This is a genomic window from Streptomyces sp. NPDC002566, from assembly GCF_042889585.1.
Classification (GTDB): domain Bacteria; phylum Actinomycetota; class Actinomycetes; order Streptomycetales; family Streptomycetaceae; genus Streptomyces.
Genome location: NZ_JBIARD010000002.1, coordinates 626,549 through 681,789 on the forward strand (window position 1 = coordinate 626,549; position 55,241 = coordinate 681,789).

Below are 55,241 nucleotides of genomic sequence, written 5' to 3' on the forward strand. Positions count from 1 at the left end.
GCCCTTGTGTTTCTCGCCATCTGGGTGAACGGACTCATTGCCCTCTTCCACTGACTCAGATCACCAGGCTTGTGAGCAGCGCCGATCGAGGGCCGGTTTCGACGCCGTCTTCTGTCATGCCTCGCGTATGGCGCTCAGGCAGCGGGCGGCGTGTGTGCGCAAGGCGTCGGCGAGTTCGGGGGGCGTGTCGGTGAGGGTGAAATCGGCGTCGACCGAGGTGATCATCCACGCGAGGTCACGGGGGGTGTCGGCGCCCAAGTGCAGGAGGCAGCTTTCGTCGTCGACGGGTTCGATGACGCCCATGCCGGGCCAGATGCGGTCGGTGACCGCTGCGGCCGGCTCGTGCAGGGTGATGACGGCCTGGTACGGCCAGGTCCGTGACGACAGTCGGTGGGCCAGATAGGTGGCCACGTCGGAGTCGGGAAGTTCGCGGGGGCTGAACCGCGGTCCGGTCGGCGTGCGCGGCGTGAGCCTGTCGACGCGGAAGGTGCGCCAGTCGGTGCGGTCGGTGTCCCAGGCGATCAGATACCAGTGGCGGTCGAAGCTGACGAGGCTGTGCGGCTCGACCGAGCGCCTACTGCGGCCGTGGCGGGGGCTCGCGTAGTCGAAGCGCAGTCGCTCGCGCCGGCGGCACGCCTCGGCGATGGCCATGAGGGTGTCCGCGGAGACCTTGGGAGCCGGGGCGGTACCGGCCCGAACGGTGGCGGTGTGCAAGGTGTTCACTCGGTACCGCAGCCGGGATGGGAGCATCTGCTCCAGCTTGGTGAGCGCGCGCAGCGAGGACTCCTCGATCCCGGCGACGGAGCCACCGGCGGCTGTGCGCAGGCCGACGACCACGGCGACGGCCTCGTCGTCGTCGAGCAGCAGCGGCGGCAGCGTGGTCCCGGCCCCGAGCCGGTAGCCCGCAGTGCCCTGGGTGGCGTTCACCGGGTAGCCGAGCGCGCGCAGCCGCTGCACATCACGGCGCAGGGTGCGTCGGCTGACGCCGAGGCGTTCGGCGAGCTCGGCTCCGGCCCAGTCACGGTGGGTCTGTAGCAGGGAGAGCAGTTTCAGCAGCCGCCCGGAGGTCTCCAACATGCGTCAAGACTGCCGGAAGGTGAGGACCGGAACTGACCTAAGCGGGACCTAGCGTCGCAGCCATGGAGAACACGACACCCAGCGCCATCCGCTCCTTCCGCATCGACGTACCGCCGGCCCAGCTCGACGATCTGCAAGCCCGCCTGGCCGCCACCCGCTGGCCGGATGAGCTGCCCGGCGTCGGCTGGGCCCGTGGCGTGCCGGTGACCTACCTGAAGGACTTGGCCGAGTACTGGCGCGCCGCCTACGACTGGCGGGTGCACGAGGCGGAACTCAACACATTCCCTCAGTACATGACCACCGTCGACGGGCAGAACATCCACTTCCTTCACGTGCGCTCCCCCAGGGCCGATGCCACGCCGCTGATGCTGCTGCACGGCTGGCCGGGCTCGGTGGCGGACTTCCTCGACGTCATCGGGCCGCTGTCCGATCCCGACGCACACGGCGGTGATTCGGCCGGCGCGTTCCACTTGGTCATTCCCTCACTGCCGGGGTTCGCCTTCTCCACCCCGCTGGCCGGGCCCGGCATGGGCGCGGCCCGGATGGCCGGGGTGTTCAACCGGCTGATGGACCGCCTCGGCTACACGCGCTACGGCGTTCACGGCTACGACACCGGCTCATGGGTCGCTCCGGAGATGGGCAAGCAGGCACCGGACCATGTGATCGGCGTCCACGTCAACGCCATGATCACATTCCCCGCCGGGGCGGAGGGCGAGATGGACGGCCTGACGGAGGCCGAACAGCGACGATGGCATCGGATGCAGAACTTCAACGACGCCTACCTGCAGTGCAATTCCAAACGTCCGCAGACCGTGGCCTACGCCCTCACCGACTCCCCTGTCGGCCAGCTGGCTTGGGTCGTGGAGAAGTTCAAGGAGCTCACCGACCCTGAAGGCACACTGCCCGAGGACAGCATCCACCGGGACCGCATCCTGACCGAGGTCTCGCTGTACTGGCTGACCGCCACCGCCGCCTCGGCCGCCCAGGTCTACTACGAGGAGATCTCCGCGAACGCCTGGACCGAAGCCGCAGCCGACGACTGGACGGCCCCCAGCGCGGCGCACGACCCCGGGTGGAGCGACGGTCAGGGCGACTGGGCAGCCGACGCACGGGGAACCGTGCCCACCGCCGTGCTGCTCTCCGCCCACGACGTGACCATCCGACGCTGGGCCGAACGCGACCACAACATCGTGCGGTGGACCGAACTCGACCGCGGTGGCCACTTCCTCGCGATGGAGGCCCCCGAACTGCTCGTCAGTGACGTCCGCGAGTTCTTCGACAAGCTGCGCTGACAGAAAGCGCCCCGTCTCCCCCGACGTCACTCAACCTGATTGCCCTTCTACGGGTTGCCGCAGGATCGTCCTGAGCTTGGCGGGGTCGGTCCTGCGCGGGTCGCTGAGGTAGATCTCGTGGTGCAGCCCCGCCTCGCGCAAGTTGTTGGCGGGTAGGTACTCGTGGTGCAGCCTGGCCAGGATCGGCGTCTCGTCGTCGTATGGGCCGATGTGGAGGACCTGGGCGCTGGTGCCCTCGCGCAAGGTCTCTGACCGAACGTTCGGAACGGCAGGAAGGTTCTTCTTGGTCAGGGCGGTGTGCTTGGCGTCTTCGACCATGTCGCTGGTGATCCAGTCGGGGACGTTGATGAGCAGTCTCCATCGCCAGTTGTCCTTCAGCCTGGCCCGGAAGTCCTCCATGTCGTCCGCCCACCACAGTCCCTCAAGTGGGCCCACGACGAAGTCCTTTCCGAGGGCGCCTTTGCTCGCGAACTTGACCGTATAGGCGACCGCGTAGAGCGCCTCGACCGCGCGACGGTACGCGGCGCTGGTGTTCGGGTCGCCGTGCCCGTCGATGGCGAGGAAGCGGAGCTCGGGGATGTCGACGAGCTCCCAGTCAGTGTTCTTGGGCGAGTAGCACTTCCTGAGCTCGCGCTTGACGTCGTATTTTTCGGTCATGCCGGGTGCCTTCTCGTGAGTGATGGTCATTACGGATCAGGGAACCACCCTGTCGTGAGCCGGCATGGTGGTCGCGCGCATAGCTGACCCTCGAAGTATGTTGTGCCACCACATGTGTGCCTGACCTGGCGGAACCGGTCCGCTCGGCCATTTCTCTGCGAGCGTGTCGACATCACCGACTCTGAATGGAACGCTCCGTACAGACGCGGACCTGTTCTCCCGCTCCGCCGGTTCACCTTCTGCTCTTCGGTCGGCGTCGCCGCTCCAGCGCAACCCCGCCACGTTCTCCGCACGAGCCGCGCATTGCGCACCAGCACTCAAGCCTCGCAGCAACCGAGTCCGGGTACGCCCAGATGCCTCGCCGAGAGGGGTTCACCCATGAAGGCATCCCGCCACCAGTGCCGCCGCTCCCGGGGCCGCCGGCCAGCCCCGAATCTGCGCCACGCCCTGGCCGGCGCCGTAGCCGCCGTCGCGGCCCTGCTGCTGCCACTGACCGTTCCCCCGCCCACCGCCCGCGCGGATTCCGCCCCCGACTCCCTGGTCGTGCGCACCGACCGGGGCTGGGTGCGGGGCGCGGCGGTCCACGACGTCGGGCGGGTCTTCCAGGGGATCCCGTTCGCTGCCCCGCCGACCGGTGAGCTCCGCTGGCGTCCGCCGCGACCCGCGCCGCAGTGGTCCGGCGTCCGGGATGCCACCGAACCGGCCCGCCCCTGCCCCCAGTTACCGCTGACGTTGCTCCCCGACGGTGGCCCCGTCCTGCCGGGAGAGTCCAACCGCACCGGCAGCACCACGGAGGACTGCCTGTACCTCAACGTCTGGACACCGGCCCGTACCGACAGCCGCCCCCTCCCCGTGCTGGTGTGGCTGCACGGCGGAGGCAACGTCCACGGCGCGGGCAGCGACTACGACGGCGCAGCGCTTGCCGCACGGGGCGTGGTCGTGGTGACCGTCAACTACCGCCTCGGTGCACTGGGATTCCTCGCCCACTCCGCACTGTCGGCCGAGGGCGCGGACCACGCCTCGGGTGACTACGGCCTGATGGACCAGCAGGCCGCGCTGCGCTGGGTGAGGCGCAACATCGGTGCCTTCGGCGGGGACCGGAACCGGGTGACGCTGGCGGGTCAGTCCGCCGGAGCGGCGGACACCTGCCTCCACATCGCCTCGCCGACCGCGAAAGGCCTGTTCCACCGGGCCATCCAGCAGAGCGGAAGCTGCGCCGCGGGCGGCGGTCAGACACCGCTCACACTCGACGCGGCCGAGCGGAAGGGAGGCGCATTCGCGGCCTCGGTCGGCTGCACGGACCCGACGACCGCGGCGGCCTGTCTGCGCACCGTGCCCGTCACCGAGCTCATCCGCGCCGACGGTACCGGGGCCTCGTCCTTGTGGGGTGCGAACACCGGGCCGCGCGTCCTGCCGCGACCACCGCACGAGGCATGGGCCGACGGACGAGTGAACGCGGTCCCGACGCTGAGCGGCAGCACCCATGACGAATACCGCTACTTCACCGCGCTGTACGTGGATCTGCTCGGCGGCGGCCCCCTGACCCCCGCGTCGTACGCCGCCCTGATCCAGCTCCAGCACGGCAACCGTGCGGCCGCGGTCCTCGACACCTACCCCGCCTCGGCGTATCCCTCCCCCAACCTGGCGTACTCCGCCGTCGGCACGGACCAGCGGTTCGCCTGCCCCGCACGGGCCGACAGCCGGCTGTACGGCAACCGGGTGCCCGTCTACGCCTACGAGTTCCACGACCCGCAGGCACCGCCGTTCATCCCGGCACCGCACACGCCACAGGGTGCCTTCCACGCCTCCGAACTGGCCTATCTCTTCCCCATGGACGCGGTACCACCCCTGACGCCCGCCCAGCGGCGGCTGTCCGCCACGATGACCGCCTACTGGGCCCGCTTCGCGGCCACCGGCGACCCCAACGCGCCCGGGACTCCGCCCTGGCCGCGTTACACGGCCGACGGGGACCGCATCCAGGTGCTGGCCCCGGACCGGGTCCGACCCAGTACCGGGTTCACGGCCGATCACCACTGCGCGTTCTGGCAGCCCTCCCCCGGCCCCCGAGGAGCCGAGCGATGACATCGGCCTTCGCCCTGGCCCGGGACGGGCGCCGGACCCTGCGGCAGGGCCCGGACGCCCTGGCGCACCGGCAGCGGGAGCGGCTGGCCTCCATGGTCGACTTCGCCCGCGCCAACTCCCCCTACTACCGCGAGCTGTACCGGGCTCTACCCGAACGCGTCGAGGACCCCGCGCTGTTGCCGGTCACGCACAAACAGGACCTGATGGCGCGCTTCGACGACTGGGTCACCGATCCCGAGGTGACCATCGACCGGGTACGGGCCTTCGTCGCGGATCGCCGACGGGTCGGCGAACGCTTCCTGGGCAGATACCTGGTCACCACCACGTCCGGGACCACCGGTCACCGTGGCCTGTTCCTGCTCGACGACCACGCGGCGGCGGTGGTCAGGGCCCTGTCGCTGCGGGCCGCCCGGCGGTCCCTCACTCCCTCGGTGACGGCCCGGCTGCTCGCTCGCCGCATGCGGTCGGCGCACATCGTGGCCACCAGCGGTCACCTGGCCGCGTACGCCGTCGTCGCCCGCTCCCGCGCGGCCGGTCGGCTGTCCACCCGGGGCATCCGGGTGATGTCGGCGCACAGCCCGCTGCCCGAGCTGGTGGAACAGCTCAACCGGTACCGCCCGGTGTTCCTGGCCGGCTACGCCACTGTGATCGCGCTGCTCGCCGGCGAGCAGCTGGCCGGCCGGCTGCGCATCGCCCCGGCCGTGGTGTCGCTGCTGGCCGAGGGCGTCAGTGACCGCGACCACCGGAGGATCCGCTCCGCTTTCGGGGCACGCCTGGTCAACACCTACGGCTGCAACGAGAGCCTCGCCCTGGCCTATGGCTGCGAGTTCGGATGGCTCCACGTCCACAGCGACTGGCTGATCCTGGAGCCCGTCGACTCGGACCTCCGCCCCACCCCGCCGGGCCGGGAGTCCTTCACCGTGCTCCTGACCAGCTTGTGCCGGTGGGCGCAGCCGATCCTGCGCTACGACCTCGGCGACAGTGTGCTGCTGCGCCCGGACCCGTGTCCGTGCGGAGATCCCCTCCCCGCGATCAAGGTCCGCGGCCGCGCGGCCGACCTGCTGTCCTTCCCGCGTCGGGACGGCGGCAGCGTCCGGATCGTGCCCATGGCCTTCGAGACCCTCCTGGAGAGCATCCCGGACATCGACTTGTTCCAGATCGTCCAGACGGCGCCCGGCTGTGTCCGGGTGCGGATCCGGTCCGCCGCCGGAGCCGATCGGGACCGGCTGTGGACGGCGGTGCGAAAGGAGATGATCGCCATGCTCAGCGCCTACGGAGCGGGCCAGGTGAGCGTCGAACGCGCCGACGAGCCGCCCGAGCAGTTGCCGGGCGGCAAGTACCGGGTCGTCATTCCCTGGTCGTGACGCCGCGCGACGGGGCGTCCTCGCCGGGGCCGCCCCGCAACGGAATGCCGTGGTGGGCCGCCGGCGCCGGCAACGCCAAGGGAGGTCACCGCATCCCGGGCCCGGACGACCAGCGCGTCGCGGAGGGGTCGGCATCTGGCGGCGGGCGATACCCCGCGCATCCCGCCCCGGCCGGGCTCGGGATCGGCCGGGGCGGGTGTCAGAGGGCGGGCGACTTCCTGTGGAGGAGGGCCGTGCGGAGGGCGGAGTGCAGGCGGGGCGTGTTCGTCCGTTCGCGGTCGCGCGACGGGGAGACCTGCCAGTACAGACCGGGGCGCGTGACGCGGCGGAGCGGGGGGATCGCCACGTGCCAGCCCCGGCCCAGGACACGCACCCGCGGGAGCCCCCAGTCGGCGGCCGAACCAGGAGTAATCAGCCAGTACAGGCGTCCGCTGAAGCCGTCCGCGATAACGGCTCCCGTCTCGTCGCCGAGGTGCCGGAGTGCGTCGGCCCCGAGGTCGAGCGGTACCCGTACGGCGTCCCACCAGCCGCCCGCGGCCACGATCCGCACCTCGACACTGCCCGGTTGCATCCACCCCGGGGTCCTGCCGACTGTCATCACCCTCACCGGCTCTCCGATCCGACACCCCGACCGTAGGGTGCCGGCGAACCGCCGACTTGCCTCGGCACGCAGAGAAGTTGTCCCCCCGCGCAGCGCACGGCGATGTCTCCCCCCGGACACGCTACGTCCAAGTAGCTTTACTGGTCGTATCGATGTGCGAGCGCCTGGAGGCTTCCGTGGGATACCCCCGCCCCTTAGTGATCGACCCGACCGGCCGCGACATCCACGGCGAGGCCGCCCGGATACGCGAGCTCGGACCGGTGGTCCCCGTCGAACTGCCCGAGGGCGTCCAGGCATGGGCCGTCAGCAGCCCCGGCCTCCTCAAGCGTCTGCTCACCGACCCACGCGTCTCCAAGGACCCGCGCCGGCACTGGCCCCAGTGGATCAAAGGTGAGATCTCCCCGGAATGGCCGCTGTTCACCTGGGTCGCGGTGCAGAACATGTTCACCGCATACGGAGGCGAGCACAAACGGCTGCGCACCCTGGTCTCCAAGGCGTTCACCGCACGCCGCACCTCGGCGCTGCGACCCCGTGTCGAGGAGATCGCCGCGACCCTGCTGGACGGGGTCGAGGCGGCCGGACGGCACGGAGACATCGTCGATCTGCGCGAGGAGTTCTGCTACCCGCTGCCGATTCAGGTGATCAGCGAGCTCCTCGGCCTGCCCGGGGAACTGGGCGCGGAGCTACGGGCCGTCGTGGACGGCGTCTTCCACACTTCCGCCACCCCGGAGGAAGTCACCGACAACTACGCACGGTTCTACGCGGCACTGGGCGAACTCGTCGCCCTCAAACGGCGGTCGCCGGGTGACGACCTGACCTCGGCACTCATCGCGGCCCGCGACGACGGCGACAACCGGCTGAGCGAACAGGAACTGCTCGACACCCTGGTGCTCGTGATCAGCGCCGGCCACGAGACCACCGTCAACCTGATCGACAACGCCGTTCACCTCCTGCTGACCCATCCGGACCAACTCACCCACGTCCGCTCCGGCCGCGCGTCCTGGGAGGATGTGGTCGAGGAGGCGCTGCGCGTGGAGGCGCCCGTCGCCAGCCTGCCGCTGCGGTACGCCGTCGACGACCTCGTGATGAGCGAGTTCGGCGGCCCGGACGGTGTGGTGATCGGCAAGGGCGAGGCCATCCTCGCCGCGTACGCGGCCGCCGGCCGTCACCCCGGGAAGTACGGCGAGGACGCCGACCTCTTCGACGTCACCCGCTTCGACAAGGAGCACCTCGCCTTCGGCCACGGCGTGCACTTCTGCCTGGGCGCACCGCTGGGGCGGCTCGAGGCCCACATCGCGCTGCGGGCGCTCTTCGACCGCTTCCCCGGACTCCGACTGGCCGTGCCCCAGGACGAGTTGGAGCCGGTCGAATCCTTCATCTCCAACGGCCACCGCGCCCTTCCGGTACACCTGTCCTGATCACTCGCCACGCCACCACGCGAGCAGCCGGGCGCCCCATCCGCGCCGCACGCCACCTGCCTCGGGCACCCCAGACGGCCTGGGCGTCGGCGCGTCGCCCTCCACGGGCGGCGGGTCGCCGACGCCGGACGGGGTGACGACGGCCGGCGGGAAGCGTCGAAGCAAAGGGGAAGCGTTGCCCACGGGAAGTTACGTCGTGGAGACGACGAGGACCGCCGAGGTCGAGGCACGCGAGCAGACCGATCTGTGGAGTGAGCGCGTCGGGGCGTACCAGACCAGGCTGGACTACAGGTACGCGCGCGCCGAAGTCTTCCGCGGCGAGATGATCCGGCAGCGCAGCGACAGCTACCAGGTGGTCACCTGGCACAGCGACCAGATCGAGTACGCCCGCACGCCGGGCCTGATCCGCCAGATGCCCGACCCCGCCTACCGCCTCCTCTTCCCGCTGGCCGGCGAACTGTTACTGCGACAGGACGATCAGGAGGTGCGGTTGACGCCGGGCAGGGGCAGCCTGCTCACACTCGGTGCGCCGTTCGAGCTCCTGCACGGTGCGTCCCTGCGCGGTGTCATCATGTCGATCCCGGCTCAGGAGATCGACGGCCCGCTGAACCGGAAGGCATCGCCGGCCACCGGGCTCGATCTGAGCAAGGGGCTGGGTCGCGTGGTGCACTCCATGGTGCGCGGTCTGAACGCCGAACGCGGCCACCTGACCACCTCACAGTTCGACGCCGTCTGCGATCGCGTGGTCGAGCTGCTGTGCATGCTCGCCTGCGGCGACGACCGCCCCGACGCCCCGGGCCATCTGACCGCGGTGGAGGCGATGGTCCGCCGCCACGTGCGCGATCACGCGGCCGACCCCGACCTGTCCGGCGCCTCCATGGCCCGCGCCCTCGGCTGGTCCCTCCGGCAGATCCAGATCGCGCTCCAGCACGTGGGCACCACCCCCCGCGACCTGATCCGCGAGGAGCGCCTGCGTCTGGTCCGCGAGCGTCTCCTGCGCGCCGACTGCGAGCACATGACGATCACGGACCTTGCGTACGCCTCGGGCTTCTCCTCGGCGAGTGCCATGAGCACCGCCTTCCGACGACGCTTCGGGGTGAGCCCCCGGGAGATGCGTTCCCAGGCCCGCGATCCCGCCGGCACGGACACTGTGCACGGATTGCGAAGCGAACCGCTGGACCGTTGGCGAACCGGGCGACGCGCGCCCAGAACGGTCGGCGCTGGTGACGGCTCGCGGCTCGGCCGGCTCAGCCGAGCAGCTGCGCGCTGCCGACCGGTTCGCGCCGCTGCTGTCCATTGATGCGGTGCCGCTCGATGGACGAGCGCCGGTAGACCTCCTGCCGCACCCGCTGGATCTCGCCGATGGGCCGGTGCTCCTCTCGTGAGCGCCACGGTGTGATCGACGTGGCGTCGGCGGCCGTCAGGTTGTCGTCCCCGCCGATGTCCTGACGCGGGAGGTCCACACGGGCGACGGTCACCCAGGGGGACAACTCGTCGGACCACTTCACGGAGGTGTTGTCCACCGGCATACGAGCCAGATCGGTGTTGAGCTGCACTTGGAGCTCGAAGGAGTGATCCCGCTCCGCGACCTCGGCGACCAGGGTGCGGCGAAACGCCTCGTTGTCCGCGCGCACGTCCACGATCTGGTGCGTGAGAGCGGCCAGGGACCCGGCCGTCGGCACGGTGCGGATCTTGGCGATGTGATCGCCGTACCGGAAGGCGCCCATGCTGTTGTAGGTGTACGACAGCAGGTTTCTGCGCGGGACGGTGGTGAACGAGAGCATGGCGAACAGTTCGTCCCACAGCCAGCCGTCCGGGTCGGTGAGCGTGCCCCGGCGGGTCAGGAACTCCGCCATCCAGGTCCTGCGGCGGGCGGGGTTCACCAGGGCCTCGGGCAGCTCCGCGAAGAGATCCTCGATGACCATGTAGTCGTAGGCCGTGTTCGCGAAGAAGACGTCGTTGTTGATCAGGTTGAGGTCGAAGGTACCGGTGTCGGGTTCGTCGGCCAGCAATGAGGGTCCGGGGACCCCGAACAGCTTGATGCCCATCCCGCACGCCGCGCCCAGCTGATGGTCGGGACGCTGGTGGCCCAGACCGTTGGAGTAGCGGACGACGGCGTCGTACTCAGCTGGCCGGGCGAAGATGCCCTGCCGGTGGAAGCCGTGATTGTCACCGATCGTGACGGTGGCCTTCAGTAGGCCGTAGGTCTTTCCGTGGGCGGTGCGGACGGCGCCGCCGACGGCCTCACGCTCGACCGAGGCGCCGGTGCGCTGCGCCACCTGTGCGACCACGGCGTCCAACTCTTCCTGATAGGTCGGACGTTCGACGGGACGGTATTGCTCGTAGCGGACGGGGTCCATGGTGCTGCCTCCATGTGTCGGTGCTCCTGACCTCAGACGCTAGCCAGCAATTAAATTGTGCACAACATAACTGGCTGTGATGTATCCCATGCTTCCGCGCCCAGGGGATCACACCAACGCCGAAATGTGACCTCCGGCGGACTTACAGGCATTCCAACCAGTCGGTATGGTGCGCCGCCTGAAGCACTCTTCCCGTTTACCGCAGGGATCCGAGCCGCAGTGGAAGGCCAGGCGATGACATACGCCGACGAGAACCGGTACCCACCCTCAGCACAGTCCTACGGGATCCCCCCTCGACACGAGACGTACGGACAGAACCCGTGGCCGGAGCCGTACCAGAACCCGTGGCCGGAGTCGTACGGGCAGGACGCCGCGCGATACGACTCATACGATCGGCAAGCCCCCTGGGGCGCCCCCTACGGACACGAGACCCGTCGAGACGACGCGGACCTCACCGCCCTCCGCTCGGCCTACCGCCTGCTCCGCCGGATCTCCACGCTCACCGCGCTCGGCTCCTTCGTGGTGTATGTCGTGCTGTCCTGCTACGCACCCGGTCTGATGGGGTCCGAGGTCACCGGAGAGCTGAGCCTGGGCATGGCCTTGGGCATCCTCCAACTCGTCGTCACCTTCGCGGCGGTCTTCTGGTACGGGCGCAGGGCGCAACGCTCCGTGGATCCGTTGGCCCGCGCCGTCCGGGAGCGGGCGGTCCCGACCGGCCGGAACACGGGGACGGCGAGATGAACGACTACAGCTCCGGGACGCAGGCCATCATCCTGGTCCTGTTCACCACGCTGGTCACCGTCACGCTGCTGATGTGCGTCATGGTGGGACCGGACCGCGACGACCTGGCGAACTTCTACACCGGCTACCTGTCGCTGACCCCGCTCAAGAACGGCCTGGCGATCGCGGGCGACTACATCTCCGCCGCCACGATGCTGAGCACCACCGGAATCATCGCGCTCGCCGGATGCGACGGCTACGTCCTCGCGGTCAGCACCGCCCTGTCCCTGGTGCTGCTGATGTTCCTACTGGCCGAACCCCTGCGCAACGCCGGCAGGTTCACCATGGGCGACGTCCTGGCCCGCAACATGTCCGGACGGGCCGTGCGGATCGCCGCCTGCGTGGTGACACTCTCGGCGACCCTGCCCTTCCTGGTCGTCCAGCTCTCCGGAGCCGGGTCGCTGCTCACCTACATCCTGGACATTCCGTTCGCTGCGGGCGCCAGGACGGCGTGCATCGTCATCGTCGGCACTCTGATGATCATCTACGCGGCGATCGGCGGTATGCGGGGCACCGCACTCATTCAGATGATCAAGATCGTGCTCCTGCTCGGCACCAGCATCGTCGTCGCCGCTCTCGTCCTCAACCGCTTCGACTGGAGCCCCGGCGACATCCTCAGGGCAGCCCAGCACGGCAGCGGCGCGGGCCCCGCCTACCTTCAGCAGGGCCTGCAGCTCGGCACGTCCACCGGTGGCCGGCTGGACTTCGTCAGTCTCCAGATCACCATCATCCTCGGCGTGGCCTGCCTGCCGCACATCACGATGCGCCTGTACTCCGCGCAGGACGTACCGGCCGTGCGTCGCTCCATGTCATGGGCGGTCGGCACGGTCACCACGTTCTGCCTGCTCGTGATCATCATGGGTACGGGCGCGGCGGCCCTGGTGGGATCGCAGCACATCATCGCGGCAGACCCGCACGGCAGGACGTCGGTGCTCATGCTGTCCCAGGTGCTCGGCGGGGCCCCCGGCTCCGCGGGCGCGGCGATCCTGTACTCGGCCGTGGCGGGCATGGTGTTCATCACCCTGCTGTCGTCGGTCGCGGGGATGACCCTGGCCGCGGCTTCGTCACTCGCCCACGACCTGTTCGCCCACGCGGTGCGGCGGGGACAGGCCGAGCCCCGTACCGAGATGACGGTGGCGGCGTGGACGAGCGTGGCCGTGGGGATCGTCGCCATCGGGCTCGCCACCATGGTGCAGAACTGGGACGTCGGCGTGCTGACCACTCTGGCCGTCTGCATAGGGGCATCAGCGGTGGCACCCGCGCTCACCTACTCCCTGTTCTGGCGCGGGTTCACGCGCACCGGCCTGCTCGCCGCGCTCTACGGCGGCGCGGCCTGCGCGTTGCTGCTCATGGTCTTCTCCAGGGCCGTTTCGGGCACGCCGTCCGCCGTCTTCCCGCATGCCGACTTCGACCTGTTCCCCATGCAGTCCACCGGGCTGGTCTCCATCCCGTTCGGCTACCTCGCGGGCTGGCTGGGCAGCCGTCTGGACCACCGTCGCCGTGCCGCCGACAGCCGTGAGCAGCGGCGCCTGTACGAGGAGAGCGAGGCACGGCTTCTCGCCGCAGCCGAATGACCACCGCGGCGCGGGCGGGCCGACTTCAGGCGGCCTCCCGCGCCGCGGCCCGAGACGGTCGGCCCGGGACGGTCAGACGGGCGTGCCGGTCAGCGGTTGTTCGGTCCACACGGTCTTGCCCTCGCGGGTGTAGCGGGTACCCCAGCGTTCGGCCATCTGCGCCACCAGGAACAGGCCGCGCCCGCCCTCGTCGGTCGTACGGGCGTGGCGCAGGTGTGGTGAGGTGTGGCTGGTGTCGCTGACCTCGCACACCAGACACTGCTCACGGATCAGCCGCAGGGTCGCAGGACCGCCGGCGTAGCGACAGACGTTGGTGACCAGTTCGCTGGCGATCAACTCCGTGGTGAACGCCAAGTGCTCCAGACCCCACTCGGTCAGCTTGGCCGAGATCAACGTCCTGGCCCGGCCGGCGCTGGCAGGCTCTGCCGGCAGACGCCAGGAGGCGACGTCGGCCGGTGGCAGCATGCGGGTGCGGGCGATCAGCAGTACGACGTCGTCGCTGGGGCGCGAGGGCACAAGCGCGTCGATCACCGCTTGGCAGGTGCGTTCCAGCGCGCCCGCAGGGCGGGCGAGCGCTGCGCACAGCTTCGTCAGGCCGGCGTCGGCATCGATGTGGCGCTCGCCGATGATCCCGTTGGTGTACAGACACAGCAGGCTTCCCTCGGCCAGTTCGATGTCCCGGGTCTCGAACGGCAGACCGCCCAGGCCGAGCGGTGGGCCGGCCGGCAGGTCGAGCACCGTCACCTGTCCGTCCGGAGCGGTCACCACCGGCGGCGGGTGCCCGGCACGGGCCACGGAGCAGCGTCCGGAGACCGGGTCGTAGACGGCGTACAGGCACGTGGCGCCGACGACCTGCTCACCCACGGGCCGCTCGCCTACTGCTTCGTGTTCGGCCGCCAGCAGGTCGACCAGGTCGTCGAGGCGGGAGAGGACCTCGTCCGGTTCCAGGTCGAGGCTGGCGAGCGTATGGACGGCGGTCCGCAGCCGGCCCATGGTGGCGGCGGCATGAATGCCGCGTCCCACCACGTCGCCGACGACGAGGGCGACCCGGGCCCCGGACAGGGGAATGACGTCGAACCAGTCGCCGCCCAGGCCCGGGCCTGCGCTGGCCGGCAGGTACCGCAGGGCCACCTCGACGGCCGACTGGGCCGGAACCGTCCGGGGCAGAAGGCTGCTCTGCAAGGTGAACGCGGTCTGCTGCTGCTGGGTGAAGCGCCGGGCGTTGTCGATGGCGACGGCGGCGCGCGAGGCGAGTTCCTGAGCGAGGGTGAGATCGTCCGTCTCGAAGGCATCGGGGCGGCGCGAGCGCCACAGGGTCATCACACCCAGCACCAGGCCGCGCGCGGCAAGAGGTACCACGATCAGGGAGTGGGCGCCCAGGTCCGGAGCCTGGGCCCCCTGACGGCCTGCCGCCGAAACCCAGTCGGGCGGCAGAACCGGCTCCAGCAGGGGCCGTCCCTCGGCCAGACATCCGGCCTGGGGTGTGCCGGGCCCGAACTCCACGGGGTGGCCCTCGGGGTGGGGCGGGCCGGGTTGCTGGGCACCGACGCTGCAGGTCCCCAGTCGGACCACAGGCCCTGCCACGGCGCGCGTCGGTTCCTCACCGCGCGTCACCGCCTGAAGCAGGTCCACCGACGCATGGTCGGCGAGGTGGGGCACCATCACTTCGGCCAGTTCCCGGGCGGTCTCGGCCACGTCGAGCGTGGTTCCGATACGGCTGCCCACCTGGTCGAGGAGCGCGAGTCGACGCTGGGCCCGATGGCGTTCGGTGATGTCCTCGATCATCTCGGCCACACCCAGGACCCGGCCGGAGGGATCCTCCATCCGGAAGGAGGAGACCAACGCGACCCGCTCTCGTGCCGGATCCTGCTCCAGGCGGACGAACTGCTCGGAGTGGACCAGGGGTCTTCCGGTCTGCATCACCTGGCGCACACGGTCCACAGCCTTGCGCGCGTCGTCTGCGAGGAGCATCCGGCCGGTGGACAGCCCCCGGAAGTCCGCTGCCGGGACGCCGCTGAACCGTTCGATGGCCCGGTTGACCCGGAGGATCCTCTGGTCAGGGCCGTGGATGACCAAGCCGATCGGGCACTGGCGGTACAACCCGTCGAGGACCGCCCGGTCCCTCTGCCATTCGAGTACGTCACCCGCGGGCGCCCCCGCGAGAAACCACTCACATCCCCGGTCACCGCGTGACAGCTCATGGGCCCTGAGCCCCAGCTCCACGAGCTGCCCGTCGCGGTGGCGCAGTGTGAGCACGCCGGCCCAACCACCGGCTCTCCTGCACTTTGCCGCGGCCTCGGTGACAGCCGGCAGATCAGCAGGATCGACCAGCACCTCCAACGCCGGACGACCGATCACGGCTGTGTCCGGATGGCCGAGCAGCTCCTGGGCCCGCCGGTTCCATCCGACCACCACTCCCCGGTCGTCGAGCACCACCAAGGCAGCGAGGTGCGGGGCGAACGGATCGTCGTGGCTTTCGCTGAGCTCCGTCATCGGCTTCTCCACCGCTGGACACCACCGCGTACTCGGTCGCCGATATCTCCTGATGACCCGGTAAGCCTATTGAAACCCGGCAGAGGCCGCGCCTTGTCCGGCGCGCGGCACGGCGGGCAAGAGGGTGACGACGGGCTGAGCGGGGCCGGTCCCCAGGCGTCCGGGGCACCGCCCCCCAGGGACCGGCCCGGCCCGGCAGGCTCACTTCGCCGGCGGGCCGAACTCCTTGCGGGTGTTCACCGGCTTGCCGAACAGCTGCCACCGCTCGCCCTTGAACCGCATCAGCTGCATCGTCTCGATCGGGAAGGCGTCATCGGGCCCGGTGGAGAGGGTGACACCGGGGAGCAGCATGCCCACCTCGACGTCCTCCAGGTGGCGCACCGCGTCCCGCAGTCCCTCCCTGGTCGGGCACTTCATCGCGTCCAGGGCCTTGTGCAGGCTGGAGGCGACGGCCCAGCCGTAGGCGTTGAACTGGTTGGCCGGGTCGGAGCCGGGCACGTACGTGCGCAGCGCTTCCCGGTACGTCTTCATCTCCGCGTCGTCCGCCCACTGCGGGTCGGCGGGGTCCTTGAAGTAGGTCGCCGAGACCACACCCTGGACGTTCTTGAACCCGACGGGCTTCAGCACGGTGGCGGACGAGGACACGTTGTTCACGATGTGCAGCGGGTTCCACTTGGTGTTCTTGGCATCGGCGGCAAGGGCCTGGCTGCCGAACTTCGGGGTGGTGATGTCGAGCAGCACATCCGCCCTGGACCGGGCGAGGCTCGTCATCTGCGCCGAGACCGAGGGGTCGGTGACCTCGTAGCTCTCCTCGGCGACCACCTTGATGCCGCTGCCGGCGACGGCCGCCTCGAACCCGCCGAGCAGATCCTTGCCGAAGTCGTCGTTCTGGTAGAGGACGGCGACCTTGGCCTTCGGCTTCTCCTCCTTGAGGTATTTGGCGTACACGCGTGCCTCGGAGATGTAGTCGGGCTGCCAGCCGGTGGTCCACGGGTGGTTGTCGTCCGTGCCCCAGACGGAGGCGCCGGTGGCGACGAAAGGCTGCGGCACCTTCCGCTTGTCCAGGTAGTCCCACACGGCGGCCGTGGAGGGCGTGCCCAGGGTCTGGAAGACGGCGAAGACCTTCTCCTGCTCGACGAGTCTGCGGGCCTCCTCGACCGCCTTCGGAGGCTGGTAGCCGTCGTCGCGGACGATGAACTCGACCGTGCGGCCGTCGATGCCGCCCTTGTCGTTGACGTGCTTGAAGTAGGCGCTCACGCCCTTGCTGATCGTGCCGTACGCGGAGGCCGGTCCGGAGAGCGGGTAGATGCCGCCCAGCTTGATGGTCTTGTCGGTGATGCCGGTGGTCTGCTGGCCCTGGCACGCGCCGTCGGCGGCCGCGTCCTTGTCGTCCTGCCCGCGCTGGCTGTTGCAGGCGGTGGTGAGGAGCAGGGCGGCGGAAGCGGCCGCGGCCGCCCGCAGAGTGGTCTTCTTGCGCATGTGATTCATTCCTTTTCCGGGCGGGGCGGTGCGCCCACGGGTTCGGCGTCGACAGGGGCGGGATCCGCCGGGGTGAGGGGCGCGGAGGGTTCGGAGCCGGACGTCCGGTCGTCGTCGGCGTCGGGGGTGGTGGTGCGGATGAGCCGACGGGCGGCGGTGCCCCGGACACGGCCCGCAAGACCGGCCAGTCCCGTCGGCGCCACGAACATCACCGCGATGATCAGCAGGCCGAACACCACACCGGGCGCCGCCTCGCTGATGTCCTGGGCGACGCTCGGCACGTACACCACGAAGGCCGCTCCCAGCAGCGGTCCGTACAGCGAGGCGAGCCCTCCGACCACCAGGCCGGCCAGCAGGGTGATGGACAGGACGAAGCTGAACGAGTCGGGGGAGACGAAGCCGATCACCCAGGTGTAGACGCAGCCGGAGACACCCGCGAACAGCGCGCTCCATGCGAAGGCGAGGGTCTTGTGCAGCGACAGCCGTACGCCCATGACCTCCGCGGCGCTCTCGTTGTCCCGCACGGCGAGCAGTGCCCGGCCGACCCGGGACCGCAGCAGGTTGCGGGCGAGCAGCAGGGACACCGCGGTGACCGCGAGGACGACGAAGTACGTCCACTGGTCCTCGGCCATCCCGCTCCACGCGGGCGGTTGCAGCTTGTCCACGGTCAGGCCCATGGAGCCGCCCGTCACCGGTTCGAGCCGTTTGAGCAGCGGCGGCAGGAACACCGCGAACGCGAGGGTGACGAGGGCCAGGTACAGTCCGCGCAGTCGCAGGGCGGGCACGCCGAAACCGAGGCCCAGCAGGAAGCATCCGGCGGCCGCGACCGGCAGCGTGGCCAGGTGACCGGTGTCGTACCGGTCGAGCATGACCGCCGCCGTGTAGGCCCCTGCCGCGAAGAACGCGCCGTGCCCGAGCGAGATCTGCCCGCCGAACCCGACCAGCAGGTTCAGTCCGGCCAGCACCACCGCGTACAGCAGCACCATGGTCAGCTGGAAGACCTGGAAGGGGGCGAAGTAGAACGGTGCGCCTACGGCGACGGCCGCCACGAGCAGCGCGGTGAGCGCGGCCCGCAGACGCCGGGCGCGGTCGGTGCCGAGTGTTGCGACGATCGTGCTCATGCGCGTTCCACCGCCGCCCGTCCGAACAGGCCCTGGGGCCGCACCAACAGCACCGCCAGGATGATCACCAGGGGTACGCCCACCTTCAGATCGGCGCCGACGACGTCCACGTACGCCCCGGCCAGCGTCTCGGCGACGCCCACGCACAGGCCGCCGACGACCGCGCCGACCGGGCTGTCGAAGCCTCCGAGGGTGGCCGCGGCGAACGCGTAGATCAGCACCCCGCCCATCATGTTGGGCTCGAGGAAAAGCAGCGGGGCGACGAGCACGCCCGACACGGCGCCGACCGTCGCGGCCAGCCCCCAGCCGAGCATCAGCACCCGGCCCACCCTGATGCCCGACAGCCGGGCGGAGACGGGGTTGCAGGCGACCGCCCGCATCACCAGGCCGCTGGAGGTGTGCTGGAACAGCAGGTACAGCAGCCCCATCACGACGGCCACCACCGCGATGATCCCGAGTGTCGACCAGTCCACGCGCACCCCGGCCAGGTCGATCCCGCCGTCGGGGAACGGCTGCGGGAAGTCCTTCACGGTGAACGACCAGATGAGACCGGCCGTCGCGTTGACGAAGATGAACAGGCCTACGGTGACGATGACCGTCGTCAGCTCGGGCGCCTTCTGCACGGGACGGATGACGATCCGCTCGACCAGCATGCCGCCGGCGAACGACACCGCCAGGGTGACCGGCAGCGCGAGCCAGAAGGACATCCCGGACGCCACGAGCTGCCACGCCACGTACGTGGAGATCATGGCGAGCTCACCCTGTGCGAAGTTCACGATGCCCGTGAACCGGTGGATCAGCACCAGGGCCAGCGCCAGGCTGGCATAGACGGCGCCGGAGCCGACCCCTTCCACGACTTGCTGGAGCAGTTCGGTCACGGCGCTCCCCCGTCCTTCGCGGAGCGGACGGAGACACCGAGGTAGACCTCGGCGACCTGCCCGTCCTCGCGGATCTCCCGCGACGGCCCGGAAAGCACCAGGCGGCCGGCCTCCAGTACGTGCGCCCGGTGCGCGACATCCAGCGCGAGCTGGGCGTTCTGTTCGACGACGACCACGGTGGTGCGTTCCTCCTCGTTGACGGCACGGACGATCTCGAACAGCTCGCGCGTGACCAGCGGCGCTAGCCCCAGCGACGGCTCGTCCAGGAGCAGCAGGGCGGGCCGCAGCATCAGCGCCCTGCCGATGGCGAGCATCTGCTGTTCGCCGCCGCTGAGGCTGCCGGCGGCCTGGCGGGACCGCTGGCGCAGCTTGGGGAAGTAGTCGTAGATCCGTTGCAGGTCGGCCGCCACGGCCGCGCGTTCGGCGCCGCCCCGCCGCCACCGCCCGGTGCGCACGTGGGCGCCGACGCGCAGGTTCTCCTCGACGGTCAGGTCGTTGAAGGTGCCCCGGCCCTCGGGCACGTGCGCCACGCCGAGACGGGCGGTCTGCTCGGGCGAGCGGCCCAGCAGCTCCGTGCCGTTCAACGTCACCGAGCCGCGTCCGCGGACCATGCCGCACAGGGCCCGCAGTGTCGTTGTCTTGCCCGCGCCGTTGGGCCCGAGGATCGCGCACACCTCGCCGCGTGCGACGGAGAAGTCGAGCCCCTGGAGCACGCGGGCCTGACCGTATCCGGCGTGCAGCCCGGCGACCTTCAGGAAGTCCGGCTCCGCGTTCACGTGTCCGACTTCGGTGCTGTCGGTGGTGGGTTCCGTCATGCCGCCACCCCCAGGTACGCCTCGATGACCGCCGGGTCGCGCTGGATCTCCTCCGGTGAGCCCTCGGCGATCTTGCGCCCGAAGTCGAGGCAGACCACCTTGTCGCACAGGCCCATCACGAACCCCATGTGGTGTTCGACCACCAGGAGCGTCAGGTCGAAGTCCTCGCGCACCGAGCGGACCAGATCCGCGAACTGGTCCACCTCGCCGTGGCTGAGCCCGTTGACGGGTTCGTCGAGCAACAGCAGCCGGGGCCGTACCGCGAGCGCCCGGGCGAGTTCGACGCGTTTGAGCGTGCCGAACGGCAGCCCGGAGGCGGGGTGGTCGGCGACCTCCGCCAGGCCGAGACGCCGTAGCAAGTCGTCCGCCTGGTCACGTAGTTCCCTCTCCTCCCGCCGGACGCGGGGCAGCCGGAGCGCCGCGGCGAGGTGTCCTGTGCGCCCCCGGCCGTGGGCGCCGACCATGACGTTCTCCCGGACCGTGAGCAGCGGGAACAGACCCAGGTTCTGGAAGGTGCGGGCGATGCCGCGCCCGGCCACGGAGTGCGGCGGGAGGGCGAGCAGGTCCTCGCCCTCGAACCGCACCGTCCCCGCATCAGGGGAGCAGCGCCTGGTGAGGCAGTTGAACAAGGTGGTCTTGCCGGCTCCGTTCGGTCCGATGAGCCCCACGGCGGTGCCCGGCTCGACGGTGAACGCGACACCGTCCAGTGCCGTGATCCCGCCGAAGCGCACGCTGATACCGTCGACCGCGAGCATGAGTGACGCCCCTTCCGAGGTGCTGGGGGGTGGGCGAGCGTCACAGTAGGTGAGGGCGTTCCGAGCACACATTGGGTGCGAGCACCCAAGTTCGTGGCCACCGACTTGTGCGCCGCGCCCAGGTCCCCCGGTATGTCGCCCGCCGGGCCTGTTGACGGGACACGAGGAGGGCAGCGACGATCGGCGCCATGTCTCGCGGACCCGCCCTGGGCGCCCCCGCACTCTCCGACCCGCTCAGCCGGGAGCGGCACCGGATCCTGCACGCCGTCCAGGACCGGCTCGAGGACGTGGCGAGGACCGCCGTCGCGGTCATGCGCACGGAGATCCCGTCGTACGCGCTGCAGGACGAGCGGTTCATCGACGACGTACGGGACCAGGTCCTCACGCACTACCGGATGCAGCTGGCGGCACTGGCCGGCGGCCGGGACATCGCCCCCGAAGACCTGGTCTTCAGCCGTGCGGCGGCCATGCGCAGAGCACGCGCGGGGTTCGCCCTCGAGGACTGGATCAGTGCCTTCCGGGTCGGCCGGCAGGTGTTGTGGGACGTGCTGCTGGACTGCGCGGGCACGTCCGCCGAGGCACAGCAGGCCGCGCTGTCCCTCGTCACACCGCTGATGCGGTACGTCGACTTCGCCAGCACGCATGCCGCGCAGGCCTATGTCGAGTACCAGCAGCACGTGGTCGCCGACGCGGACCGGGAGCGCCGGGACCTCCTGGACCAGCTCCTGGCCGGCGCGGCACCGGCGCGCGGTCCGCTGCTCGCCGCGGCGCAGGCGTACGGCATAGGGCCGCACTCGCCGATGATGGCGGTCGTGGCGGTGTGCGTCGACGACACCCGCACCGGCGACCTCACCTCGGCCGAGCACGGCTACGCGACCAGCGCGTCCATCGGCATCGCCGGGCCCTGGGCCGGCCGGACCCTGGTCGTCGTGCGCCACGACGAGGTGGTGGCCGTGCCGGTGGTCCGCACCGGCATGGACGCGGAGGACATCTGCAGCCACTTCGAGGCGGTGCAGCGGCGGCTCGCGCGCGAGGGAACCTCGCTATCCATGGGCATCAGCACGGTCGCCGATGGCGCCGGCGAACTGCCACGCGCCTACGAGGAGGCACGCGCCGCCCTCGACCTCGTACCGAGCGAGGGCGGGGTGGCGGCACTGCCGCGCCTGTCCCCCTTCGACTACCTGGCGCTGCGCGCCGACGACCTCGCCCGCCAGTTGGTCGATCCCCGCGTGCGTGCGCTGCTGGAGGACGACCGCAGACGTGGCGACACGCTGGCGGCCACCGTACGGGCCTTCGCGGAGGCCGACCTCAACCTGCGGCTGGCCGCCGACCGGCTGCGGATACACCACAACACGGCGCACTACCGGTTGCGCCGGATCGAGGAACGCACTGGGCGCAATCCGCGCCGGATCGCCGACCTCCTGGAACTGCTGGTCGCCCTCGCCATCCGCGACGGGGCCGGGGAAGGTGGGGATCACCAGTGAGCAGCATCGTGGAGTCCGCGTGGACGGAGGAGGCACCCACCGGGCAGAGCCGAACGGTCCGGAGTGCGCTTCTGGACGCCGCGCTGGAGGTGTTCACCGAGCGCGGTTACGCCGACGCCGGTCTCGCCGAGATCGCGGCACGCTCCGGCATCCCGGTGGGCAGCCTCTACCAGCACTACGACGGAAAGCGAGGGCTCTACCTCGCTCTTTGGGAGGAGTTCCGGGAGGCACAGGAACACCGGACCGCGGCCACGCTGACCGCCGAGCGAGACCGTGGCGTGGACGACCCCATCGCCCTTTTCGTGGCGGGAGCCAGGGCCTACCTGGAGGGCGCCTGGGACAACCGGCGGTTCGGCAGACTCCTCGTGGAGGATGACGGCCCCACGGGCTTCGACGCGCTGCGCCGCCAGTGGGACCGCGCGTGGGTACGGCGCAACGCCCGGCTGCTGGAGGTGGACGAGAAGCGACGCGCCGGCCGGGTGCGGGTGAGAGTGCTCACTACCGTGATCGGCGGGGCGGCACGCGAGCTGGGCGACTGCTGCGACGAGACGGAGGCCCAGGAGATCGTCGACGAGGTGTGCGGCATCCTGATCCATCTGTCGGCGCCTCCCGGCTGAAACGCGTGGCGCCTGCGTGCCGCAGTGCGAGCCCCTGCGCTGCACCGGGCACGGCGCCCGCCATGGGTCGCATGACCTCGGCGAAGCCGACGCCGAGGGAGGCGAACCAGCCGGCCCACCGCCCCGGCGTCGATTCCGACGATGTCCGCGCTAGACACCGATACCGGCTCCCTGCCTGAACGGGCGCGCCTCACCGAGCAGTTGGCCGCCGTCGATCACCATCGTCTCGCCGGTGATCCAACTCGCGGCGTCCGAGACGAGGAAGGCGACCGCGGACGCGATGTCGGCAGGCTCCCCGATGCGGCCCAGCGCCACCGAGGCGGACACCTCCTCCTCGTGCTCCTTCCACAGAGCCTCGGCCAGCTTCGTCCGCACCACCCCCGGTGCCACGGCGTTGACGCGGACCTTCGGCGAGAGCTCCAGGGCCAGTTGCCTGGTGAGATGGATCAGCGCGGCCTTCGAGGCGTTGTACAGCCCGATGTTCGCCTCGGAGGCCATGCCGCCCACCGACGCGGTGTTGACGACCGCCCCGCCGTGCTCCCCCATCCAGGCCCGCGTGGCCAGACCCGTCCACAGGACGGGCGCCCACAGGTTCACGTCGAAGGTCTTCGCGAACCGGCCGTGGTCCTGGTCGATGACCGGCCCGAAGGCCGGGTTGGTCCCCGCGTTGTTGACGAGGATGTCCAGACTGCCGAAGCGCTCGAGCGTCAGATCCACACAGCGCCGGGCCGCCTCTTCGTCGACCGCATGGGCTCCCACGCCGACCGCTGTGCCGTTGACCTGGGCCGCGGCGGCCTCCGCCGCCTCTTGGGTCCGGGAGGTGAGGACGACGTTTCCGCCGGCCTCGGCGATGGATCGGGCTATCGCCAGCCCGATACCGCGCGAGGCCCCGGTGACGACGGCTGTACGACCGGTGAGGTCGAGTCCTGCCATCTCAGTTCACCGCCCCCGCGTCGCGGTACCGCCGCAGTTCCTGCTTGGCGATGGCCCGCTTGTGAACCTCGTCGGGACCGTCCGCCAGCCGCAGCGTCCGCAGATGCGCGTACATCATCGCCAAGGGGAAGTCGTCGGTCACTCCCGCTCCCCCGTGCACCTGGATCGCGCGGTCGACGATCCTCAACGCGATGTCGGGGGCGGCCACCTTGATGGCCGCGATCTCGGTGCGCGCTTCCTTGTTCCCGACCGTGTCCATCAGATACGCGGCCTTGAGCGTGAGCAGGCGGATCATCTCGATGTCGATCCGCGCTTCCGCGATCCAGTCCTGGATGTTCGACCGTTCCGCGACCGGGCTGCCGAAGGTCACCCGTGACTGTGCGCGCCGGCACATCAGTTCCAGTGCCCGCTCGGCCGCGCCGATGGCCCGCATGCAGTGGTGTATGCGGCCGGGCCCGAGCCGGGCCTGGCTGATGGCGAAACCCTCGCCCTCGCCCTTGAGCAGGTCCTTGGCCGGCACCCGGACGTTCTCGAAGACGATCTCCGCATGGCCCTCGCGGTCCGCGTACCCGAACACCGGGAGGTTGCGGACCACGGTGACGCCGGGGGCGTCCACGGGTACGACCATCATCGACTGCTGGCGATGCGGGGCCGCCGTGGGGTCGGTCTTGCCCATCACGATGAGCACCTTGCAGTTCTTGTGCATCGCGTTCGAGGCGAACCACTTGCGGCCGTTGAGCACGTACTCGTCGCCGTCGCGCTCCATCCGCAGCTCGATGTTGGTGGCATCGGAGCTGGCGACACGCGGCTCGGTCATCGCGAAGGCCGAGGCCATCGTCCCGTCGAGCAGCGGCTTGAGGTACTTCTCCTTGTGCTCGTCGGTGCCGAAGAGGGTGAGCACCTCCATGTTGCCGGTGTCGGGCGCGTTGCAGTTGCACGCCTCGGAGGCGATGTGACTGCGGCCCATGATCTCCGCCAGCGGCGCGTACTCGAGGTTCGTCAGGCCGGGGCCCCACTCCGGGTGCGGGTGGAACAGGTTCCACAGTCCGCGCCTGCGCGCCTGCGCCTTGAGCTCCTCGAGGATCGGCGGGTGGAAGTGCGGGTCGCCCGACGCGCGCATCTGCTCGTCGTACACCGCCTCGGCGGGGTAGATGTGCTCATCCATGAACTCGAGCAGATCCGCCCGGTACTTCTCGGCACGGTCCGACATATCGAACAGGGACATCCGAACTCCTGACGGGTAGGGAGGGAAAGTCGGGCGAGCGCTTGTCCAGGTGACTGGCGACGCCTCTCGGCATCCACCCTGCGACTCGACAGCAGCAGATCCGCTGCTCGGCTGTGCCCCACCAGCCGGGGCGACAGCCAGGTTCGGCGAGGACGAGCTCGCCCGGCGCGCCGGTCATGCCTGTGCCAGCAGGGAACTCTGGTAGCGGCGCATCCCGCGCACCCAGCGGTCGTAGTCCGAGCTCTTCTGCCGGTACATATCGAGAACGTCTTCGTGCGGCAGGACGAGGAAGCGCTCGTCCTCGATGGCGGCCAGGACGGCGTCGGCGACTTCGGCCGGCTCCAGGACGTCACCGGCGGAGGTGACGGCCCGCGCCGCGGCTCTTCCCAGCGCGTCCCCCGAGTCCTCCCCGGCGGTCAGCATCCTGGTGTTCACGCCCATCGGGCACAGACAGCTGACGCGTACCCCGCGGTCGCCGTAGGTGACACTCAGCCACTCGGCGAAGGCGACGGCCGCGTGCTTGGTGACGGCGTACGTGGCGGAGCCGATCTGGGTGAGCAGTCCGGCCGCCGAGGCCGTGCTGACGAAGTAGCCCTCACCGCGCTCGAGCCAACGGGGTACCAGCAGCCTTGCCGCACGGATGTGGGCTCGCAGGTTGACGTCGATCGAGCGATCCCAGTCCTGCTCGCTCACGTCGAGGCCGAGCGCGCCGCCGATGCCCGCGTTCGCGAAGTAGAAGTCGACCGGACCGAAGGCGCTCTCCGCCAGGTCGATCAACTGCTGGATCTGCCCGGTGTCCGACACGTCCGCGCCGGCGCTGACGGTGGTGCCCGGATGGTCGGCGTTGACTGTCTCCGACACCGCCCGCGCGGCCTCCGCGTCGAGGTCTGCGACCACGACCCGGGCGCCCTCGCGAGCGAGCCGTGCGACCAGCGCGCTGCCGATGCCGCCGCCCCCACCGGTGACGATGGCGACTCTCTCTGCAAGGTTCACGGCAACCCTCTCCGTTGACGGGGCGTGCGATGCGTCCGACCTGTATAATTGAATCCGACGTCAAGTTCAATAGCTGTCCGCACGGAACCAATGAAGAAGCCGCCCGACCCCAGGGGTACGAGCGGCTGTGAGGCGGGCGGATCAGCGGTGGCCGGGGAACCGCAGGGCGTTCGCCCACAGGCGGGTGACCGTGGACACGAGTTCCTCGAAGTCCACCGGCGTGTCCTCCTCTTGCTCTTCACTGCGCACGAAGGCGTTGTAAGCCATGACACTGACCATGCCGGACAGCGCACGGGACGCCATCATCGGATCGACCTCGCGGTCTGCGACACCCCGCGCCTGCAGGTCGGCGATACCGCGGGCGTTGCGGCGGATGAACGCGTCCCCGCGCCGCCTTCGGAACTCACGGAACTCCGGCTCCACTTGGGCGACCTGCTCGAGCAGTGCCATCAGCTTCGCGTTCCGCCTGTACGCCGCGAGATAGGCGCGGTTGCTCGCCTCGAGTACCGCATAGGGGTCGTCGGCGCCCTGCACCCGGCCCGTGCCGGGGTGCATCATGTCCTCCTGCGCCTCCAGGAGGACGGCGGCGAGCACCTCTTCCTTGTTGGCGAAGTAGGTGTAGAAGGATCCCGCCGCGCACCGGGCCTCTTTGGTGATGTCGGTCAGGCGGGTGCCGAGGTAACCGTCCCGTTCGAACACCTTGCGCGCGGCCTTCACCAGAGCGGCCCGGGTCCGCGCTCCGCGCTGCGTCGTCGGCGGCTCGCGAAGTTGCGAGAAGGGCGCCACGGGCGGTGCCTGCTCGCTGTCGGTCCCCTCGGGCGCAGTGGTGTCCATCCCCGGGACTTTACTTGAATCCGACGCCATGGTCGTAAATCCCAAAGGGCAGACGGAGCCGGCTGATGTCCTGGTTTCCCGGGGCTCAGGGGCGGCGGGCGGCAACGTCGCCGAGGGCGGGGTCGCGGGTCAGAGCGCTACGGTCGGGGGTGACGGCCGCGTGGCGGGACACAGGATCGAAAACGCTGGTCACGGGGCGGCGCCTTCCGGGATGTGAGCAGGTGACGTGCGGGTCGCACCCTCGTCGACAAGGTGACTTTGCCCGGCTTCGGCATCGAGCCCTCGGGCGGTGTGACCGGATGACCGACCTCAGTGCGTCCGGTCGGCTGGTCGACGGGTATCGGTCAGGCAGTGATCCCGAAGCGGTCGGCGAGTTGACGGCGGGTGTCGGCGGCGCTGGTGTGCAGTACGCCTCCGATTCCGATCCGTGCCGCTCCGTCGAGGTTCTGCTGCAGATCGTCGATCATGACCGCCTCCCCGGGGTCGACACCGAGGCGTTCACACGCGATCGCGTAGATCCGCCGGGAGGGCTTGCGGATGCCGACCTCGGACGAAATGACGACCACATCGGCGACGGCCGCGAGGTCGACGCCGTCGTAGGTCCCGGTGCCGAACGAATTGGACACCAGCGCCACAGGATGACCGGCGGCTCGCACCTCACCGAGCAGCGCGAGCATGTCCCGGTCGATCGACATTCCCGCTTGCATCCGGGCCGTGAGCCCCTCGGCCGGCACCTCCGCACCATGGACACGGAGGCGTTCGGCGAATCCCCGCTCGAAGGCCGGGGCGTCGATACGGCCGCACTCGTGGTCGGCCAGCAGGGTGCGTGAGGGCTGGTCCCGGCTCAGGAGGTCCAGCGGAAGGCGCGGGTCGCCGCCGAGCGAGGCGCCGAATGCGGTGAAGGCCCGCAACACACTGGAGGTGATGACACCGCCGAAGTCCACCAGGACCGCGTTTCGGGTCTCTTCCATCGCGTTCGACAACGGGTCCATGCTCAGGCGACCTCGAACAGTCCGGCTGCGCCCATTCCGCCGCCGATGCACATGGAGATCACCACATACCGAACGCCGCGGCGCTTGCCCTCGATGAGGGCATGCCCCACCAGTCGGGCGCCGGTCATGCCGTACGGGTGGCCGACCGAGATCGCGCCGCCGTCGACGTTGAACCGCTCCGGGTCGATGTGCAGTTCGTCGCGGCAGTACAGCGCCTGGGAGGCGAAGGCCTCGTTGAGTTCCCACAGCCCGATGTCGTCGACGGTGAGGTTGTGCTGCTTCAGCAGCTTCGGGACGGCGAAGACCGGGCCGATGCCCATCTCGTCCGGCGCGCACCCGGCGACGGTCATACCCCGGTAGACGCCCAGCGGTTCCAGGCCGCGGCGCTCGGCCTCCTTCGCCTCCATCAGCACCGAGGCCGACGCCCCGTCCGACAGCTGCGAGGAGTTGCCCGCCGTCACGCTGGAGTGCGCGCTCACCTGACCGTCGGGCAGCACCGGCGCCAGGCCGGCCAGGCCGTCGAGGGTGGTCGACGCGCGGTTGCCCTCGTCCCGGGTCAGGGTGACCTCCTCGTCCCGTACTTCCCCGGATTGCTTGTCGAGGACCTTCTTGACGCTGCTGAGCGCGACGATCTCCTGGTCGAACCGGCCGGCCTCCTGCGCCGCCGCGGTGCGCTGCTGCGACAGCAGCGCGAACTCGTCCTGGCGCTCCCGGCTCACGCCGTAGCGCTCGGCGACGATCTCCGCCGTCTGCAGCATCGGCAGGTAGATGCCCGGCTTGTGCTCGACCAGCCAGGGATCCGTCATGCGGTGGGTGTTCATGTGGTCGTTCTGGACCAGGGAGATCGACTCGACACCGCCGCCGACGGCGACCTGCATGCCGTCCGTGACGATCTGCTTTGCGGCCGTCGCCATGGCCATCAGACCAGACGAGCACTGCCGGTCGATCGACATCCCCGACACGGTGTCCGGAAGTCCGGCCCGCAGAGCGGCCTGACGCGCCACGTTGAACCCGGAGGACCCTTGCTGCACGGCGCAGCCGAAGACGACGTCCTCGACCTCGCCCCCCTCGAGACCGGCGCGCCGCACCGCGTGCGAAAGGGCGTGGGCGGCGAGTTCCTGCGCCTGGGTGTCGTTGAACGCGCCGCGGTAGGCCTTTCCGATCGGCGTCCGTGCCGTCGAAACGATGACTGCTTCCCTCATGTCGCCTCGCTGTTTCCTGTCGGTCCGGTTCGTCCGGGGACTCCGGGGACTCCGGGGTCGAAACTCCGAGCTCCGTGAGCCGGGCTCGATTGCCGGTGGACGGTGCCGTACGCCAACTGCCGTGCGACATGGCTCATGACCGTCTCCTCGGGTGATCCGAGGACATGTCATGGCCGCAGGGGTGACGGGTATCGGCTTTCCGACCGGTTATATGTGAATTCGACGTCAGGTTCAACCGCCGCGCGCTCTTGACAGCACCTCCCCTTGCCGCAAGGGTACCGACCAGTCGGTACCGAAGGGTGGATCGTGACTCAGCTGAGCATCTCCACACATGCGGGCGTGTTCGACGCGATCGCTGCCGGTCCCGCCGGGGGCCGCCCGGTGCTCTTGCTGCACGGATTCCCGCAGACGGGGGTGGTGTGGCGGAGGCAGATCGAGGCGTTGGCCGCGCAGGGCTGCCGGGTGGTGGCACCCGACCAACGTGGGTACTCCCCCGGGGCCCGTCCCCAGCGACCCGAGGACTATCGGATCAGCCATCTCGTCGACGACGTCGTGGCGATCACGGAGGAACTGGGCTGGGCGACGTTCGACCTGGTCGGCCACGACTGGGGCGGCGCGGTGGCCTGGTGGACGGCTGACGCCCACCCCGGCCGCGTGCGCACTCTCACGGTCGTCTCGACCCCGCACCCCGGCGCCCTGGCCACCACCCTGCGCACGGATGAGGACCAGCGCAGTCGCTCGCACTACATGATCGACTGGCGCGAAACGCCCACGACCGAAGAGCGCATGCTGGCCCACGACGCCCAAGAGCTTCGCGATTTCTACGCCGGAAAGGTCCCGCAAGACAGTGCGGACGCCTATGTACGCCACCTGTCCCGGCCTGGCGCTCTCACCGCCGCGCTGAACTGGTACCGCGCCGGCCGCCCCGACGGCGCGATCGGGGTCGTCGACGTTCCCACGCTGTACGTCTGGAGCACGGACGACAGCGCGTTCGGCCCGGCAGCCGCGCAGGAGACCGAGCGATGGGTCAGCGGGCCGTACCGATTCGAGATCCTCCACGGCGTCAGCCACTGGATCCCCGAGGAAGCGCCCGAGCCGCTGAGCAACCTGCTGCTCGACCATCTCCGAGCGCACGGCGAGTACTCACCCCGCAGCGAAAACGCTGTCGTCGACCCTCAGAAAAGGTGACCCCCCATGGATGCTGCGCGTGCGGCCTGGCGCCGCCTCGAGCCCGTACACGCCATGATCTACTTCGCCCCTGAGGCAAGGCGACGGTACGCGGAACTCGGCCTGAGCGGACGCGCCGGCTACTTCGCCTTCCGCAGCGCCGCCTTCGGCCGAGCCTCCGCCGAGCTGGTCATCTCCACCTTCTACAACTTCAACCCCGATGTCGTACGGCAGGCGGTCGACGGGGTCTGGGAGACGGCGACGCCGCAGCAGGTGCTGGACGCGCGGTACGCCGCGGCGGGCGAGGCTCTGCGGCGGGCCAAAGTCCACGAACTGCCGTACCTGAGCGAGGTCCTGGCGCTGACCCGCCGGGCGGCCGAGGCGGCCCGCGAACACGCGCAGGGCCGCCCGCTGTTCGCCGCGCATGCCGCACTGCCTTGGCCGCAGGAGCCGGTGCTGCAGCTGTGGCACGCCCAGACACTGCTTCGGGAGTTCCGCGGAGACGGCCACGTGGCCTGCCTGCTGAGCGAGGGCGTCGGCGGCTTGGAAGCCCTGATCCTGCACGCCGCCACCGGTGACGTACCCGTCGACTTCCTCAAAGCCAGCCGAGCATGGCCCGAGGAGGAGTGGACCGCCGCCGAGGAGCGCCTGCGCGAGCGAGGTCTCCTGGACGGCGACTCCCTCAGCCCGGAAGGCGCGACCCTGCGCCGACACATCGAGGACCGCACCGACCACCTGGCCCTTCCCGCCTACGCCGCACTGGGTGAAGCCGACTGTGAGCGGCTCGCCGATCTCGCGAGCCCCTTCGGCCGCGCCGTCGTCGAAGCCGGCCTTCTCAAGGTCGGCTGACCGTCACCTTTCCGCTCCGCTCAGCCTGCGGGCGCTCGGCTGTTGCCGCTCTTCGACCAGGTCTGGTTCTCGGTCATCACGCCACCTCGCCGGCGAGCTCTTGGACTCGCACACGCCCTGCCCGGGGTGTGCCGTTGTGTTCAGCCGTGCTCGGGCTCCACCGGGAGCCACAGTTCGGCGTCGGCCTCGGCCTTGTTCTGTGACAGGTGGGTGCGCAGGATCTCGGGGCCGGTGCGAGTGCGGTACGGGTTCGACGGGAACCACTCGGTGAACACGTCCCGCCATAGCTCCTGGATGGCCTGCGGCACCGGCCCGGAGGTGGTGAAGACCGCCCAGGTGCCGGCCGGGACGGCCAAGGCGATCGTGCCCTCCGGCGTGGCCGCGGAGGTGACAACGCCTTGGTGGTAGTCGAGTTCTGTGCCCTCGGCGCGGCTGGGATCCAGATCGTCGCACACTGCGACGATGCCGTGCGGTTCCTGGTCCGACAGCTTCTCCAGGCGCTCCAGCGCCCGCGGGTCGATCCCGCGGACGAAGTCGATGATCGCCTGGTTCGGGCCCGCGTGCACCAGCGGTACCCGGGTCTTGAACCCGACGACGGTGAAGTCCGCCTTGTCCACGACGCGGTAGCGCATACTGCTGCGGCCTTCGACGGTGAGGCGGAAAGCCATCCGAGGCTGGGAATTGAGCGCGGCGCCGGTGCGCCGGGCCTCGCCTGGTCCGATGCCGTGCATGGCACGGAACGCGCGCGCGAACGCCTCGCCGGAGCTGTAGCCGTAGCGCACCGCGATCTCCAGCAGCGTTTCACGCCCCGCGAGTACTTCGGCGCCCGCGAGAGTGAGCCGACGGCGCCGGACGTACTCCGACAGCGGCATGCCCGCGAGCGCGGAGAACATCCGGCGCAGGTGGTGCTCCGATGTGGCCGCGATACGTGCCAACTCCGCTACGTCGACGGCCTGGTCGAGATGGCACTCGATGTGCCCCATGGCCTGGTTCAGCCGCTCCAGCATGCCTTGCCTCCTTCCCGTCCCTCTTCACGAACACCTTGCCGACGATAGTCGTGAAGCACGTCTACCCAGCGCTGTGGCCGGTGCCGTACCCGTCCGGGCCGGGGGTCTCCAGTCCCAGGCCCCGGCGTATCGCGACCTCCACGGGCGAGTACGCGCCGTCGGCCCGCTCCAGTTCGTACGGCGCGGCCGGCATCAGCGGCGGCTGGGCCATGAAGCGCGGCCGGACCCCATGGTGCGGTTGAGCTGCGTGCACCAGGAAGGGATGGCACAGGAAGACATCGCCCGGGGACCCGGTGGCGAGGGCGAGTGGCCGGTGGTCGGACGCAGACACCAGATCAGGGGCGAGGGTCAGCCCGCTCGCCCCGTCCTCCCCGTACTCCTCCAGCACCTTCGGCACGTCGAGGTGTGAGCCGACCCGGATCCGGGTCGGGGCGTCCTCCTCACCGACCTCGCTGAACAGAAACAGCATCAGCAGCGCCCGGCCCCGGGAGCGCAGATTCGTGAAGTACCAGCTCTCGCCCTCCGGCAGATAGCTCCCCTCGATGTGCCAGCCCGCGTCGTCGGGCTCCTCCTCGTGCGGGAAGCGCAGCGGGAACGTGCCCAGCGAGTAGCGCGGCTCCCAGCGTCCCGCGCCGACGAGCAGGTCGTACGCGTGCTGCAGAGACGGTGAGTTGGGCGCGGCGGCGAACGGTCCCTGCGCCATGCCGCCCACCCAGTGCACGGGCTGCGTCCACGTCGACGGGTCGTCCGGGTCGCAGCCCGTCTCCCGCCACAGCAGCCGCGCGCAGTCCGCGGCCACACGCGGCGCGACGGCGCCCTCCAACTTGACGAAGCCGTCGCGGAGGAAAAGGGATACCAAGGTCGTGTCATCCATGCCGCCATCGTGCGGCGCCACCGGCCCCGCTCACCCGACATTCTCCGCACCGCGTTTGTCGGGTACGAGGATGGGCCCCCTGTCACGGCGCCCGCTTGGGTTCGTGCCCGGAAGGGGTGGGCGTCAGCCGTCAACCTACGTCGTCGTCGACGGCGGCCGGGTCTGGAAGGGGAACCTGGAGCCGATACGCCCCCGGCGACCACCGAGGAGTGCGTCCCCGATGGGGGCCACGTGCCTGTCAGTCCCGCTCGATAGGGTCCGCGTCGCAGCCAGCCGCGGAAGGACTCTCACATGACAACGTTTGACGAGCTCACTGCCTGGGCCGGCACAGGGAACGTCACAAGGGCAGACTCGGCAGTCGTGTCGGGCTGGCGGATCCCCGAGGATCAGAGGGCGCTACTGGTTGATGTCGGGATCCCCATCGTCGATCGGTTGATCGAGTACGCATCGTTCCAGGTGGAGGCGGCTCCAGCACTCCAGACGGCAGATGGCAGGTCGCTCTACCGCCTCACCCGGGATCACCATGGCAACCTGATGCCCGGCCTGGAATGGTCGTTCGGCGTCGAACCCGGGACAGGCACGGTCCACTACGTCCTTCCGCAAGGCAAGGCATGGTTCGCCAACTCCTCCATCGACCTCTGGCTGCGGACCCTTCACCACTACGGCCGGCACGTCAGCGAGTCCGAGATCCTCAGCGACCCGGATGACCTCGAGGACGAAGCCCTGGCAGAGCTCAGCATGCTCGCTGACGAACTCAAGAAGATCGATCCACCTGCCTTCGACGGCTACAACGGTTTCCTCTGGGCCGAGTTCCTCGAGCGCTGGCTCTGGTAGTCACCCGCGGCCGCCACGATCCCCAGGCGATCACTCACCGTGTCCGGCGGGTCGAGCGGCTCGCGAATACACGACACCGCCTGCTTGAATTCCCGGGGACTATCGAGGCCACATGTCGGCTCCGCCGCCGCGCCACTCGATCAGCCCGGACGTTTCGACGTACGTCTCGTCGGCGTCCTCGATTCCCGCTCGGCGCAGGAACTCGGCGACGTCGAGCAGCCCGTACGCCATGCCCAGAAACTGGTCGGCGACGCGGACCCGGCGGCCGCCGTCCGCGGCGGGCGGGTAGACGACGACGGGATGTGCCGAGGCCATGCCACCAGGGTGCGGCCCGAGGCTGCCGGGCGCATGCTGGAGCGGCCCTCACCGCTCGTAGCGGTCTGGTGACCGTACCGTGCCACTTGACCGCCTCGTCCTGATCCATCTGCTCATCTTCGCTGCCGTCGATGAACCACAAGACATCGACAAAAGCCTCGGCCAAAGCACGAGTCAGGGACGGGCACGAAGACGTCACGACGGCTCCCAGCAGATCAACAGCAGAGTCCGGCCACCCCACCACACACCACCCACATCACCTTCCGTGAGCCTCCACGGAAAGTGGACCAGAGCCCGTTCTCATGAACAGAGCCAATACGCGGAGATCCCCGGCACGCACTGGATCGGGCACCTGTCCCGCCTGACCGGCCCGGACGCTCCGCTGCCCGCCCTCCCCACCGCGGGCGACGCCCTCACCGCCCACACCCGCCTCCAGCAGGCAGACACCACCTCGCCCCTCACCGGATGGCACGTCCGGGCACGGGACATGCCCAGGCGGGACTGTCTCATCGTGCTCGGTCAGTTCTTCGGTTTCCGCCGTGAGACGTCTGAGTCAGGCCACCGGGCGGATCCGGCCACCCGTCTTGCGTCGAAGTGCGGATTCCAGCCGGTCGCGGGCCTCGGTCTGGGCAGCGATCCGTTCGTTGAGGACCGCCAGCCGTTCCAGTGCGACCCGCAGACCGTTGTCCGACGGCGGTGCGGCAGCCACATCGCCGTCCAGGCAGGGCAGGAACACCTGCACGTCGTCGAGGGTGAGTCCGGCGGCCAGCAGGTAGCGGATGTTGCGGACCCGCACCACTGCCCGTTCGTCGTAGATGCGGTAACCGTTGGCGGCCCGCTCGGAGGAGATCAACCCGGCCTGTTCGTAGTGCCGCAGCGCACGGGAGGTCGTCCCGGTTCCCTTGGCCAGCTCGCCGATCCTCACCCGTGTCACCTCCGGGGCCACTCCTATCACGCCACGACCGCCCCGCCGTCGACCGGGAGGACGATTCCGGTGACGAACGACGCAGCTGGTGAGGCGAGTTGGGTGATGGCCCAGGCCACCTCCTCGGGCCGACCGATACGCCCCAGCGGGGTGTGGGCCAGCTGCCATTCCCGCACTGCGGCCCTCCGCTGCGGCGTCAGGCCCTGGTGTTCGCCGATCGGGGTGTCGATCGCGCCGGGGGCGACCGCGACCACGCGGATGCCGCGGGATGCCAGTTCGACCGCCCAGCTGCGGGTCAGCAGTTCCAGCGCGGTCTTGGTCGCCGCGTAGACCGAGCTGCCGGGCCAGGCCCGCTGCCCCACCGATGTGCTCACATTGACGATCACCCCGCCGGCCGTCTCCAGGAGGGGCAGTGCGGCCTGGGTCAGCAGGATGGGTGCGATCAGGTTGGTGGCGATCTGCGGGGTGATCGTCTCGGGGGTGAGGGAGCCGAGGGCGCCGCTGCGCACGACGCCGGCGTTGTTGACCAGCACGTCCAGGCGGCCGTGGAGCTCCCGCGCGGTGTGGATGATTCGTTCGGGTTCTCCCGCGGCGGTGATGTCCGCGGCCAGCGGGGTGATCCGCTCGTGGCCGGCGGCGGTCTCGTGGAGCGGTTCGGCTCGCCGGCCTACGGCGAGCACGTGGGCGCCCTCGGCGGCGAAAGCCCGGGCGGTGGCCCGACCGATCCCGGTGCCGGCTCCGGTGACGGCGACGGTCCTGGTGCTCTGCGGTGCGGTGCTGGTGTCCATGGCGTGATCGTTCAACCCTGCCGCCAGTGGCAAGGTCAAGCGGCGGCCGGCGGGGCCCGATGACCCAAGGGGCTCACCGGGCCGGGAGCGTGTGGACCCTGGTGTGGGCCCCGCCGAGCGGCCCGCACGTGGGAGGAGCCGATCACCGCCCGCGACCAGTCCAGCTTCTTCAGCAGCACCAGGTGCAGTTCGTCCCACACTCCGGCCTCGTTCCACGCGACCAGACGGCGCCAGGCGGCCAGACGGCGCCAGCAGGTCATGCCCGAGCCGAAGCCCAGTTCCTGGGGCACGTAGAAGTCCCATGATCAACGACTTCTTCAGCGGCAAGCCGGCCGCAATCGTTCCGCCGGGATTCAGCCTGTCGGCCAGAGCGGGAGATCAGCGTGCCGGACCTGGTATCCGCCCTTCGTGACCGGGGCGAACGGGGCCGGTGCCAGGCAGGAGTTCACCTCGTCCCTTTTCGCCTCGAAGCCGGGAGTCCAATTCACCCCGCCGTCCCAGGAGAAGCCCACCCGGTCGCGTGACACCTTTCCGGGCTTGTCCTCGCCACCGTCTTGGACACTGACTCCCAGCCGGACGCCCACCCAGTCCGGGCCGTTGGCGCTCACCTCGGTGATGACGGCGGTCAGGGTTGCGGTGCCGGGTGCGGTCACCAGGCAGTCGACCGTGCCGGTGGCCGTGACTGTCCTGTCCTGCCCAGGTTCGTAGTGGGAGATCCTTACCGTCCCGTAGGCGTCGGTCGGTAACCCACTGGCCGATCCGGGGATCGGTCTGCTGTAGGGAGCGGCATGTGCCTCCACCGTGATCGAACGGATGTCGTCATCGTTCAGATACGGCAGCCGGAACTCGGCGGTCCCGGTCACGCTCGCGTGCAGCGGCCGTTGTGCCGACTTCCCGGCCGCCGTCGCGCCGGTGACGCCGGTGGCGCAGACCGCCAAGGCGGCCGCAGCCGCTATGGATGCGGCCTTGCGTGTCGGGAAAAGTGACCGCACGGGTTTCATGGAGCCTCCAATATTCGTGTCTTTGCAGGGGAGGTCTCCCCCGCTCGCATTGATCCTCGGCTTCACACGGTGGCCACGTCGTCGGTCCCGAGAAGCAACCGCCCGACGCGGGTGTGGTCCTGTGGCCGCACTCGCTTTCGGCAAGAAGGCCGATGCCCGCGCAGCAGGCCGCGAGGTCTGCCGGCGGCGGATTTACGCCCGATCAGCGACGGCGGACCTAGGGCGTGTTGCGAAAGTAGCGTCGTCCGCCCGCCGGGCAGGCGGGACTTTCGAAACACGCCCTAGGACTGCAGGCCAGTCCGGGCGCGGGCCCAGGTCTCCGTCGGATCGAACGCCTCCGAGCGCCAGGTGGTGGAGGTCAGGGCACCTCGCCCCCGGTACGCGCGCATGATCTCGACGTGTGGCGGCCAGGCGACGAACCGTTGCAAGGCAGTCTCGTCGCGCCAGACAGCCACGGCACCGCAGCGACCGGCGGTGGGGCGCGCCCAGAGCCACATCCCGTACGCCCCTTCCAACTCTGGCCAGCCCGTCGCGAGCCTGCGAGCCGCGCGGTGGATCCCGGGCAGGTCCGTGACCCTGTCGAGCCTGAAGTCGGTGACGCTGACCAGGACGGGGCCCTCGCGGTCGTGGTCCGGCCCGGGTATCCATGACGATCTCACCATGTTCGTAAGCATGTGCTTACGATCTACCTGAGCATACGATTTGTCAACGGGCTACTTTCATCCACATGAACGCAGCTCCCGGGAACGGGTCCCGCCTTGACCTAGCCGCGATGGTCGTCCCCCTGGGCCGTGCTCTGATGGCCGCTGAACAGCCGGTCCTCGACGCCCACGGTCTGACCATGTGGGCGTACGCGGTGCTTTCCCACCTCGATGAGACGCCGCTGCGCACCCAGGCCGCACTGGCCGAGGCCATCCATGCTGACAAGACCCGGATCATCGCCGTACTCGACGACCTGGAGTCCCGCGGGCTGCTGACCCGTCGGCCTGATCCCAAGGATCGCCGGGTGCGCCTGCTCTCCCTCACGTCCGAGGGCCGCCGGCTCCGGGACGTCGTCCGAGCCGCCGTCCAAGACCGCGAGGAACGCCTGCTCGGTCAGCTTCCGGCCGCTGACAGGGAGACATTCCTGCGGAGCCTGCGCACGCTGTACGAGGCGAGCCAGAGCCGTCCAGGTCGCTGAACGGCCCCTCACCCCCACCGCCCAGGTGAAACCGGCCGGGCTCCTGGCCGGCTATGAGGGCGTCGGCGGCTGCGAGGGCGTCCTGACCCGTCGGACGGCTGCCGTGCTGGTCCAACCGGATGTCTTGGTGGAAGTTCGCGTCGACGTCGCCCGCGACCGAGGAGGAGAAGCCGCAGCCGCGCCGTACGCAGGCCGACAAGTGGGCGATGAACTCCGCGGCCGCCAAGCAGTTCTACGAGCGCGAGGGCACCTTCGAGTCCCGAGGCAGCATGTCGAGCGGATCGCAATCGGCGGCGACGGGGACGGCGAGGAGCAGAAGGAGCGGGAGCTTCGGCTCGTGGAATGGGTCGGGAATCAGCGGAGTAGGGTCGCGACGCTGGCGCCGGAACGGGTGGAACAGGTGTCCGCGATCGGCATGCGCTGGAGCTACCCCCATCTGAACCGCGTTGGGGCCCGGAGTGGCGGTAGTCCGGGCCTTCGCCGGCGATCCACACGCGCCTCCTGCCTCGCCTGGCCCTGGCGGGGCCGGCGCGCCGTGTCGATGCCGTGCAGATGCGGGATCTTTCGCCCGCAGGGTGGCGAGTGTCAGCGGCGATGGGCGCTGCACGCGAGACCGGCTCACCGGCTGGTGCACCCGCCGGCCCTAGGCCGGCCGCCAGGCTCGAGGAACCAGCCACCGGCCACCGGCCACCCGTCACGAAGTCGGGCGGGTCCTCACCATCGGCGAGGGGTTCAACTCAGCGTCTACCACTATCCCGTCGTCGAAGCCGCCCACCGGCAGCGACTCGACACCCGGAACGCATGGCGACCCCGCGCCGCCAAGGGGAACCACCCGCGGCGGAGGCCTGGGGCGCGGCCTCGCGGTGGGGTCACGGCAGGGGGGTGCCGCCGGTCGCGTTGAGGATTTCGGCGGTGATGAAGCTCGCTTCCTGTGAGGCGAGGTAGACGTACGCGGGAGCCAGTTCGGCCGGCTGCGCCGGTCGGCCCAGCGGGCTCTGCTTCCCGAACTCCGCCGTGTCGGGCATTGTCGCCGGGATCAACGGCGTCCACACCGGGCCGGGTGCCACAGCGTTGACGCGGATGCCGCGCTCCGCCAGCATCTGCGCCAGTCCCTGCGTGAAGGTGACGATCGCGCCCTTGGTCATCGCGTAGTCCAGCAGGTGCGGGCTCGGCTTGTACGCCTGCACCGAGGTGGAGTTGATGACACTGCCGCCCTCCGGGATGTGCGGCAGGGCGTACTTGGTCAGCCAGAACATGCCGTAGAGGTTCGTTCGCATCACCCGGTCGAACTGCTCGGTTGAGATCGCCTCGATTCCGTCCGGCTGAGACATCTGGTACGCCGCATTGTTCACCAGGACGTCGATGCGGCCGAACTCCTCGACCGCCCTGTCGACGAGCGCCCGGCACTCGTCCTCCTCGCGGATGTCGCAGGGGACGGCGATCGCCTTGCGTCCTGCGTCGTTCACCAGCCGGGTCGTCTCCGCCGCGTCGTCCGCCTCCTGCTCCAGGTGGGTGAACAGCACGTCGGCGCCCTCGCGGGCGAACGCCAGGGCCACGGCCCGGCCGATGCCGGAGTCGCCGCCTGTGATGACCGTCTTACGGCCATCCAGCCGACCGGAGCCCCGGTAGGAGTCCTCGCCATGGTCCGGCGGCGGGTCCATCGGGCCGGTCCACCCCGGATGCGGCTGGTCCTGCGAGGGGAAGCCGGGCCTGGGGTGCTGCGTCCTCGGATCCTGCTGAGCGTGCTGCTCGTCGCCCACGTAGGCCTCCCTTGTGATCGGGCGGTGTTCTGGATCACCGGGTTCCCACATTCACCGAGCGGAAGCCACCTCCCACACGAACAGCCGGGTGGGATGCGGGGTGGGGGGTGAGTTACGGCGGGAGCGGGGGGTCTCGGTCTTTCGTGCCCTGACGGCATGCGCATCGAAAACCGGGTGCTGATCGTGACCCTGGGTCCGACGAGCGCGGCACCCGACGACACCCGGGCTGCCGCGCTCCGTCGGCGTCGGCCGGAAGGCGCCGTCCAGCCGAGTGCCTTCGCTGCGGCACGGTCAACCGATCTCCACGACGACTCGGGGCCGTTCCGTGTTCATGACGTGCTGGGCCCTTCCTGCGGTGGACAGAACGGGTCGGGGAGGGTGGACGTCCCGTCCACCGACGGCCGGCATTTCCCTCCACTAGGTTGGGGTCATGAGCGACAGCACTCCTCTGGGAGACTTCCTCAGAGCACGGCGCGAAGCCCTCAAGCCGCAAGACGTGGGCCTTCCGGAGCACGGGCGCAGGCGGGTGCCGGGGCTGCGCCGCGAGGAGGTCGCCATGCTCGCGGGCATGAGCTCCGACTACTACATGCGCCTGGAACAGGGCCGGGAGACCAGTCCGTCGCCCCAGGTGATCGACGCGATCGCCGCCGCCCTCCACCTCGACGACGAGGCACACGACCACCTGCGCAGACTCACCCGGGCGCCCCGGGGGCGCCGCGGCATTTCCGCCGGTCACAACAGGATCAGCCCCCAGCTTCTGCAGCTGATCGACAACTGGCCCGACACCCCCGCCTTCGTCCTGGGACCGGCCCTGGGCATCCTGGCGCACAACGCGCTCGCCGCGGCCCTGCACAGCGGATTCCAGCGGTTCGACAACCTGGCCCACATGATCTTCCTGGACCCGGCCGGGCCCACGTTCTACCAGGACTGGGACAAGGCCGCGAACTCCTGCGTGGCCGAGCTGCGCGCGGCCTACGGACACGAACCCGACTCCTCGCGGATCACCGAAGTCGTCGACACACTCTGCGCGAAGAGCCCCGAATTCGCCGAACTATGGGCACGGCACGAGGTGAAGCGCAAGACCCAGCAGGCGAAGAACCTCGCACACCCCGGGGTCGGCGCTCTGGAGATCCAGTTCTCGGCCTTCACCGTCAGCGGTGCGCCGCACCAGCAGCTGGTCGTCTACCAGGCCGAGCCGGCCAGTGCCACCGCGGCCGCCTTCGCCGAACTCCGGTCCCGCGCCGACCGAGGGCAATCCGCACAGATGGTGCAGGGCGAATCCGGCGGGGCTCTCAGCGCCACCTGACTTCCTAGGTGACGTGCATGCGACATGTGCCCACGGCCACCACGGAGAATCGGCTGCGCCACCTGCGCGAGCTGACCACACCGCCCATCGCTCGAAGTCGTGGGGACAGCGAATGGCTCGGGCCTGGCCGACGGTGGGACGGACGACGATCTCGCCGACATCCACGTCAGGGGTGATCGTCGACAGCGAAGGCGATCGCCACCGCGCCGGACGTGGCCGGGATGGCACGCCCCTCTGGCCTCACTGCCTGGCGCGCTCGTCTCCCTCGCGGTAGTGCACCAGATGCTCGTGAAAGGGAATACCGTCGCGGATGTCGCCGGTGGCGGTGAAGCCGAGGTCGACGTAGTCGATGTGGTTGCCGGTGACGGTGTAGCGGCCGGTACAGGCGCTCTGACGGTTTCCGCGGGCCTCGTCATAGCGGCCGTTCGGCAGCAGTTCCTCGATGGCAACCAGGTCGCCGTCCGCTCAGGCGCGGGCTTCATGGGGGCGGCGCACCCACGATCGCGAGGGGAACGGCGCGGCGACATCAGGGTGCCGGCACAGGCGAGTCTCCCGGGCCCCTGTCACGAGCAGCGGGCCGACCATGGGTGCCGCGCACCCGGGGATACGGCGGCCTGGTTCCGATTCCGCAGGGCGACGAACGTGACGGTCACGCAGCTGCTGTAGCGGCCGAGCGGCTGCCGCCCACCTGCACCCGCGCTCGCTTCGCACATCGGGCAGACCGATGAGCCGAACTCCCTGGGGAGCACCATGACCATCACCGACACCGTGAGCTGGAACTCGGCGCCCCCACAGTCCCGATCCTGGGTGCGCCACACCTGGGGAAACCACGGCCTGGTTGCCGTAGTGGGCGGGACCGAGGCTGGTGTTCGAGCGGCCTCGGCCGCCCCCGGCGACCCACCCCTCCCAGCTCTCTCCCGCGGACGGGCCCTGTTTCCAGCCCTGTCCGCCGTACGGAAGCAGACCTCTCATGAACGTCAACGACACCACCAGCGCAGCCGTGCTCGATGAGCTCCGGCGCCGCCCCGCCGATCAGCGGCGCATCCTTTTCACCGGCGCGACCATCGTCACCATGGACCCCGACCTCGGCGTCGTCGAGGGCGGCGACCTCCTCGTCGAGGGCGACACCATCACCGCCGTCGGCCGTGACCTCGCCGCGGGCGACGCCGTGGTCGTCGACGCCACCGGCACCATCCTCAGCCCCGGCTTCGTCGACACCCACCGGCACGCCTGGGAGGCCCAGTTGCGCCGGATCATGCCGGACGTCGACGACCTCGGCGGCTACGTCATGTCCACCCTCGCCGGCTACGCCACGGTCTACCGGCCCGAGGACATGTACATCGGCACCAAGCTGGCCGCCCTCACCGCGATCGACAGCGGCATCACGACCATGCTCGACTTCTCCCACAACTCCCGCACCCGCGAGCACTCCGACGCCGCCATCGAGGCCCTCCTCGACACCGGCGTCCGCGGCGTGCACGCCTCCATGGGCCCGCACTTCGGCGACTGGGACCGCCAGTGGCCCGGCGACCTGACCCGCGTCAAGGACCAGTACTTCAGCAGCGACGACCAGCTGCTGACCCTGCGCCTGGCGACGCTGGCCACCGACGAGATCGCCGGACCGGCGCTCGCCTATGGTCCCGAACTCGCCCGTGTCGCCAAGGACCTGGGCATCGGAGTGAGCGTGGACGCCGTCTTCGGCACCCCCTCCTCCGAGGCAATTGTGCGCTGGGCCAAGGACGGCATCCTCAGCCCCGACGTCACCCTCATCCACTCCACCGGGCTGACCCCCGAGGCATGGAAGGCGATGGGAGAGACCGGGACCACCGTGGCGCTCGCCCCCACCTCCGACGCCCAGATCGGCCTGGAGACCGCGATCCCCGCCATCGACGAGGCCCTGTCCGTCGGCATCCGCCCCGGACTGAGCATCGACGTCGAAGTCGCCCTGGCCAGCGACATGTTCACGCAGATGCGGGCCCTGCACGCCATCCAGCGGATGCGCGCCGTCAACGCCGCCTACGGCACCGACGAGCAGCCCCAGCGCATCACCACCCACGACGTCCTGGACTTCGCCACCCTCCAGGGCGCCCACACCAACGGCCTGGCCGCCGTCACCGGCTCACTCACCCCGGGCAAGAAGGCCGACCTCCTTGTCATCCAGGCCGAGGACCTCAACAACATGCCGCTCAACGACCCGATCGGCACCGTCGTGCTGGGCTCCGACACCCGCAACATCAGCGCCGTCCTCATCAACGGCGAGCCCCGCAAGTGGAACGGCCACGTCCTCGACATCGACCTGACCGCCCTGCGCGCCGAGGTCAACGCCTCGCGCGAGTACGTGCTGAACACCCCGGCCGCCTGAGCAGCCCCCTTCATCGTCCACCGGCGGGCCCCACCCCGGCCGGGGGAACCCATCGCACCCGGCGGTGCCATCGGCCGATCGCGTCGCGCGCAAACACATGGGGCCGCCACCAGTCGCCCGCTTTCGAACGGTGCTACGACGTCTGGCCCAGCCGCTTCGCCTGATCGGAACTCGTCACTCCGAGCCGTAGTACAGCCGGAGGAACTCCTCCATCGCCGCGTCGACGCCGGCGCGGTCACCGGTAGCAAGCAGGTCGAGCAGCAGACCGCGGACGGTGGCGAGTCCCAGCCTGGCCCGGTTCCGGGCCGCGTCAGGCTCCGCCCCCGCACCGACCTCGGCGGCTGCGAGCGGCTCCAGCCAGTCCGTCACAAGCCCTTCGAGAACCGGGGCGGCCTCGGGGCGGCCACGCAGCGCATGCCCGCAGATTTCGAAGAAGAGCCGCTCCTGACCGGCCAGCCGAGGGTCCGTCAGATCCCGCCACAACAGCCGCGCGACATCGGCGGGCGAGAGACCGGTCTCCAGGCGGAGCCGGGACAGCACATCACGCTGGCGCCGCTCCGACGTCCGGACGATCTCGACGAGCAACTGTTCCTTGGAGCCGAAGTAGTGGATCAGCATGCGGTGACTGACACCGATCGCGGCGCCCAGCCCGCGCAGGCTCAGGTCCGCGATGCCGTGTGCCGCGACGTGGTCGACAGCCGCGTCCACCAGTTGTGCGCGCCGATCCCCATGCGCGTCTTGCTCGGACTCGCGCTCGGGAAGCGAGTCATCCATGGCCATCACGTCACGACTGTACCAATCGGTACATGCCACATGTACCGTGTGGTACATGAAGCCTGTCACCGTGTCGATCGACGTACCTCAGACTCCCGAGCAGGTCTACGGCTTCCTCGACGTCATGGCCCACCACGAGCGGTTCACCGACCACTACCTGACCAACTGGCGCTACAGCGGCCCTGCCCAGGGCATCGGATCGTCCGCCACCGTCACCGCCGCCCTGAGCGGCACGAAGACCGATGTCACCATCAAGGTCATCGAGGCCGAGGCGCCGCGGCGCATCGTCGAACACAACGTCAGCGCGGCCGGTCGGCGACTGGCTCACGGCACCTACGCCATCGAACCGCTGCGAACCGGTGGGACCCGCATCTCGTTCACGTACACGTGGGTGCACGCCCCTCTCGCCGACCGGCTGCTGGCCCCAGTCGTGCGGACCACGATGCGGCACGCCAACCGCACGGTCATGCGACGCCTTGCCACCGAGTTGGCTCGCCACGTGTCCGCCACCGAATCCTGACGGCGGTACATGCCCCCTTCTCCCCGCCGCAGGCCTGACACCCATGGGGCCCTGCCCTCGGGCACAGACTCCTCTGGCGGGCGCTGCGCGCTGACCAGCTCACACACCTGATCCTTGGCGCAGCAGGCCGCGCACACAGCGGCCTCCCGCCGTCGACGAGTCCTTGGCCCCGACCTTCACAGCCCTGTGGTGGGCCCGGCGATGCTTGCGGGCGGTCGCGCGCGCCTGCATGATCTGCGCGCTGCCCGCCAGCGCGGTGAGCAGGATGTCCGCCACCGCGACCAGCAGCAGGGCCACGCGCAGCGGAACGTGCCCGCGGGCACTGAAGTGGCTGACGTCCACCGACTGCTCCTGAGTCTGGTCAATGGTCGGCCGCGGTGCACACCGCCATGATCTGCTGGTGGGCCGGATGATCCGGCAGCTTCGGTGCCGGCGGCGCGGGCGTCCCGGGGTCGGGCGGCCCCAGCAGTGTCTTGCGGGTGATCCGGACTTCTTCGGCGGCGCGGCCGAGTTCGTCGACTGTGCGGTCGTAACACCCGGGCTCAGGTCGCCCTGATGCGACCCGACCCGCAGACGAGGGCGCTGTGGGAGCTGCTCTCCGACCTGATGGACCTCGACTACGCCCACCGGGACATTGCCGACATGCTCGACCGCACGGACGTCCGGTACGAACTGGGCGACGTCCACCGGCTCGTCGGCACCCTGTGCCCGGACGTGAAGTTGACGCTGGAGCGGCTCCGACCCGGACGTCGTCACCGCGGTGACCCGGTCGGCGGACCTGCTGCGTGAGGGGCGTGGGCTCCTGCTCGACCTCGTCGACCGCGCGGAGGTCCGCGACGCCGCGGCCGCGTGGACCGGACGGTCGACACCGTCATCTCCCGCACGGACCGGGTGGACGTCGACGCGTTGCTCATCCGGCCCGACGGCTGTGTCGCCCGGGCCTTGCCCACCGGGCAGGACCTCGACGCCACCGCGCTGGTGTGTGCGCCGGGCACACGATTCGGCCAACCGGCCTGAGCACCGCTTTAACAGTCCTCCAAGGTTCGCTCGGTACCAAGTAGGCGTCCAGACAAGCGATGTGACCCGTATGCAGGAGGCTAGTGATGGCAGTCGACGCAGCACCGTCCGGGGAAGCGCGGGCCGGTCGGTTGGCAGGCCGGTGGGTGCCGTGGTTGGTGATCGGCTTGTGGCTGGTGCTGGCGGCGGGAATGGTGCCGCTGAGCGGAAAGTTGAGCTCGGTCACCACCGACAGCGCCGTGGACACCCTGCCGGCCAGTGCCGAGTCCACCAAGGTGGCGGTGCTGGACGACAGTCTCCCCGGCGGTGACGACAACACGTTCGTCTTCGTGTACCACCGCGCCGGCGGCATGACCGACGCCGACCGCGCGACGGTCGAGCGCCAATACGACACCCTTGCCAAGCGGTACCCGCCGAAGGCGACGGCGGCGGCCGGCGAGGACGACGAGGGCTCACCGATGAGACCCTCCACCGACGGCAAGGCGATGATGTTCACCCTCGATGTGAGCACGACCTACGGCGCACCGGAGGCCATCGTCGGCCCGTTGCGTGACGCCGCGAAGGACCGCCCCTCCGGCCTGGAACTCGACGTGACCGGCCCGGGCGCGATCGACGGCGACATGGAGGCCGTCTTCGACGGCATCGACGTGCAGGTCCTCCTCACCACCATCGTCGTCGTCACGCTCCTGCTCATCCTCACCTACCGCAGCCCGGTGTTGTGGCTCATCCCGCTCATGGCCGTGGGCGCGGCCGCCCTGACCGCGATGGCGACCGTCTACCTGCTCGTCAAGGGCTTCGGCATCGTGGTCAACGACCAGAACTCGGCGCTGCTGACGATCCTGGTGTTCGGCGTCGGCACGGACTACGCGCTGTTGCTCATCGCTCGATATCGGGAAGCACTGCACCACCACGAGAACGCCCGGGTCGCGATGGTCCACGCGCTGCGCGGCGCGGCGCCGGCCATCGTCGCGTCCGCGGCCACCGTGGTCGCCGGCCTGCTCTGCCTGCTCGTCGCGGACCTGAACAGCACCAGCGGGTTGGGCCCGATCGGCGCGGCAGGCATCCTGTGCGCGCTGGTGGCCATGCTGACGCTGTTCCCGGCGGTGCTCGTCGTGCTCGGCAGGCGGATCTTCTGGCCGGCCATCCCGCGGTTCAGCACGGCCGTGGAGGAGAAGCCGGGGCTGTGGGGACGGCTCGGCACCGCCATCAGCCGCCGCCGGTGGGTGGCGACGCTCGGCTCGCTCGGAGTCCTCGGCGTGCTCGCCCTCGGGCTGGCGGGCAACACCGGCGCCCTGCGGGAGCAGGACCAGTTCCTGTCCGCGCCGGAGTCGGTCACCGGCTTCACCGTCCTCCGCCAGCACTTCCCGGAGCTCGGCGGCCAGCCCATGACGATCTTCACGCGGCCGGCGCAGCAGGAGCGGGTGCTCGACGTCGTCAAGGACACTCGCGGTGTGGCCCTGGCCATCCCGGAGCAGACCAGCGGCGGCTGGGCCAACATCTCGGTGTTCCCGAAGGACGCGCCGGACACCGCCGCGGAGTACGACACGATCAAGCGGGTGCGCACCGCCGTGCACGCCGTGAGCGGGGCGGAGGCGATCGTCGGCGGGCCGAGTGCGGAGAACCTCGACACCGAGGTGACCACCAAGCGCGACGAGAAACTGGTGATCCCGCTGGTGCTCGCCGTCGTCCTGATCATCCTCGGACTGCTGCTGCGCGCGATCCTGGCCCCGCTGGCCCTGATGGCCACCGTGATCGTCTCATTCGCCGCAGCCTTCGGCGGCAGCGTGTTCGTCTTCGACACGATCCTCGGGTTCAAGGGGATCGACTATTCGGTGCCGCTGCTGGCATTCCTGTTCCTGGTGGCGCTCGGCGTCGACTACAACATCTTCCTGGCCAGCCGGGCCCGGGAGGAGACCGTGCGTCTCGGCACCCGAGAGGGCATGCTCAAAGCCCTCTCCGCCACCGGCGGCGTCATCACCTCGGCAGGCCTGGTGCTGGCGGCCACGTTCGCGGTTCTCGCCACGCTTCCGCTGGTGATGCTGATCGAGGTCGGGTTCCTGGTCGCCTTCGGCGTGCTGCTCGACGCGCTGCTGGTGCGGTCGGTCCTGGTGCCCGCCCTCACCCTGCTGATCGGCCGCCGGATCTGGTGGCCGAGCCGGCTGTCCCGCCCAGCGGCGGAGCTGCCGGACGGTCGACAGCCGCTCGCCGACGACGAGGTGCCCGCGCTGCAACGGTGAGCGCGGCGGCACGGACGAGATCCGGGACGGGCCCCAGGCCCGTCCCGGATCTCTTTCATGGGTCCGACGGCCGGCGCCCTTTGGTCCTGCGTCGTGCGGCCGGGACTGGGGTCGGCGCATCGCGGTGTCATCCCCGGCGGTGAGCCGCGCGGGGCCATGCCCGAGGGCCCGCCGTCCCTTGTCCTGCGCAGCGCCGCCGAGGCGGGTCAGCGCACCGCGGTGTCATCCCCGGCGGTGAGCCGCGCCGGGCCTGCCCGAGGACCGCCGTCCCTTGTCCTGCGCAGCCCCGCCAGGCGGGTCAGCGCACCGAGGTGTCATCCCCGGCGGTGAGCCGCGGGATCGGGGCGGGCGGGGCCGCGGCCGGAACGTCGACCCGGAGCAGCGCGCCACCGCGTGCGGAGCGGGCGACGGCGGCCCGGCCGCCGTGGGCGTCGACGACCCGCTGCACTATCGACAGCCCCAGACCGGATCCCGGCAACGCCCGGGCGCTGTCGGCACGGTAGAACCGGTCGAACACCCGCGGTACGTCGGCGGCGTCGATGCCCGGCCCGGCGTCGTCGACCTCGAGCACCGCCGACGCGCCCTCGGCCCGGAGCCGGACCTGGACCGGCTGGTCCGCGGGGGACCACTTGCCGGCGTTGTCGATGAGGTTGAGCACCGCCCGCTCGAGCGCAGCGGGACGCCCGCTCACCCACACAGAGGTCACGTCGAGCGCGACCTCGATGTCGGGCATGCGGGAACGCGCCCGAGTCGCGGCGGCCACCACCACGTCGGCGAGATCGAGCACCTCGGTGCTCTCGTCGCTGACGTCACCGCGCGCCAGGTCGGTCAGCTCGGCGGCAAGGGTGCTCAACTCGGCCACCTGGGCGCCGAGATCGTTGAGCAGCCGGGTCCGGCTCTCCGCCGGCAGTGCGCTGTCCAGGGTGCCGCGCTGATCGAGCCGGATCAGCAGCTCGACGTTGAGGCGCAGGCTGGTGAGCGGGGTCTTGAGCTCGTGGGCGGCGTCCTCGGCGAGCAGCCGCTGGGCCCGCCGGGAGTCCCGGAGCGCGGCGAGCATGTCGTTGATCGACTGGATCAGCCGCCGGATCTCCCCACCGCCCTCGTCCGGGATGTCGGCGTCGAGATCCCGGGTGTGCGCGACACGTACCGCGGCGGCGGTCAGCCGGTCGATCGGTGCCAGCCCGGTCCGCGCCACGGTCCGCCCGACGAGGGCGCCGCCGACCGCGCAGAGCAGCCCGATCAGCAGCATGCCCAACCCGAACCGGTTGATCGGACTGTCGTCGACGACGCGGGCCACCTGGACCGCGCCGTCGCCCGCCCGCAGCGTGTAGATGAGGTAGCCGTCGTCGTCGCTGTCGTTCGACTCCATCAGGTCGGCCGACGCGCCCTGCGCCACGCGCCCGGCGTGCTCGCTGACCGGGGGCAGCGCGGGTTGGCCGGCCGGCGTCCGGATCGAGCCGTCGGGCAGGATGACCCGCACCAGCCGACCGGATCCGGGATACGGCGGTAGCTGGACCTGCGCCAGACCGGCGCGCTCCGCGTCTGTCGCCAGGACGCGGGAGTCGGCGCGCAGCTGATTCTCGGCGGCGTCCTGCAGCTCCCAGCCCAGTAGCTCGCTGGCCACCTGGAAGGCCACGAACACGCTGACCGCGATGGCCGTCGCCGCGATCACCGTCAGCCTGGTCCGCAGGGACCTCCGGCGCCACCATCGGGTCAGCCGGCGCGGTTCCCGGCCGGCGGGCCTGCTCACGGAGGAGTCTCCTGCAACGTGTATCCCAGGCCGCGCAGCGTGTAGATCAATCGCGGCTCACCCTCGGCCTCCATCTTGCGGCGCAGGTAACTCACGTATACCTGGAGGTTGTTGGCTGTGGCGCTCATGTCGAAGCCCCAGATCGCCTCGAACAGCGCATCGCGGGTCACGACCCGGGTCGCGTTGCTCATAAGGACCTGCAGGAGGGAGAACTCGGTCCGGGTCAGGCGCAGCGGCCGCCCGCCACGCCACGCCTCGAACCTGTCGGGATCGAGCCGGACGTCGGCGAACGACAGGATCTGCGACTCCCCGTCGGTCGGCGTGCGCCGGCGCAGCAGGGCCCGCACCCGGGCCAGTAACTCCTCGGTGGCGAACGGCTTGGGCAGGTAGTCGTCGGCGCCCGCGTCCAGCCCCGTGACCCGGTCGGAGACCTGGTCACGGGCGGTCAGCATCAGCACCGGCAGATCCCGACCCGCGGCCCGCAACCGCCGGCAGGTCTCCAACCCGCCGAGGCGGGGCATCATCACGTCGAGGATCAGCAGATCCAGCGTGTCGCCTTCGGCCCCAACGACCCCGTCGAGTACGGCGAGACCGTTGGCGACGGTGCTGGTGTCGTAACCCTCGACCTGGAGCACCCGCTCCAGCGAGTCACGGATGGCCGCTTCATCATCCGCGATCATGATCCGCACGCCGGCCCGCCCCCTTCCAGTCGATGTTTTTGCCGCTCATTGTCCCCGATCAACCTGAGACCAGGCTTAGAGCGCCGCTGGGGACCGCGCTCTTGTTGGACACGCCGCGCCGTCGGTCAGTCCAGGTCGGACATGTCGAGCACGAAGCGGTAGCGGACGTCGTTGCGCTCCAAGCGTTCGAGAGCCGTGTTCACCTGGGACGACGGCAGCAGCTCGATGTCGGCGGTGATGCCGTGCTCAGCGCAGAAGTGCAGCATGGCGGCGGTGGACGGGCGGCCGCCGCTGCCGGCGGAGCTGAGCTTCTTGCGGCCGATGAGCAGGTCCATGGTGTCCACGGTGACCGGTCCGAGGTGGCCGAGGTGGCTGAGCGTGCCGTCCATGGCGACCACACGCAGATACGGAGCCAGGTCGTGGGGGGCGGAGATGGTGTCGATGACCACATCGAACCGGTCGCGGACCGCTTCCATCTGCTTCGGATCGGTGGACACGACGAATCCCTGCGCCCCCAGGCCGCGCGCTTCGTCAGCCTTGTCCGGGGTCCGGCTGATGACAGACGTCGTGGCGCCGAGTGCGGTCGCCATCTTGACCGCGAGGTGCCCCAGGCCGCCCAGCCCGGCCACGGCCACGGTACTGCCCGGGCCCACTCCGAGCGCCTGCAGCGGTTCCCAGACGGTGACGCCGGCGCAGAGCAGGGGGGCTGCGCCGGCTGCGTCGAGGCCCGCAGGGAGGTGGTAGGCAAACTGATTGCTCACGACGTACTCGCGGGAGTACCCGCCCAGCGTGGTCGACCCGTCCTGCCGGTCGGCTCCGCCGTAGGTCAGTGTCGGGAACTCACGACAGAAGTTCTCTTGGCCGGCCTGGCACATGCGGCACATGCCGCACGAGTCGACGATGTTGCCGACGGCCACGGGGTCGCCCGGGGAGAAGTCGGAAACCGCGCTGCCGACCTCGGTCACCACGCCCGTGAACTCATGCCCGGGTACGAGCACGCCGTTCGCGTCGTTCCCGTGCGCCTGCAGCGCGTGGAGGTCTGTGTGGCAGACACCGCAGTAGTCGACACGCACCGCGATGTCGTCCTCGCGCAGGTCCCGGCGCTCCAGCGCAGCGCGGCGCAGAGTCCGCGTCGCGCTGTCCGCCTGCCATCCCGTCGTGGAACGCATCTCTGACTCCTTAGACAGACTGTTCGGTCTGTTTGACCGTAGCGCATGCGAGGCAAGAAGCAAACAGACGAGTCTGTCTGTTAAGGTCCCGGATATGCCCGACCAGCCGGCCAGCAGCCGCGGTGCCGCGACCTACCAGCGCATCGTCGACGCCGCCACCCAGGAATTCGCCCAGCACGGCATCGCCGGTGCACGCATCGAGCGGATCATCGCCGCCGCACGCACCAACAAGGCGCAGCTCTATGGCTACTTCGGCAACAAGGAACAGCTCTTCGATGCGATCTTCTTCGCCTCACTGGAGCGGATCACCAATGTCGTCCCCATCGACGCCACGGACCTCGCCGACTGGGCGGTGCGCCTCTACGACGAGTACCTCAGCCGCCCCGACCTGATCCGGCTCGCGACCTGGGCGCGCCTGGAGCGGCGCCCGACCGGGTATCTCGTGGCGGACCACGACCGCTACGACGACCACAAACTCCGTGCCATCGCAGAGGCCCAGGCCGCCGGGCGCATCAGGCAGGGAGATCCCTTCGACGTGATGGCCATGGTCATCGCCATGTCCATGGCCTGGTCTCCGGTGAGCAACGTCTACGCCGCCTCCACCCAGGAGCCCGAGAGCCTGCACGACCAGCGGCGCACCCTGCTCCGAGACTGCGTAAGCCGCGCCGTCGCCCCGGACCAGGGAGCCTGAGCCCAGCCTTCATCAGCTGTGGGGCGTCAACCGTCGCAGGAAGGGTGCCGGAAGCACGCCGGCCGCGCTGAAGTCGATCCCCGCCGCCCGCCTGGACGGCGCACCCATCTACGTGATCCTGGACGTGGGCGCTCGCTGCCCAGCGCCGAGAACGCGCCCGCATCCGCAGCGAGAAAGGCATGCGCTGAGGCGGGCGCCCCCAAGCACGAGCAGCCTTAGCCTGTCTGACGGCCAGTGAATCAAAAACCTCGGAACACGCCGTCGCCATCGACGGCGCCGACGAACTCCTCGAAGTCCATGTTCGCGCCCGAGACGTTGTTCTCGATGCCCCACAACTCGGCTGCCGCAACGCGGACGCAACGCCCACGCTCGCCCCGCCTGTCCACCACGAGGAGCGGCAGCTCAGCGGAGGTGACAGCTATGAAGTCCGCCAGGACAAGAAGTGGATGCTGGTACTCCGCGGGTGCCAGGTCGAGAGCCTGGTCGGGCGTCAAACTCTCGTACTGCCGATCGTCGACAAGGGCGACGTTGGCCAAGAAGCCGTCCTTGCCAGGCGAGAACAGCGCCGTACGCAGAGCGTCCCAAGCACCGTCTGCCGAGAAGTCGGTGCGCACGACGAGGGCTTCCAAAGTGCACGGGAACTGCCTCATGCGCGGACAGTACCGCCGACCCGGTGAACCTTGACGGTCAGAGCAGCGGCACGTATAGCCACCCCCCGATGACACCGGACGTCCGCGTCTTCCGCGGCAAGGGTCTGCTGGAGCACCCCGAGGCCCGGCACTCCGTCTACCTCCAAGCCTTCTGGGATCCGCCCTGGAGCGAGGACGAGGAGCAGGCGGTCGAGTTCGTCGGCCGGCTGGTGGACAACGTCCGGCGCCCCGGCTTCACCGCGGCGCTCACCTTCGCCGGGGCGGACGTCGTCGGCTTCGCCACCGCCTGGACGACCGTTGGCCCCCCCCTTCCCCACCGACCGCTGCTATCCGCAGGCCGCCGCCGGCCTGGGAAGAGAGCGCACAGTGGAGTGGCTGTGCGGCGCCCTCGCTCGCGCGGCCGCCAAGACGCTGAAGCGCAGGCCCGACCTCGCCACACAGGGACGAGGCCGCGGCCATTGATCGAATAGTTCAACTGTGCGGCCTGCTGCGCGCCACCGCAGGCAACCCGTCGACCGTTGCCGCGAGCAGAGGCAGGAGCTGGGCGAGCGCTCCCTGGTCACCGATGGCGTCGAGAAGCCGGGTCTGGTCGGAGTGGATGCGGTGGGCGGCGCGCTGTTGGAGGATGCGGCCGCGGGCGGTGAGGTGCAGCAGGACGCGGCGACGGTCGTCGGGGTCGGGCCGACGGTAGACCAGATTGTCGGCGACCATGCGGTCGACGAGCTTGGTCAGAGTGGGCGCCGGCATGAGGGCGTGGTCGGCGATTTCGGACATCGGGTGGCCCTGCCCGTCGGCAACGGCCGACAGGACGCGCCACTCTTCCACCGAGCAGTCCTCCTCGGCCAGCACCACGGCCAAGCGCCGGCCGAGGCGTCGCTCGGCGTGCCTGAGGAGGTGGGCAAGGTCCGGAGAGGAGGGTTCGGACGGCATTGCCGGTGTCCTTCCGATAGGTCTAGTGTTCGCGCAGATCACGAGCCTCCGCGAGGGCGCCGGGGCCCGGACCGGGATCCGCGCGCCCAGTGCCCTCACGGAGGTGGTCTGTGCATCCGGTGCCGCCCAGAGGGAACGGCGATTCGAGCACGACGCTGGTCGTGGCCCTGGTCGTGCCGCTGCAGGGACCCGCGGGGATCTTCGGCCCGTCGTGCGAACTGGCCGCACAGCTGGCCGCCGAGGAACTGAACGCCGCGGGCGGCGTGCTGGACCGGGAGGTCCGCCTGGTCACGGTGGACGGCGGGGCATCGCCGGAGCGGGTCGCGGCCGAGGTCGAGGCCCTGGTGTCGCTGCGCGCCGTGGACGGGGTGGTGGGCTGGCACACCTCGGCCGTGCGCCAGGCACTGCTGCCGCGGATCGCGGGCCGCGTGCCCTACGTCTACACAGCCCAGTACGAGGGCGGCGAGCGCACACCCGGGGTCTTCCTGACGGGTGAGACCGACGCCGCGCAACTGCTGCCGGCGATGCGGGTGCTGGCCGAGGCGACCGGCGCGCGACGCTGGTGCACAGTGGGCAACAACTATGTGTGGCCGCGTGTGACCGCCCGCGCCGCACAGCGATACGTCCGGGCGTGCGGCGGTCTGGTGCGCGACGAGGTGTTCGTGCCGCTGGGGACGCACGAGTTCGGGCCGGTGCTGCGCCGGATCGAGCGGTGCGAGGCGGACGCGGTGCTGATGCTGCTGGTCGGCGACGACGCGGCACGCTTCAACCGGGCGTTCGCCGCGTACGGCCTTCACCAGCGGTGTCTGCGACTGAGCACCCATATGGACGAGAACATCCTGCTGGCCACCGGTGCCGAGGCAGCCACCGACGGGCTCTGGGCGACGGCTGGTTTCTTCGAGACGCTCGCGACCGCCGAGAGCCTGGACTTCAGCGCCCGTTACGCGGCGCGGTTCGGTGTGGAGGCCCCTGTCGTCGGCAGTCCGGGCGAGTCGTGCTTCGAAGGGGTGCGCCTGCTCGCGGCGTTGGCCGAGCGGGCGCGGTCGCTGGACGTGCGGGCGATGTGCGTGGTGGGCGAAACTGTCTCCTACGAAGGGCCGCGCGGCGCAGTGCGGCTGCGCGGCAACCATCTCACGCAAAGGCTTTACCTGGCACGGGCGGATGCCTTCGACTTCCACATCGTCACCCAACTCTGACCCCGCTCCCCGCCGTTGACATCACCCTGCCACAGAAATACTTTCTACGGAAAGCATCTGGCGGAGGCGAGGCACCCGTATTCGATCGGGCCGCTCGCCCGCCGGAGTCACGCATGGACGGGCATCCCAGCCCCCACGGTCTTACTCCTGTTGGCGCGCTATCTACGCGCGTCGAATAAAGGCCCGTTAAAGACCTTCCCCTTAAAGGGAGAGAAACGTTCAAGAAACAGTGC

54 protein-coding genes and 2 pseudogenes (1 of these 56 cut by a window edge) are annotated in these 55,241 nt (G+C 70.0%); 23 read left to right on the plus strand and 33 right to left on the minus strand.

All coding sequences use genetic code 11. The features are described from left to right. On the plus strand, positions 1 to 54 hold the final stretch of the coding sequence (locus ACFYXA_RS09835) for a DUF6584 family protein (RefSeq protein ID WP_389030316.1). 462 nt of this gene lie to the left of the window's left edge; the window shows 54 of its 516 coding nt (coding positions 463–516); its start codon lies beyond the left edge, outside the window; its stop codon occupies positions 52 to 54. Between the two features lie 60 nt (positions 55 to 114). Here the strand turns inward: ACFYXA_RS09835 and ACFYXA_RS09840 are convergent, their stop codons facing one another. Continuing rightward, positions 115 to 1,077: a helix-turn-helix transcriptional regulator gene (locus ACFYXA_RS09840; RefSeq protein ID WP_389030319.1), complete on the minus strand. Its 963-nt coding sequence runs from the start codon at positions 1,075 to 1,077 to the stop codon at positions 115 to 117. A 62-nt stretch (positions 1,078 to 1,139) separates the two neighbouring features. Here ACFYXA_RS09840 and ACFYXA_RS09845 point away from each other — a divergent pair, with 62 nt between their 5' ends. Then, on the plus strand, positions 1,140 to 2,369 hold the full coding sequence (locus ACFYXA_RS09845; RefSeq protein ID WP_389030321.1) for an epoxide hydrolase family protein: 1,230 nt from the start codon (positions 1,140 to 1,142) through the stop codon (positions 2,367 to 2,369). A 30-nt stretch (positions 2,370 to 2,399) separates the two neighbouring features. Here ACFYXA_RS09845 and ACFYXA_RS09850 read toward each other — a convergent pair whose 3' ends face one another. Then, positions 2,400 to 3,026 (minus strand): GyrI-like domain-containing protein, encoded by a 627-nt coding sequence (locus ACFYXA_RS09850; protein WP_389031662.1) that lies wholly within the window; start codon positions 3,024 to 3,026, stop codon positions 2,400 to 2,402. A 378-nt stretch (positions 3,027 to 3,404) separates the two neighbouring features. Between ACFYXA_RS09850 and ACFYXA_RS09855 the strand changes: the two genes are divergently transcribed. Together ACFYXA_RS09855 and ACFYXA_RS09860 are read left to right on the plus strand one after the other, a co-directional pair. Beyond that, entirely contained in the window at positions 3,405 to 5,108 is a 1,704-nt protein-coding gene (locus ACFYXA_RS09855; protein WP_389030324.1) for a carboxylesterase/lipase family protein, read from the plus strand. After that, positions 5,105 to 6,472, plus strand: a complete 1,368-nt coding sequence (locus ACFYXA_RS09860) for a phenylacetate--CoA ligase family protein (protein WP_389030327.1) — start codon at positions 5,105 to 5,107, stop codon at positions 6,470 to 6,472. Before ACFYXA_RS09855 ends, ACFYXA_RS09860 begins: the two co-directional genes overlap by 4 nt. 199 nt (positions 6,473 to 6,671) lie before the next feature. Here ACFYXA_RS09860 and ACFYXA_RS09865 read toward each other — a convergent pair whose 3' ends face one another. Continuing rightward, positions 6,672 to 7,043, minus strand: a complete 372-nt coding sequence (locus tag ACFYXA_RS09865) for a hypothetical protein (RefSeq protein WP_389030330.1) — start codon at positions 7,041 to 7,043, stop codon at positions 6,672 to 6,674. Between the two features lie 206 nt (positions 7,044 to 7,249). On the opposite strand from ACFYXA_RS09865, the gene ACFYXA_RS09870 reads away from it, so the two are divergent. Then, a complete protein-coding gene (locus tag ACFYXA_RS09870; protein ID WP_389030333.1) occupies positions 7,250 to 8,491 on the plus strand; it encodes a cytochrome P450 in 1,242 nt (413 codons plus the stop codon). Positions 8,492 to 8,624: 133 nt separating this feature from the next. Beyond that, positions 8,625 to 9,791 (plus strand): helix-turn-helix domain-containing protein, encoded by a 1,167-nt coding sequence (locus tag ACFYXA_RS09875; RefSeq protein WP_389030336.1) that lies wholly within the window; start codon positions 8,625 to 8,627, stop codon positions 9,789 to 9,791. On the opposite strand, the gene ACFYXA_RS09880 is transcribed toward ACFYXA_RS09875, so the two are convergent. Beyond that, the gene (locus ACFYXA_RS09880) at positions 9,739 to 10,851 is read right to left on the minus strand and encodes a catalase family protein (RefSeq protein WP_389030339.1); all 1,113 of its coding nucleotides are present in this window, start codon (positions 10,849 to 10,851) and stop codon (positions 9,739 to 9,741) included. The two genes, ACFYXA_RS09875 and ACFYXA_RS09880, sit on opposite strands and share 53 nt — an antisense overlap. A 234-nt stretch (positions 10,852 to 11,085) precedes the next feature. On the opposite strand from ACFYXA_RS09880, the gene ACFYXA_RS09885 reads away from it, so the two are divergent. After that, positions 11,086 to 11,592, plus strand: a complete 507-nt coding sequence (locus tag ACFYXA_RS09885; protein WP_389030342.1) for a DUF485 domain-containing protein — start codon at positions 11,086 to 11,088, stop codon at positions 11,590 to 11,592. Beyond that, positions 11,589 to 13,205 carry a cation acetate symporter gene (locus ACFYXA_RS09890; RefSeq protein ID WP_389030345.1) on the plus strand — a complete coding sequence of 539 codons (1,617 nt, stop codon included), beginning with the start codon at positions 11,589 to 11,591 and terminating at the stop codon, positions 13,203 to 13,205. The genes ACFYXA_RS09885 and ACFYXA_RS09890 overlap by 4 nt, the downstream gene beginning before the upstream one ends. Positions 13,206 to 13,277: 72 nt before the next feature. Here ACFYXA_RS09890 and ACFYXA_RS09895 read toward each other — a convergent pair whose 3' ends face one another. From ACFYXA_RS09895 to ACFYXA_RS09920, 6 genes are all read right to left on the minus strand, one after another. Continuing rightward, positions 13,278 to 15,698, minus strand: coding sequence for a SpoIIE family protein phosphatase (locus tag ACFYXA_RS09895; RefSeq protein WP_389030348.1), 2,421 nt, complete (start codon positions 15,696 to 15,698; stop codon positions 13,278 to 13,280). A 201-nt stretch (positions 15,699 to 15,899) separates the two neighbouring features. After that, on the minus strand, positions 15,900 to 17,177 hold the full coding sequence (locus tag ACFYXA_RS09900) for an ABC transporter substrate-binding protein (RefSeq protein WP_389030351.1): 1,278 nt from the start codon (positions 17,175 to 17,177) through the stop codon (positions 15,900 to 15,902). Between the two features lie 5 nt (positions 17,178 to 17,182). Then, positions 17,183 to 18,298 carry a branched-chain amino acid ABC transporter permease gene (locus tag ACFYXA_RS09905; protein WP_389030354.1) on the minus strand — a complete coding sequence of 372 codons (1,116 nt, stop codon included), beginning with the start codon at positions 18,296 to 18,298 and terminating at the stop codon, positions 17,183 to 17,185. Next, positions 18,295 to 19,176, minus strand: a complete 882-nt coding sequence (locus tag ACFYXA_RS09910; RefSeq protein WP_352247384.1) for a branched-chain amino acid ABC transporter permease — start codon at positions 19,174 to 19,176, stop codon at positions 18,295 to 18,297. Before ACFYXA_RS09910 ends, ACFYXA_RS09905 begins: the two co-directional genes overlap by 4 nt. Then, entirely contained in the window at positions 19,173 to 19,991 is an 819-nt protein-coding gene (locus tag ACFYXA_RS09915) for an ABC transporter ATP-binding protein (protein ID WP_389030358.1), read from the minus strand. Before ACFYXA_RS09915 ends, ACFYXA_RS09910 begins: the two co-directional genes overlap by 4 nt. Continuing rightward, a complete protein-coding gene (locus ACFYXA_RS09920; protein ID WP_389030361.1) occupies positions 19,988 to 20,746 on the minus strand; it encodes an ABC transporter ATP-binding protein in 759 nt (252 codons plus the stop codon). Before ACFYXA_RS09920 ends, ACFYXA_RS09915 begins: the two co-directional genes overlap by 4 nt. Positions 20,747 to 20,934: 188 nt before the next feature. Between ACFYXA_RS09920 and ACFYXA_RS09925 the strand changes: the two genes are divergently transcribed. Both ACFYXA_RS09925 and ACFYXA_RS09930 read left to right on the plus strand, forming a co-directional pair. After that, positions 20,935 to 22,230: a PucR family transcriptional regulator gene (locus tag ACFYXA_RS09925; RefSeq protein ID WP_389030364.1), complete on the plus strand. Its 1,296-nt coding sequence runs from the start codon at positions 20,935 to 20,937 to the stop codon at positions 22,228 to 22,230. Further along, positions 22,227 to 22,847 carry a TetR/AcrR family transcriptional regulator gene (locus ACFYXA_RS09930; protein ID WP_389030367.1) on the plus strand — a complete coding sequence of 207 codons (621 nt, stop codon included), beginning with the start codon at positions 22,227 to 22,229 and terminating at the stop codon, positions 22,845 to 22,847. Before ACFYXA_RS09925 ends, ACFYXA_RS09930 begins: the two co-directional genes overlap by 4 nt. A 150-nt stretch (positions 22,848 to 22,997) precedes the next feature. On the opposite strand, the gene ACFYXA_RS09935 is transcribed toward ACFYXA_RS09930, so the two are convergent. From ACFYXA_RS09935 to ACFYXA_RS09960, 6 genes are all read right to left on the minus strand, one after another. Beyond that, the gene (locus ACFYXA_RS09935; protein ID WP_389030370.1) at positions 22,998 to 23,780 is read right to left on the minus strand and encodes an SDR family oxidoreductase; all 783 of its coding nucleotides are present in this window, start codon (positions 23,778 to 23,780) and stop codon (positions 22,998 to 23,000) included. Position 23,781: 1 nt separating this feature from the next. Continuing rightward, a complete protein-coding gene (locus tag ACFYXA_RS09940) occupies positions 23,782 to 25,005 on the minus strand; it encodes an acyl-CoA dehydrogenase family protein (protein ID WP_389030373.1) in 1,224 nt (407 codons plus the stop codon). 174 nt (positions 25,006 to 25,179) lie between these two features. Then, positions 25,180 to 25,998: an SDR family oxidoreductase gene (locus tag ACFYXA_RS09945; protein ID WP_389030376.1), complete on the minus strand. Its 819-nt coding sequence runs from the start codon at positions 25,996 to 25,998 to the stop codon at positions 25,180 to 25,182. 141 nt (positions 25,999 to 26,139) lie between these two features. Beyond that, positions 26,140 to 26,832: a TetR/AcrR family transcriptional regulator gene (locus ACFYXA_RS09950; RefSeq protein ID WP_389030379.1), complete on the minus strand. Its 693-nt coding sequence runs from the start codon at positions 26,830 to 26,832 to the stop codon at positions 26,140 to 26,142. A 344-nt stretch (positions 26,833 to 27,176) separates the two neighbouring features. Continuing rightward, entirely contained in the window at positions 27,177 to 27,824 is a 648-nt protein-coding gene (locus ACFYXA_RS09955) for an HAD family hydrolase (RefSeq protein ID WP_389030382.1), read from the minus strand. A gap of 2 nt (positions 27,825 to 27,826) precedes the next feature. Then, positions 27,827 to 29,026 carry an acetyl-CoA C-acyltransferase gene (locus tag ACFYXA_RS09960; protein WP_389030385.1) on the minus strand — a complete coding sequence of 400 codons (1,200 nt, stop codon included), beginning with the start codon at positions 29,024 to 29,026 and terminating at the stop codon, positions 27,827 to 27,829. A gap of 315 nt (positions 29,027 to 29,341) precedes the next feature. Here ACFYXA_RS09960 and ACFYXA_RS09965 point away from each other — a divergent pair, with 315 nt between their 5' ends. After that, positions 29,342 to 30,214 (plus strand): alpha/beta fold hydrolase, encoded by an 873-nt coding sequence (locus ACFYXA_RS09965; protein WP_389031665.1) that lies wholly within the window; start codon positions 29,342 to 29,344, stop codon positions 30,212 to 30,214. 6 nt (positions 30,215 to 30,220) lie between these two features. Next, positions 30,221 to 31,042 carry a hypothetical protein gene (locus ACFYXA_RS09970; protein ID WP_389030388.1) on the plus strand — a complete coding sequence of 274 codons (822 nt, stop codon included), beginning with the start codon at positions 30,221 to 30,223 and terminating at the stop codon, positions 31,040 to 31,042. Positions 31,043 to 31,182: 140 nt separating this feature from the next. Here ACFYXA_RS09970 and ACFYXA_RS09975 read toward each other — a convergent pair whose 3' ends face one another. Together ACFYXA_RS09975 and ACFYXA_RS09980 are read right to left on the minus strand one after the other, a co-directional pair. Continuing rightward, positions 31,183 to 32,049 carry a GyrI-like domain-containing protein gene (locus ACFYXA_RS09975; protein WP_389030391.1) on the minus strand — a complete coding sequence of 289 codons (867 nt, stop codon included), beginning with the start codon at positions 32,047 to 32,049 and terminating at the stop codon, positions 31,183 to 31,185. Between the two features lie 61 nt (positions 32,050 to 32,110). After that, a complete protein-coding gene (locus ACFYXA_RS09980) occupies positions 32,111 to 32,923 on the minus strand; it encodes a phytanoyl-CoA dioxygenase family protein (RefSeq protein ID WP_389030395.1) in 813 nt (270 codons plus the stop codon). Positions 32,924 to 33,214: 291 nt separating this feature from the next. Here ACFYXA_RS09980 and ACFYXA_RS09985 point away from each other — a divergent pair, with 291 nt between their 5' ends. After that, positions 33,215 to 33,757, plus strand: a complete 543-nt coding sequence (locus ACFYXA_RS09985) for an SUKH-4 family immunity protein (protein ID WP_389030398.1) — start codon at positions 33,215 to 33,217, stop codon at positions 33,755 to 33,757. Positions 33,758 to 33,856: 99 nt separating this feature from the next. On the opposite strand, the gene ACFYXA_RS09990 is transcribed toward ACFYXA_RS09985, so the two are convergent. The 6 genes and pseudogenes from ACFYXA_RS09990 to ACFYXA_RS10015 all read right to left on the minus strand — a co-directional run bounded on the left by ACFYXA_RS09990 (position 33,857) and on the right by ACFYXA_RS10015 (position 37,448). Next, positions 33,857 to 34,072 carry a hypothetical protein gene (locus ACFYXA_RS09990; protein WP_352247369.1) on the minus strand — a complete coding sequence of 72 codons (216 nt, stop codon included), beginning with the start codon at positions 34,070 to 34,072 and terminating at the stop codon, positions 33,857 to 33,859. A 553-nt stretch (positions 34,073 to 34,625) separates the two neighbouring features. Next, positions 34,626 to 34,997, minus strand: a complete 372-nt coding sequence (locus ACFYXA_RS09995) for a MerR family transcriptional regulator (RefSeq protein WP_389031668.1) — start codon at positions 34,995 to 34,997, stop codon at positions 34,626 to 34,628. Positions 34,998 to 35,023: 26 nt separating this feature from the next. Then, positions 35,024 to 35,785, minus strand: a complete 762-nt coding sequence (locus tag ACFYXA_RS10000; protein WP_389030402.1) for an SDR family NAD(P)-dependent oxidoreductase — start codon at positions 35,783 to 35,785, stop codon at positions 35,024 to 35,026. Between the two features lie 74 nt (positions 35,786 to 35,859). Continuing rightward, positions 35,860 to 36,087 (minus strand): annotated as a pseudogene (locus ACFYXA_RS10005) (hypothetical protein); the annotation flags it as partial. A 51-nt stretch (positions 36,088 to 36,138) separates the two neighbouring features. Next, positions 36,139 to 36,852 (minus strand): hypothetical protein, encoded by a 714-nt coding sequence (locus ACFYXA_RS10010; RefSeq protein ID WP_389030405.1) that lies wholly within the window; start codon positions 36,850 to 36,852, stop codon positions 36,139 to 36,141. A gap of 215 nt (positions 36,853 to 37,067) precedes the next feature. Further along, positions 37,068 to 37,448: a hypothetical protein gene (locus tag ACFYXA_RS10015; RefSeq protein ID WP_352247363.1), complete on the minus strand. Its 381-nt coding sequence runs from the start codon at positions 37,446 to 37,448 to the stop codon at positions 37,068 to 37,070. A 65-nt stretch (positions 37,449 to 37,513) separates the two neighbouring features. On the opposite strand from ACFYXA_RS10015, the gene ACFYXA_RS10020 reads away from it, so the two are divergent. Then, entirely contained in the window at positions 37,514 to 37,966 is a 453-nt protein-coding gene (locus ACFYXA_RS10020) for a MarR family winged helix-turn-helix transcriptional regulator (RefSeq protein WP_389030408.1), read from the plus strand. An 869-nt stretch (positions 37,967 to 38,835) separates the two neighbouring features. Here ACFYXA_RS10020 and ACFYXA_RS10025 read toward each other — a convergent pair. Next, complete coding sequence (locus tag ACFYXA_RS10025) at positions 38,836 to 39,726, minus strand: SDR family oxidoreductase (protein WP_389030411.1); 891 nt, start codon at positions 39,724 to 39,726, stop codon at positions 38,836 to 38,838. A gap of 430 nt (positions 39,727 to 40,156) precedes the next feature. On the opposite strand from ACFYXA_RS10025, the gene ACFYXA_RS10030 reads away from it, so the two are divergent. Further along, on the plus strand, positions 40,157 to 41,032 hold the full coding sequence (locus ACFYXA_RS10030) for a helix-turn-helix transcriptional regulator (RefSeq protein WP_389030414.1): 876 nt from the start codon (positions 40,157 to 40,159) through the stop codon (positions 41,030 to 41,032). A 240-nt stretch (positions 41,033 to 41,272) separates the two neighbouring features. Here the strand turns inward: ACFYXA_RS10030 and ACFYXA_RS10035 are convergent, their stop codons facing one another. Then, positions 41,273 to 41,485 carry an Atu4866 domain-containing protein gene (locus ACFYXA_RS10035; protein WP_389031671.1) on the minus strand — a complete coding sequence of 71 codons (213 nt, stop codon included), beginning with the start codon at positions 41,483 to 41,485 and terminating at the stop codon, positions 41,273 to 41,275. A 517-nt stretch (positions 41,486 to 42,002) separates the two neighbouring features. Here ACFYXA_RS10035 and ACFYXA_RS10040 point away from each other — a divergent pair. Beyond that, entirely contained in the window at positions 42,003 to 43,394 is a 1,392-nt protein-coding gene (locus tag ACFYXA_RS10040) for an amidohydrolase family protein (RefSeq protein ID WP_389030417.1), read from the plus strand. Between the two features lie 174 nt (positions 43,395 to 43,568). On the opposite strand, the gene ACFYXA_RS10045 is transcribed toward ACFYXA_RS10040, so the two are convergent. Beyond that, on the minus strand, positions 43,569 to 44,174 hold the full coding sequence (locus tag ACFYXA_RS10045; protein WP_352247437.1) for a TetR/AcrR family transcriptional regulator: 606 nt from the start codon (positions 44,172 to 44,174) through the stop codon (positions 43,569 to 43,571). 49 nt (positions 44,175 to 44,223) lie between these two features. Here ACFYXA_RS10045 and ACFYXA_RS10050 point away from each other — a divergent pair, with 49 nt between their 5' ends. Continuing rightward, positions 44,224 to 44,688, plus strand: a complete 465-nt coding sequence (locus ACFYXA_RS10050; protein WP_352247358.1) for an SRPBCC family protein — start codon at positions 44,224 to 44,226, stop codon at positions 44,686 to 44,688. A 99-nt stretch (positions 44,689 to 44,787) separates the two neighbouring features. Here the strand turns inward: ACFYXA_RS10050 and ACFYXA_RS10055 are convergent, their stop codons facing one another. Continuing rightward, complete coding sequence (locus ACFYXA_RS10055) at positions 44,788 to 45,030, minus strand: hypothetical protein (protein ID WP_389030420.1); 243 nt, start codon at positions 45,028 to 45,030, stop codon at positions 44,788 to 44,790. Positions 45,031 to 45,243: 213 nt separating this feature from the next. Here ACFYXA_RS10055 and ACFYXA_RS10060 point away from each other — a divergent pair, with 213 nt between their 5' ends. From ACFYXA_RS10060 to ACFYXA_RS10070, 3 genes are all read left to right on the plus strand, one after another. Then, positions 45,244 to 45,477 (plus strand): hypothetical protein, encoded by a 234-nt coding sequence (locus ACFYXA_RS10060; protein WP_389030423.1) that lies wholly within the window; start codon positions 45,244 to 45,246, stop codon positions 45,475 to 45,477. A 60-nt stretch (positions 45,478 to 45,537) separates the two neighbouring features. Then, on the plus strand, positions 45,538 to 45,705 hold the full coding sequence (locus ACFYXA_RS10065) for a hypothetical protein (protein WP_352247356.1): 168 nt from the start codon (positions 45,538 to 45,540) through the stop codon (positions 45,703 to 45,705). A gap of 86 nt (positions 45,706 to 45,791) precedes the next feature. After that, positions 45,792 to 47,942, plus strand: coding sequence for an MMPL family transporter (locus ACFYXA_RS10070; RefSeq protein ID WP_352247355.1), 2,151 nt, complete (start codon positions 45,792 to 45,794; stop codon positions 47,940 to 47,942). A gap of 298 nt (positions 47,943 to 48,240) precedes the next feature. Here the strand turns inward: ACFYXA_RS10070 and ACFYXA_RS10075 are convergent, their stop codons facing one another. The 3 genes from ACFYXA_RS10075 to ACFYXA_RS10085 form a co-directional block, all read right to left on the minus strand. After that, positions 48,241 to 49,692, minus strand: coding sequence for an ATP-binding protein (locus ACFYXA_RS10075; RefSeq protein ID WP_389030427.1), 1,452 nt, complete (start codon positions 49,690 to 49,692; stop codon positions 48,241 to 48,243). Continuing rightward, positions 49,689 to 50,381 (minus strand): response regulator transcription factor, encoded by a 693-nt coding sequence (locus tag ACFYXA_RS10080; protein WP_389030429.1) that lies wholly within the window; start codon positions 50,379 to 50,381, stop codon positions 49,689 to 49,691. Before ACFYXA_RS10080 ends, ACFYXA_RS10075 begins: the two co-directional genes overlap by 4 nt. A 116-nt stretch (positions 50,382 to 50,497) precedes the next feature. Next, a complete protein-coding gene (locus tag ACFYXA_RS10085; protein ID WP_389030432.1) occupies positions 50,498 to 51,541 on the minus strand; it encodes an NAD(P)-dependent alcohol dehydrogenase in 1,044 nt (347 codons plus the stop codon). A 94-nt stretch (positions 51,542 to 51,635) separates the two neighbouring features. Here ACFYXA_RS10085 and ACFYXA_RS10090 point away from each other — a divergent pair, with 94 nt between their 5' ends. Then, positions 51,636 to 52,232 (plus strand): TetR family transcriptional regulator, encoded by a 597-nt coding sequence (locus ACFYXA_RS10090; protein ID WP_352247351.1) that lies wholly within the window; start codon positions 51,636 to 51,638, stop codon positions 52,230 to 52,232. Positions 52,233 to 52,248: 16 nt separating this feature from the next. Then, positions 52,249 to 52,356: pseudogene (locus ACFYXA_RS10095) on the plus strand (IS630 family transposase); the annotation flags it as partial. A gap of 115 nt (positions 52,357 to 52,471) precedes the next feature. On the opposite strand, the gene ACFYXA_RS10100 reads toward ACFYXA_RS10095, so the two are convergent. Both ACFYXA_RS10100 and ACFYXA_RS10105 read right to left on the minus strand, forming a co-directional pair. Continuing rightward, positions 52,472 to 52,882, minus strand: coding sequence for a DUF6924 domain-containing protein (locus ACFYXA_RS10100; protein ID WP_389030436.1), 411 nt, complete (start codon positions 52,880 to 52,882; stop codon positions 52,472 to 52,474). Positions 52,883 to 53,353: 471 nt separating this feature from the next. After that, complete coding sequence (locus ACFYXA_RS10105) at positions 53,354 to 53,812, minus strand: MarR family winged helix-turn-helix transcriptional regulator (RefSeq protein WP_389030439.1); 459 nt, start codon at positions 53,810 to 53,812, stop codon at positions 53,354 to 53,356. A 110-nt stretch (positions 53,813 to 53,922) separates the two neighbouring features. On the opposite strand from ACFYXA_RS10105, the gene ACFYXA_RS10110 reads away from it, so the two are divergent. After that, complete coding sequence (locus tag ACFYXA_RS10110) at positions 53,923 to 55,008, plus strand: substrate-binding domain-containing protein (protein ID WP_389030443.1); 1,086 nt, start codon at positions 53,923 to 53,925, stop codon at positions 55,006 to 55,008. Positions 55,009 to 55,241 lie beyond the last annotated feature (233 nt).

Bases quoted from the DNA above. Each gene is read 5' to 3' on its own strand.
- ACFYXA_RS10090 (WP_352247351.1), top strand. From the start codon at position 51,636: ATGCCCGACCAGCCGGCCAGCAGCCGCGGTGCCGCGACCTACCAGCGC.
- ACFYXA_RS09915 (WP_389030358.1), bottom strand. From the start codon at position 19,991: ATGACGGAACCCACCACCGACAGCACCGAAGTCGGACACGTGAACGCG.
- ACFYXA_RS10040 (WP_389030417.1), top strand. From the start codon at position 42,003: ATGAACGTCAACGACACCACCAGCGCAGCCGTGCTCGATGAGCTCCGG.
- ACFYXA_RS10050 (WP_352247358.1), top strand. From the start codon at position 44,224: ATGAAGCCTGTCACCGTGTCGATCGACGTACCTCAGACTCCCGAGCAG.
- ACFYXA_RS09860 (WP_389030327.1), top strand. From the start codon at position 5,105: ATGACATCGGCCTTCGCCCTGGCCCGGGACGGGCGCCGGACCCTGCGG.
- ACFYXA_RS10015 (WP_352247363.1), bottom strand. From the start codon at position 37,448: ATGGTGAGATCGTCATGGATACCCGGGCCGGACCACGACCGCGAGGGC.
- ACFYXA_RS09980 (WP_389030395.1), bottom strand. From the start codon at position 32,923: ATGGATGACACGACCTTGGTATCCCTTTTCCTCCGCGACGGCTTCGTC.
- ACFYXA_RS09950 (WP_389030379.1), bottom strand. From the start codon at position 26,832: ATGGACACCACTGCGCCCGAGGGGACCGACAGCGAGCAGGCACCGCCC.
- ACFYXA_RS09840 (WP_389030319.1), bottom strand. From the start codon at position 1,077: ATGTTGGAGACCTCCGGGCGGCTGCTGAAACTGCTCTCCCTGCTACAG.
- ACFYXA_RS09925 (WP_389030364.1), top strand. From the start codon at position 20,935: ATGTCTCGCGGACCCGCCCTGGGCGCCCCCGCACTCTCCGACCCGCTC.
- ACFYXA_RS10045 (WP_352247437.1), bottom strand. From the start codon at position 44,174: ATGGCCATGGATGACTCGCTTCCCGAGCGCGAGTCCGAGCAAGACGCG.
- ACFYXA_RS10100 (WP_389030436.1), bottom strand. From the start codon at position 52,882: ATGAGGCAGTTCCCGTGCACTTTGGAAGCCCTCGTCGTGCGCACCGAC.
- ACFYXA_RS09960 (WP_389030385.1), bottom strand. From the start codon at position 29,026: ATGAGGGAAGCAGTCATCGTTTCGACGGCACGGACGCCGATCGGAAAG.
- ACFYXA_RS09975 (WP_389030391.1), bottom strand. From the start codon at position 32,049: ATGCTGGAGCGGCTGAACCAGGCCATGGGGCACATCGAGTGCCATCTC.
- ACFYXA_RS09920 (WP_389030361.1), bottom strand. From the start codon at position 20,746: ATGCTCGCGGTCGACGGTATCAGCGTGCGCTTCGGCGGGATCACGGCA.
- ACFYXA_RS09955 (WP_389030382.1), bottom strand. From the start codon at position 27,824: ATGGACCCGTTGTCGAACGCGATGGAAGAGACCCGAAACGCGGTCCTG.
- ACFYXA_RS10020 (WP_389030408.1), top strand. From the start codon at position 37,514: ATGAACGCAGCTCCCGGGAACGGGTCCCGCCTTGACCTAGCCGCGATG.
- ACFYXA_RS09855 (WP_389030324.1), top strand. From the start codon at position 3,405: ATGAAGGCATCCCGCCACCAGTGCCGCCGCTCCCGGGGCCGCCGGCCA.
- ACFYXA_RS09940 (WP_389030373.1), bottom strand. From the start codon at position 25,005: ATGTCCCTGTTCGATATGTCGGACCGTGCCGAGAAGTACCGGGCGGAT.
- ACFYXA_RS09895 (WP_389030348.1), bottom strand. From the start codon at position 15,698: ATGACGGAGCTCAGCGAAAGCCACGACGATCCGTTCGCCCCGCACCTC.
- ACFYXA_RS09850 (WP_389031662.1), bottom strand. From the start codon at position 3,026: ATGACCGAAAAATACGACGTCAAGCGCGAGCTCAGGAAGTGCTACTCG.
- ACFYXA_RS10070 (WP_352247355.1), top strand. From the start codon at position 45,792: ATGGCAGTCGACGCAGCACCGTCCGGGGAAGCGCGGGCCGGTCGGTTG.
- ACFYXA_RS09865 (WP_389030330.1), bottom strand. From the start codon at position 7,043: ATGCAACCGGGCAGTGTCGAGGTGCGGATCGTGGCCGCGGGCGGCTGG.
- ACFYXA_RS10060 (WP_389030423.1), top strand. From the start codon at position 45,244: ATGCGACCCGACCCGCAGACGAGGGCGCTGTGGGAGCTGCTCTCCGAC.
- ACFYXA_RS10105 (WP_389030439.1), bottom strand. From the start codon at position 53,812: ATGCCGTCCGAACCCTCCTCTCCGGACCTTGCCCACCTCCTCAGGCAC.
- ACFYXA_RS09970 (WP_389030388.1), top strand. From the start codon at position 30,221: ATGGATGCTGCGCGTGCGGCCTGGCGCCGCCTCGAGCCCGTACACGCC.
- ACFYXA_RS09890 (WP_389030345.1), top strand. From the start codon at position 11,589: ATGAACGACTACAGCTCCGGGACGCAGGCCATCATCCTGGTCCTGTTC.
- ACFYXA_RS10030 (WP_389030414.1), top strand. From the start codon at position 40,157: ATGAGCGACAGCACTCCTCTGGGAGACTTCCTCAGAGCACGGCGCGAA.
- ACFYXA_RS09885 (WP_389030342.1), top strand. From the start codon at position 11,086: ATGACATACGCCGACGAGAACCGGTACCCACCCTCAGCACAGTCCTAC.
- ACFYXA_RS10085 (WP_389030432.1), bottom strand. From the start codon at position 51,541: ATGCGTTCCACGACGGGATGGCAGGCGGACAGCGCGACGCGGACTCTG.
- ACFYXA_RS09990 (WP_352247369.1), bottom strand. From the start codon at position 34,072: ATGGCCTCGGCACATCCCGTCGTCGTCTACCCGCCCGCCGCGGACGGC.
- ACFYXA_RS09935 (WP_389030370.1), bottom strand. From the start codon at position 23,780: ATGGCAGGACTCGACCTCACCGGTCGTACAGCCGTCGTCACCGGGGCC.
- ACFYXA_RS10000 (WP_389030402.1), bottom strand. From the start codon at position 35,785: ATGGACACCAGCACCGCACCGCAGAGCACCAGGACCGTCGCCGTCACC.
- ACFYXA_RS09905 (WP_389030354.1), bottom strand. From the start codon at position 18,298: ATGAGCACGATCGTCGCAACACTCGGCACCGACCGCGCCCGGCGTCTG.
- ACFYXA_RS09900 (WP_389030351.1), bottom strand. From the start codon at position 17,177: ATGCGCAAGAAGACCACTCTGCGGGCGGCCGCGGCCGCTTCCGCCGCC.
- ACFYXA_RS09985 (WP_389030398.1), top strand. From the start codon at position 33,215: ATGACAACGTTTGACGAGCTCACTGCCTGGGCCGGCACAGGGAACGTC.
- ACFYXA_RS09845 (WP_389030321.1), top strand. From the start codon at position 1,140: ATGGAGAACACGACACCCAGCGCCATCCGCTCCTTCCGCATCGACGTA.
- ACFYXA_RS09880 (WP_389030339.1), bottom strand. From the start codon at position 10,851: ATGGACCCCGTCCGCTACGAGCAATACCGTCCCGTCGAACGTCCGACC.